The sequence below is a fragment of the Scopulibacillus daqui genome (genome assembly GCF_016908855.1).
In the GTDB taxonomy this organism is placed as follows: domain Bacteria; phylum Bacillota; class Bacilli; order Bacillales; family Sporolactobacillaceae; genus Scopulibacillus_A; species Scopulibacillus_A daqui.
Map to the genome: position 1 here is coordinate 1 of NZ_JAFBER010000014.1, position 57,671 is coordinate 57,671.

At 40.0% G+C, this 57,671-nt stretch carries 60 protein-coding genes and 3 riboswitches (1 of these 63 running past the window's edge); of the genes, 23 read left to right on the forward strand and 37 right to left on the reverse strand.

Annotated elements, in window-relative coordinates; genetic code table 11:
- Positions 1-150: 150 nt before the first annotated feature.
- Complete coding sequence (locus tag JOD45_RS10550) at positions 151-318, reverse strand: hypothetical protein (protein WP_205003857.1); 168 nt, start codon at positions 316-318, stop codon at positions 151-153.
- 261 nt (positions 319-579) lie between these two features.
- Here JOD45_RS10550 and JOD45_RS10555 point away from each other — a divergent pair, with 261 nt between their 5' ends.
- Complete coding sequence (locus JOD45_RS10555; RefSeq protein WP_205003922.1) at positions 580-1,974, forward strand: RsmF rRNA methyltransferase first C-terminal domain-containing protein; 1,395 nt, start codon at positions 580-582, stop codon at positions 1,972-1,974.
- A 428-nt stretch (positions 1,975-2,402) separates the two neighbouring features.
- Complete coding sequence (locus tag JOD45_RS10560; RefSeq protein WP_205003923.1) at positions 2,403-3,773, forward strand: amino acid permease; 1,371 nt, start codon at positions 2,403-2,405, stop codon at positions 3,771-3,773.
- Positions 3,774-3,819: 46 nt separating this feature from the next.
- On the opposite strand, the gene JOD45_RS10565 is transcribed toward JOD45_RS10560, so the two are convergent.
- The 5 genes from JOD45_RS10565 to JOD45_RS10585 form a co-directional block, all read right to left on the reverse strand.
- A complete protein-coding gene (locus JOD45_RS10565; protein ID WP_205003858.1) occupies positions 3,820-4,149 on the reverse strand; it encodes a YxeA family protein in 330 nt (109 codons plus the stop codon).
- A 44-nt stretch (positions 4,150-4,193) separates the two neighbouring features.
- Entirely contained in the window at positions 4,194-6,125 is a 1,932-nt protein-coding gene (locus JOD45_RS10570; RefSeq protein WP_205003859.1) for an FtsX-like permease family protein, read from the reverse strand.
- On the reverse strand, positions 6,112-6,879 hold the full coding sequence (locus tag JOD45_RS10575; protein WP_205003860.1) for an ABC transporter ATP-binding protein: 768 nt from the start codon (positions 6,877-6,879) through the stop codon (positions 6,112-6,114). The genes JOD45_RS10570 and JOD45_RS10575 overlap by 14 nt, the downstream gene beginning before the upstream one ends.
- Positions 6,880-7,111: 232 nt before the next feature.
- Positions 7,112-8,158: a sensor histidine kinase gene (locus JOD45_RS10580; RefSeq protein WP_205003861.1), complete on the reverse strand. Its 1,047-nt coding sequence runs from the start codon at positions 8,156-8,158 to the stop codon at positions 7,112-7,114.
- Entirely contained in the window at positions 8,155-8,826 is a 672-nt protein-coding gene (locus JOD45_RS10585; protein ID WP_205003924.1) for a response regulator transcription factor, read from the reverse strand. The genes JOD45_RS10580 and JOD45_RS10585 overlap by 4 nt, the downstream gene beginning before the upstream one ends.
- 230 nt (positions 8,827-9,056) lie before the next feature.
- Between JOD45_RS10585 and JOD45_RS10590 the strand changes: the two genes are divergently transcribed.
- Positions 9,057-10,559, forward strand: coding sequence for a flavin monoamine oxidase family protein (locus tag JOD45_RS10590; protein ID WP_239549219.1), 1,503 nt, complete (start codon positions 9,057-9,059; stop codon positions 10,557-10,559).
- Between the two features lie 130 nt (positions 10,560-10,689).
- Here JOD45_RS10590 and thiE read toward each other — a convergent pair whose 3' ends face one another.
- The 4 genes from thiE to thiW are packed head-to-tail and all read right to left on the reverse strand — an operon-like array spanning position 10,690 to position 13,450.
- The gene (gene thiE / locus JOD45_RS10595; RefSeq protein ID WP_205003862.1) at positions 10,690-11,334 is read right to left on the reverse strand and encodes a thiamine phosphate synthase; all 645 of its coding nucleotides are present in this window, start codon (positions 11,332-11,334) and stop codon (positions 10,690-10,692) included.
- A complete protein-coding gene (thiM, locus tag JOD45_RS10600; protein ID WP_205003863.1) occupies positions 11,327-12,127 on the reverse strand; it encodes a hydroxyethylthiazole kinase in 801 nt (266 codons plus the stop codon). The genes thiE and thiM overlap by 8 nt, the downstream gene beginning before the upstream one ends.
- 16 nt (positions 12,128-12,143) lie before the next feature.
- Positions 12,144-12,947 carry a bifunctional hydroxymethylpyrimidine kinase/phosphomethylpyrimidine kinase gene (gene thiD / locus JOD45_RS10605; RefSeq protein WP_205003864.1) on the reverse strand — a complete coding sequence of 268 codons (804 nt, stop codon included), beginning with the start codon at positions 12,945-12,947 and terminating at the stop codon, positions 12,144-12,146.
- A gap of 5 nt (positions 12,948-12,952) precedes the next feature.
- Positions 12,953-13,450, reverse strand: coding sequence for an energy coupling factor transporter S component ThiW (gene thiW, locus JOD45_RS10610; RefSeq protein ID WP_338056077.1), 498 nt, complete (start codon positions 13,448-13,450; stop codon positions 12,953-12,955).
- Positions 13,451-13,568: 118 nt separating this feature from the next.
- Positions 13,569-13,682, reverse strand: a riboswitch (TPP riboswitch).
- Positions 13,683-13,875: 193 nt separating this feature from the next.
- Between thiW and JOD45_RS10615 the strand changes: the two genes are divergently transcribed.
- Positions 13,876-14,673 (forward strand): arginase family protein, encoded by a 798-nt coding sequence (locus tag JOD45_RS10615; RefSeq protein WP_205003866.1) that lies wholly within the window; start codon positions 13,876-13,878, stop codon positions 14,671-14,673.
- 99 nt (positions 14,674-14,772) lie between these two features.
- On the opposite strand, the gene JOD45_RS10620 is transcribed toward JOD45_RS10615, so the two are convergent.
- Entirely contained in the window at positions 14,773-15,288 is a 516-nt protein-coding gene (locus JOD45_RS10620; RefSeq protein WP_205003867.1) for a type 1 glutamine amidotransferase domain-containing protein, read from the reverse strand.
- Positions 15,289-15,528: 240 nt separating this feature from the next.
- Positions 15,529-16,122 carry a Maf family protein gene (locus JOD45_RS10625; RefSeq protein WP_205003926.1) on the reverse strand — a complete coding sequence of 198 codons (594 nt, stop codon included), beginning with the start codon at positions 16,120-16,122 and terminating at the stop codon, positions 15,529-15,531.
- 192 nt (positions 16,123-16,314) lie between these two features.
- On the opposite strand from JOD45_RS10625, the gene JOD45_RS10630 reads away from it, so the two are divergent.
- From JOD45_RS10630 to JOD45_RS10655, 6 genes are all read left to right on the forward strand, one after another.
- On the forward strand, positions 16,315-16,659 hold the full coding sequence (locus JOD45_RS10630; RefSeq protein ID WP_205003868.1) for a YojF family protein: 345 nt from the start codon (positions 16,315-16,317) through the stop codon (positions 16,657-16,659).
- A gap of 58 nt (positions 16,660-16,717) precedes the next feature.
- Positions 16,718-17,383: a bacillithiol biosynthesis deacetylase BshB2 gene (gene bshB2 / locus JOD45_RS10635; RefSeq protein ID WP_205003869.1), complete on the forward strand. Its 666-nt coding sequence runs from the start codon at positions 16,718-16,720 to the stop codon at positions 17,381-17,383.
- 177 nt (positions 17,384-17,560) lie between these two features.
- The gene (murQ, locus tag JOD45_RS10640) at positions 17,561-18,448 is read left to right on the forward strand and encodes an N-acetylmuramic acid 6-phosphate etherase (RefSeq protein WP_205003870.1); all 888 of its coding nucleotides are present in this window, start codon (positions 17,561-17,563) and stop codon (positions 18,446-18,448) included.
- Positions 18,449-18,518: 70 nt separating this feature from the next.
- Positions 18,519-19,892: a PTS transporter subunit EIIC gene (locus JOD45_RS10645; protein WP_205003871.1), complete on the forward strand. Its 1,374-nt coding sequence runs from the start codon at positions 18,519-18,521 to the stop codon at positions 19,890-19,892.
- A gap of 109 nt (positions 19,893-20,001) precedes the next feature.
- A complete protein-coding gene (locus JOD45_RS10650; RefSeq protein WP_205003872.1) occupies positions 20,002-21,081 on the forward strand; it encodes a DUF871 domain-containing protein in 1,080 nt (359 codons plus the stop codon).
- A gap of 23 nt (positions 21,082-21,104) precedes the next feature.
- Complete coding sequence (locus tag JOD45_RS10655; protein WP_205003873.1) at positions 21,105-21,962, forward strand: MurR/RpiR family transcriptional regulator; 858 nt, start codon at positions 21,105-21,107, stop codon at positions 21,960-21,962.
- Between the two features lie 51 nt (positions 21,963-22,013).
- Here JOD45_RS10655 and JOD45_RS10660 read toward each other — a convergent pair whose 3' ends face one another.
- The gene (locus tag JOD45_RS10660) at positions 22,014-25,778 is read right to left on the reverse strand and encodes an AAA domain-containing protein (RefSeq protein ID WP_205003874.1); all 3,765 of its coding nucleotides are present in this window, start codon (positions 25,776-25,778) and stop codon (positions 22,014-22,016) included.
- Positions 25,779-26,086: 308 nt separating this feature from the next.
- On the opposite strand from JOD45_RS10660, the gene JOD45_RS10665 reads away from it, so the two are divergent.
- From JOD45_RS10665 to JOD45_RS10675, 3 genes are all read left to right on the forward strand, one after another.
- Positions 26,087-26,992 carry an AAA family ATPase gene (locus JOD45_RS10665; RefSeq protein ID WP_205003875.1) on the forward strand — a complete coding sequence of 302 codons (906 nt, stop codon included), beginning with the start codon at positions 26,087-26,089 and terminating at the stop codon, positions 26,990-26,992.
- 40 nt (positions 26,993-27,032) lie between these two features.
- Positions 27,033-28,931, forward strand: a complete 1,899-nt coding sequence (locus JOD45_RS10670; RefSeq protein WP_205003876.1) for a vWA domain-containing protein — start codon at positions 27,033-27,035, stop codon at positions 28,929-28,931.
- A gap of 85 nt (positions 28,932-29,016) precedes the next feature.
- Positions 29,017-29,250: a YfhD family protein gene (locus tag JOD45_RS10675; RefSeq protein WP_338056078.1), complete on the forward strand. Its 234-nt coding sequence runs from the start codon at positions 29,017-29,019 to the stop codon at positions 29,248-29,250.
- A gap of 163 nt (positions 29,251-29,413) precedes the next feature.
- On the opposite strand, the gene JOD45_RS10680 is transcribed toward JOD45_RS10675, so the two are convergent.
- On the reverse strand, positions 29,414-29,788 hold the full coding sequence (locus JOD45_RS10680) for a DnaJ family domain-containing protein (protein ID WP_205003877.1): 375 nt from the start codon (positions 29,786-29,788) through the stop codon (positions 29,414-29,416).
- A 377-nt stretch (positions 29,789-30,165) separates the two neighbouring features.
- Positions 30,166-30,576 carry a CotD family spore coat protein gene (locus JOD45_RS10685; RefSeq protein ID WP_205003878.1) on the reverse strand — a complete coding sequence of 137 codons (411 nt, stop codon included), beginning with the start codon at positions 30,574-30,576 and terminating at the stop codon, positions 30,166-30,168.
- Between the two features lie 577 nt (positions 30,577-31,153).
- Here JOD45_RS10685 and JOD45_RS16780 point away from each other — a divergent pair.
- Positions 31,154-32,191 carry a C40 family peptidase gene (locus JOD45_RS16780; protein WP_275583960.1) on the forward strand — a complete coding sequence of 346 codons (1,038 nt, stop codon included), beginning with the start codon at positions 31,154-31,156 and terminating at the stop codon, positions 32,189-32,191.
- 17 nt (positions 32,192-32,208) lie between these two features.
- Here JOD45_RS16780 and JOD45_RS10695 read toward each other — a convergent pair whose 3' ends face one another.
- Positions 32,209-33,759: an FAD-dependent oxidoreductase gene (locus JOD45_RS10695; protein WP_205003880.1), complete on the reverse strand. Its 1,551-nt coding sequence runs from the start codon at positions 33,757-33,759 to the stop codon at positions 32,209-32,211.
- A 133-nt stretch (positions 33,760-33,892) separates the two neighbouring features.
- On the opposite strand from JOD45_RS10695, the gene JOD45_RS10700 reads away from it, so the two are divergent.
- The gene (locus JOD45_RS10700) at positions 33,893-34,132 is read left to right on the forward strand and encodes a hypothetical protein (RefSeq protein WP_205003881.1); all 240 of its coding nucleotides are present in this window, start codon (positions 33,893-33,895) and stop codon (positions 34,130-34,132) included.
- A 41-nt stretch (positions 34,133-34,173) separates the two neighbouring features.
- Here the strand turns inward: JOD45_RS10700 and pheA are convergent, their stop codons facing one another.
- On the reverse strand, positions 34,174-34,995 hold the full coding sequence (pheA, locus tag JOD45_RS10705) for a prephenate dehydratase (RefSeq protein ID WP_205003882.1): 822 nt from the start codon (positions 34,993-34,995) through the stop codon (positions 34,174-34,176).
- A 53-nt stretch (positions 34,996-35,048) separates the two neighbouring features.
- Positions 35,049-35,966, reverse strand: coding sequence for a homoserine O-acetyltransferase MetA (metA, locus tag JOD45_RS10710; RefSeq protein WP_205003883.1), 918 nt, complete (start codon positions 35,964-35,966; stop codon positions 35,049-35,051).
- Positions 35,967-36,179: 213 nt separating this feature from the next.
- On the opposite strand from metA, the gene JOD45_RS10715 reads away from it, so the two are divergent.
- Entirely contained in the window at positions 36,180-36,536 is a 357-nt protein-coding gene (locus JOD45_RS10715; RefSeq protein WP_205003884.1) for a hypothetical protein, read from the forward strand.
- 208 nt (positions 36,537-36,744) lie between these two features.
- On the opposite strand, the gene JOD45_RS10720 is transcribed toward JOD45_RS10715, so the two are convergent.
- Positions 36,745-36,963, reverse strand: a complete 219-nt coding sequence (locus tag JOD45_RS10720) for a YdbC family protein (RefSeq protein ID WP_205003885.1) — start codon at positions 36,961-36,963, stop codon at positions 36,745-36,747.
- Positions 36,964-36,999: 36 nt separating this feature from the next.
- Positions 37,000-37,920 carry an RluA family pseudouridine synthase gene (locus JOD45_RS10725; RefSeq protein WP_338056083.1) on the reverse strand — a complete coding sequence of 307 codons (921 nt, stop codon included), beginning with the start codon at positions 37,918-37,920 and terminating at the stop codon, positions 37,000-37,002.
- Between the two features lie 74 nt (positions 37,921-37,994).
- Between JOD45_RS10725 and JOD45_RS10730 the strand changes: the two genes are divergently transcribed.
- Both JOD45_RS10730 and JOD45_RS10735 read left to right on the forward strand, forming a co-directional pair.
- Entirely contained in the window at positions 37,995-38,180 is a 186-nt protein-coding gene (locus tag JOD45_RS10730; RefSeq protein WP_205003886.1) for a hypothetical protein, read from the forward strand.
- A gap of 259 nt (positions 38,181-38,439) precedes the next feature.
- On the forward strand, positions 38,440-38,721 hold the full coding sequence (locus JOD45_RS10735) for a hypothetical protein (RefSeq protein ID WP_205003887.1): 282 nt from the start codon (positions 38,440-38,442) through the stop codon (positions 38,719-38,721).
- 163 nt (positions 38,722-38,884) lie between these two features.
- Here JOD45_RS10735 and JOD45_RS10740 read toward each other — a convergent pair whose 3' ends face one another.
- Both JOD45_RS10740 and JOD45_RS10745 read right to left on the reverse strand, forming a co-directional pair.
- Entirely contained in the window at positions 38,885-39,217 is a 333-nt protein-coding gene (locus JOD45_RS10740; protein ID WP_205003888.1) for a type II toxin-antitoxin system PemK/MazF family toxin, read from the reverse strand.
- Positions 39,217-39,513, reverse strand: a complete 297-nt coding sequence (locus JOD45_RS10745) for an AbrB/MazE/SpoVT family DNA-binding domain-containing protein (RefSeq protein WP_239549220.1) — start codon at positions 39,511-39,513, stop codon at positions 39,217-39,219. The genes JOD45_RS10740 and JOD45_RS10745 overlap by 1 nt, the downstream gene beginning before the upstream one ends.
- A gap of 109 nt (positions 39,514-39,622) precedes the next feature.
- On the opposite strand from JOD45_RS10745, the gene sspO reads away from it, so the two are divergent.
- Positions 39,623-39,778, forward strand: a complete 156-nt coding sequence (gene sspO / locus JOD45_RS10750; RefSeq protein WP_205003889.1) for a small acid-soluble spore protein O — start codon at positions 39,623-39,625, stop codon at positions 39,776-39,778.
- Between the two features lie 57 nt (positions 39,779-39,835).
- Here sspO and JOD45_RS10755 read toward each other — a convergent pair whose 3' ends face one another.
- The 4 genes from JOD45_RS10755 to JOD45_RS10770 all read right to left on the reverse strand — a co-directional run bounded on the left by JOD45_RS10755 (position 39,836) and on the right by JOD45_RS10770 (position 43,250).
- Positions 39,836-39,994 (reverse strand): hypothetical protein, encoded by a 159-nt coding sequence (locus JOD45_RS10755; RefSeq protein WP_205003890.1) that lies wholly within the window; start codon positions 39,992-39,994, stop codon positions 39,836-39,838.
- A gap of 101 nt (positions 39,995-40,095) precedes the next feature.
- Positions 40,096-40,281: an H-type small acid-soluble spore protein gene (locus JOD45_RS10760; RefSeq protein WP_205003891.1), complete on the reverse strand. Its 186-nt coding sequence runs from the start codon at positions 40,279-40,281 to the stop codon at positions 40,096-40,098.
- A gap of 90 nt (positions 40,282-40,371) precedes the next feature.
- Positions 40,372-41,628 carry an alkaline phosphatase gene (locus tag JOD45_RS10765; RefSeq protein WP_205003930.1) on the reverse strand — a complete coding sequence of 419 codons (1,257 nt, stop codon included), beginning with the start codon at positions 41,626-41,628 and terminating at the stop codon, positions 40,372-40,374.
- A 110-nt stretch (positions 41,629-41,738) separates the two neighbouring features.
- Positions 41,739-43,250, reverse strand: coding sequence for an aminotransferase class V-fold PLP-dependent enzyme (locus JOD45_RS10770; protein WP_205003892.1), 1,512 nt, complete (start codon positions 43,248-43,250; stop codon positions 41,739-41,741).
- A 213-nt stretch (positions 43,251-43,463) separates the two neighbouring features.
- Between JOD45_RS10770 and JOD45_RS10775 the strand changes: the two genes are divergently transcribed.
- Positions 43,464-43,640, forward strand: coding sequence for a hypothetical protein (locus JOD45_RS10775; protein ID WP_205003893.1), 177 nt, complete (start codon positions 43,464-43,466; stop codon positions 43,638-43,640).
- A gap of 111 nt (positions 43,641-43,751) precedes the next feature.
- Here JOD45_RS10775 and JOD45_RS10780 read toward each other — a convergent pair whose 3' ends face one another.
- The 5 genes from JOD45_RS10780 to JOD45_RS10800 all read right to left on the reverse strand — a co-directional run bounded on the left by JOD45_RS10780 (position 43,752) and on the right by JOD45_RS10800 (position 47,519).
- Positions 43,752-44,369, reverse strand: coding sequence for a putative bacteriocin export ABC transporter (locus JOD45_RS10780; protein WP_205003894.1), 618 nt, complete (start codon positions 44,367-44,369; stop codon positions 43,752-43,754).
- Between the two features lie 3 nt (positions 44,370-44,372).
- Positions 44,373-46,529, reverse strand: coding sequence for a bacteriocin-associated integral membrane family protein (locus JOD45_RS10785; protein WP_205003895.1), 2,157 nt, complete (start codon positions 46,527-46,529; stop codon positions 44,373-44,375).
- Between the two features lie 256 nt (positions 46,530-46,785).
- Entirely contained in the window at positions 46,786-47,001 is a 216-nt protein-coding gene (locus JOD45_RS10790; protein WP_205003896.1) for a spore germination protein, read from the reverse strand.
- A 51-nt stretch (positions 47,002-47,052) separates the two neighbouring features.
- Positions 47,053-47,268, reverse strand: coding sequence for a spore germination protein (locus tag JOD45_RS10795; protein ID WP_205003897.1), 216 nt, complete (start codon positions 47,266-47,268; stop codon positions 47,053-47,055).
- A gap of 35 nt (positions 47,269-47,303) precedes the next feature.
- Entirely contained in the window at positions 47,304-47,519 is a 216-nt protein-coding gene (locus JOD45_RS10800; RefSeq protein WP_205003898.1) for a spore germination protein, read from the reverse strand.
- A 381-nt stretch (positions 47,520-47,900) separates the two neighbouring features.
- Positions 47,901-48,045, forward strand: a riboswitch (cyclic di-AMP (ydaO/yuaA leader).
- Between the two features lie 162 nt (positions 48,046-48,207).
- Between JOD45_RS10800 and JOD45_RS10805 the strand changes: the two genes are divergently transcribed.
- Entirely contained in the window at positions 48,208-50,115 is a 1,908-nt protein-coding gene (locus JOD45_RS10805; protein WP_205003899.1) for an APC family permease, read from the forward strand.
- Positions 50,116-50,226: 111 nt separating this feature from the next.
- Here JOD45_RS10805 and JOD45_RS10810 read toward each other — a convergent pair whose 3' ends face one another.
- The 4 genes from JOD45_RS10810 to JOD45_RS10820 form a co-directional block, all read right to left on the reverse strand.
- Positions 50,227-51,540, reverse strand: coding sequence for an NRAMP family divalent metal transporter (locus JOD45_RS10810; protein WP_205003900.1), 1,314 nt, complete (start codon positions 51,538-51,540; stop codon positions 50,227-50,229).
- Between the two features lie 344 nt (positions 51,541-51,884).
- Positions 51,885-51,968: a putative holin-like toxin gene (locus JOD45_RS16985; RefSeq protein WP_380898649.1), complete on the reverse strand. Its 84-nt coding sequence runs from the start codon at positions 51,966-51,968 to the stop codon at positions 51,885-51,887.
- 377 nt (positions 51,969-52,345) lie between these two features.
- Positions 52,346-52,990 carry a helix-turn-helix domain-containing protein gene (locus JOD45_RS10815; protein ID WP_205003901.1) on the reverse strand — a complete coding sequence of 215 codons (645 nt, stop codon included), beginning with the start codon at positions 52,988-52,990 and terminating at the stop codon, positions 52,346-52,348.
- A gap of 184 nt (positions 52,991-53,174) precedes the next feature.
- Positions 53,175-54,359 carry a serine hydrolase domain-containing protein gene (locus tag JOD45_RS10820; RefSeq protein WP_205003902.1) on the reverse strand — a complete coding sequence of 395 codons (1,185 nt, stop codon included), beginning with the start codon at positions 54,357-54,359 and terminating at the stop codon, positions 53,175-53,177.
- A gap of 512 nt (positions 54,360-54,871) precedes the next feature.
- Here JOD45_RS10820 and JOD45_RS10825 point away from each other — a divergent pair.
- Positions 54,872-55,696 (forward strand): aldo/keto reductase, encoded by an 825-nt coding sequence (locus JOD45_RS10825; protein WP_205003903.1) that lies wholly within the window; start codon positions 54,872-54,874, stop codon positions 55,694-55,696.
- Positions 55,697-55,830: 134 nt separating this feature from the next.
- Here the strand turns inward: JOD45_RS10825 and JOD45_RS10830 are convergent, their stop codons facing one another.
- Positions 55,831-56,529 (reverse strand): Type 1 glutamine amidotransferase-like domain-containing protein, encoded by a 699-nt coding sequence (locus tag JOD45_RS10830; RefSeq protein ID WP_205003904.1) that lies wholly within the window; start codon positions 56,527-56,529, stop codon positions 55,831-55,833.
- Positions 56,530-56,705: 176 nt separating this feature from the next.
- Positions 56,706-56,750: riboswitch (PreQ1 riboswitch) on the forward strand.
- 8 nt (positions 56,751-56,758) lie between these two features.
- Here JOD45_RS10830 and JOD45_RS10835 point away from each other — a divergent pair.
- Positions 56,759-57,244, forward strand: coding sequence for a QueT transporter family protein (locus tag JOD45_RS10835; protein WP_205003905.1), 486 nt, complete (start codon positions 56,759-56,761; stop codon positions 57,242-57,244).
- 96 nt (positions 57,245-57,340) lie between these two features.
- On the opposite strand, the gene JOD45_RS16595 is transcribed toward JOD45_RS10835, so the two are convergent.
- Positions 57,341-57,671, reverse strand: partial view of an amidase family protein gene (locus JOD45_RS16595; protein WP_338056079.1) — the 3' portion only. 62 nt of this gene lie beyond the right edge of the window; the window shows 331 of its 393 coding nt (coding positions 63-393); the start codon falls outside the window, past its right edge; its stop codon occupies positions 57,341-57,343.

The following is a 57,671-nucleotide window of genomic DNA, read 5'->3' on the forward strand; positions in this document are numbered from 1 at the left end:
TCACTATCATTAGTTTAAATTCATCGCTGTACTTTGCCATATAAAAACACCCCGGAAGTTAGATTTTTTACTCTAACTTCCGGGGTGCAGTACCCATAAGCCAAGGTGTTTACTGAACTTAAATTTGCCTGAAGTATCTATATAATAAGCTTATATTGCAGCTAATTCAACAAATTCCACTTCAGAGAGATGTGACAATACTATCGTGTGACAATCATCGACCTTTTGTAATTCGCATTGTTGATTTTCGTACACCCATAAAACAATGTATTGTTCGCCTTGATAGATGACACGCTCATCTTTCATATACAAGGACATCACCTCTTTTTTTCTTAATTATAACCGCTATATGAGATTTGTAAAGGTGATTTTGTAATTTTCGAAAATTTATCACTGTTAACTCGATCTTGCACAACTTTTACTTTCATATCCCGCTTTTTATATAATTAAAGAAAAACTTGCCGATTGGGTAGCCTTAAAAGCGGAGACAGAGGCTTGATTACGCTTATACTTTATACCTCATTAACCGCCTCTCTGGAACGGCCGCTCCGTGCTGCCAATTTATACATAAAGTGTGGAATGAATACGAAAGGAGCTATAAAAGTGCAGTTACCCGCCGATTTTATACATCGAATGAAAACGATGCTGCAAGACGATTCGGAACGCTTTTTTTCTTCATATAAAGACAATAAAGCCTCCGGATTGCGCGTTAACACATTAAAAATAGACGTCGAGGCATTTAAAAATTTAGCACCGTTTCCCATCGATAGTATTCCATTTTGCCGAACAGGTTTTTATTATCATCCAGCCGATGAACCCGGCAAACATCCATACCACCACGCCGGCCTTTATTATATCCAGGAACCAAGCGCCATGTTTGTTGCAGAAGTTCTTGATGCCAAACCGGGAGAGCGTATTCTAGATTTATGCGCCGCACCAGGCGGAAAATCTACACAAATTGCCGGCGCTATGAAAAATCAGGGCATCCTGGTGGCGAACGACATTCATCCAAAACGCGTCAAAGCATTATCGGAAAATATCGAGCGAATGGGCGCCTCTCATGCGATTGTCACAAATGAAACGCCTGAAAAACTCGCCAATCACTTTCAAGGATACTTCGATAAAATTGTCGTTGATGCACCTTGCTCTGGTGAAGGCATGTTCCGCAAAGATCCGGAAGCAGTCAAATATTGGAGTCTTGATCATGTCGAACATTGTGCTTCTCTGCAAAAAGACATACTGGAATCCGCTTACAAGATGTTAAAGGAAGGCGGCATCCTCGTCTATTCCACATGTACATTTTCACCTTCTGAAAATGAACAAATGATTGAAAAATTGATTGACAAACACCCTGATATGCAGCTCATGCCAATTGACAAAGGCCATGGCATAAATAGCGGCCAGCCTGATTGGACTGAATCTAAATTGCAATCCCTTCACCTGACAGCCCGGCTTTGGCCTCATCATTTAAAAGGCGAGGGACATTTTGTCGCTAAGCTGCAAAAGAACGGCCGGCCAACCAAGCATTCTATCCGCTTGGCAAAGGGGATTTCAAAAAAAATAAACATCAATGATTACCGGACATTTGAAAAGCAAGCGCTGAATATTAGCATTCAGCAGCCGCTATTCAGCAAAAACAGCCAACTGTATGCTCTTCCTGATCATTGTCCAGACTTCACGGGACTCAAAGTTATCCGTCCTGGTCTTCATCTTGGAGAATTAAAGAAAAACCGTTTTGAACCGAATCACGCCTTGGCTCACGGCCTCCCTATTGATTCATATCGGCACAAGGTCGATTTAAGTCTGAACGATGACAGCTGGAAAAAGTACCTTCGCGGTGAAACGCTGCAGACCGGCGGCGACCGAGGATGGTGCGCTGTAACTATCGAAGGCTTCCCATTGGGCTGGGGCAAAGAAGTCAAAGGCACTTTAAAAAACTTTTATCCTAAAGGATTAAGGGTAAATGTTAAATAGAGAGCAAATGAAGACAGCCGAAAAAAGCTGATGTTTTCCGCGATCGGAATCATCAGCTTTAACTTATTATATGTAAATGAACATCATGCTTGGATGCTTAGAAGCAAATGATTAGCACTTGTCTTTTATAACTTTCTTTTTTAAAACATATTGTACAGCATTGTCTTAACACTGCAGGAATGACTTGACCTACCATTAGTTAACATGAATTTAAATCAAAAATAAAGATTGAAGAGATTGAATTTATCAATAATATGAAAATTTTATGCTATTTTTGTTAAAAAACTGTTATAATATAAATTAAATAGTTCCTAATAACTACTGTTGCAATCCTGTCAAATGTCTAAACATTTGAAAAACATCATGCTTCTACTTGTCATGCTACCAAATTATCTTAAGGGTGGTGTCATTCATTGAGCAATCAATCTATCAACCAATCTCACAGCAATGAAGAAAACTTGCAAAGAGGACTGAAAAATCGCCATATCCAATTAATTGCCATTGGCGGGGCGATTGGCACAGGGCTCTTTTTTGGAGCGGGAAAATCGATTCAACTCGCCGGCCCGTCTCTTATGCTGACTTATTTAATCGTTGGCGTGGCTCTGTTTTTCGTGATGAGAGCACTCGGCGAACTGATCTTGTATAAGCCGACCTCAGGCTCCTTCAGCGATTATGCCGAAGAGCTTATCGGCCCCTGGGCGGGATTTATTACGGGCTGGACGTACTGGTTTACATGGATTGCCACCGGCATTGCTGAAATTACCGCTGTCGGCATCTATGTTAAGTATTGGTTTCCCGATGTTCCGCAATGGATTCCGGCTCTAGCGTGCGTTATCGTCTTATTTTTAATTAATATCGCTACCGTTAAAGCTTTCGGTGAAATGGAATTTTGGTTTGCCATGATTAAGATTATTGCCATTCTTGCTCTAATCGTTCTTGGATTAGTGATTATTTTTACAGGGTTTGGGAACCATGGCCATCCTACTGGATTCTCAAACTTATATAAGCACAACGGTTTCTTTCCGCATGGCATCTCGGGGTTTCTTCTCGCTTTCCAAATGGCTGTATTCTCATTTGTCGGCGTTGAACTCGTCGGGGTTACCGCTGGTGAAGCTGAAAATCCTAATAAAACAATCCCAAAAGCCGTTAATAATATTCTGATCCGAATTCTTATTTTTTACATTGGCGCTCTGCTCATCATTATGTCTATATTCCCTTGGGATAAAGTCAGCCCAGACAGCAGCCCGTTTGTAACCGTATTTTCGCAAATCGGGATACCTGCCGCAGCAGGAATTATTAATTTCGTCGTATTAACCTCTGCAGCATCATCCTGCAACAGCGGACTGTTTAGTACAAGCCGGATGCTGTATTCATTGGCGCAAAACGGCCAGGCACCCAAAACGCTAAGCAAGCTTAGCGAACGCAAAGTTCCGGCATTTGCACTGATTGTCTCAACACTCGCTCTTCTGATCGGCGTTCTATTAAACTATTTATTGCCGGATATGGTATTTACAATCGTAACAAGCGTGGCAACCATTTGCTTTATTTGGGCATGGAGCATTATTCTTATTTCACACATGCTGTTCCGCCGCAAAATGCCTGAGGAAGCCAGGAAAATTCATTTTAGAATGCCATTAACGCCAGTGATGAACTGGGTTGTCCTAGGTTTCTTCGTCGCCGTTATCATCATTCTCGGCTTTGATTTTGTGACTAGAATTTCTTTATTTGTAACACCGGTATGGTTTGCTATTTTAATCATTGCCTACTTTATGATGAAGCATAAGAAACGGGCATCATAATAATGAAAGCCGCATTCCTTAACTTTTTGGAATGCGGCTTTTTATTTTATAATTTTTCCTTTGCCTTCGGCGGTACATCTTTCTTGTCTACTTCTTGATAAGATGTTACACCTTTTTTCTCTTTAACGTACAAGGTTAAATAGGCGCCTTCACGAAGCTGCTTTTCAGCGCTGAACTCCAGCTGTTTTTTATTTCCGTCTTTATCATAAGCCGGCAAACGATATTCATATCGTGTAAAACCGCTGTCAGTCACTTTATGGCCTTTGCCTTTAATTTGAACATAATATTGATCAGCGCCTAATCTATTAAAATTGCAGCCCGTCAAAAGAACCGTAAACACAAGAGCTATAGCCAGAATAGGGATATATTTTTTCATTTTGACTCTCCTTACTCATTAATTGTATTTTAAAGGAATATTGGCTAAATCCTTTTCTTAGCCTTGACGATTTTGTCATACGAGTTAACCGTTAAGAAATAGTAGATAATATATATCAAAGTATAAACACCCATGCTTATTAAAACAGGTATGACAATATTCTGCCCCAATAATTTGGATAATGACGCTAAAGCGAAAGCGCTGTGGAGTATACCCAGAATTAAAGGCAGTGCAAAGATAAATAATATTTGCTTAGCAATTGAGCCTTTAATCTCTTTATTAGAAACACCGATTTTTCTTAAAATATCGTAACGGTCTTTATCAGCTGTTGCTTCAGTCAATTGTTTGAAATAGATAATGCTGCCGGTTGCCAATACGAAGACAAGTCCCAGGAAAGCCCCCATGAAAATCATGATTCCCGAAGCGGACATCGCTCCCTTATATGCCTTATAAAAATCACTAAACTTTGCTTTTTCCGGCAGAATATCAGCTAGTTTATTTGATAATTGACCGGCATCGGCTGCGTTAGTGACATTTATTTCTTTAATGTTTGCCACAGGGTTCGCTTTAGACAGCTGGTTAAACAATTGATCATTAACAACAACGGTCAAACCGCCGACTTCCCGATTTAATAAATTGAACTCTTTGAAGCCAATAAATTCGAGGGTCGCTTTGTTAGGTTTTGAATGAATAATGGCGTGCTCACCCTTATATTTTGGCGAATAGTTTGCGTTATATTCATTATCCAATGCAATGGCATGATTCCCTTTTAGATGGATCTTATCATCTATTCCCAACTCTCCGGCAAGCTTATTAAATTCAGACTGCGGCATAAGCGTCACCCGGCGCAGGTCCATAAAGTATTGAGAAGGCGGATTGTCCATATCCGGCAAATCAGCCTCGAACTTCAGAGCAGGCACAGAAACCGTGTTCGTCACCTTATGATCTTTTGCTTGGTCTAATATTTCGTTAACTTTATGGTCTAATGCCGGCCCTTGCGAAATATAAGCGAAACTAAACGGATATTGGGTTTCAACACTTTTTTTGTTGGTGTAATACAAACTGTAGCTTGTTCCAAAGGCACAAAGCGTGACCGCGCTTAAGATAGCAATCACTGTCAATACTCGGGCATTACCCCTGATTCGATACAAGAGCTGGGACGTGCCGATAATATTAATCCCGTTATAATAATATCTCTTGTTTTTCTTTGATAACTTAAGCAAATAAACAGATAATGAACGGAAAAACAGGTACGTGCCAATAACAACAGCGGCTAATATCAAGAATACCGTAAATAAAAAGTTGCTCCATATACCTAAAGACATGTCCAAAGCCAGCCAGTATCCAAAACCGATGAGGATAACCGCAAATATTGCAGCAAAGATCGAAGCTTTTGGCGTCGACTCTCCTTTTTTCTCCGCTTGGAAAAGCTCTATCAACTTAAAACGATAAATCAATCGATAACCTTCAAAGGACGTGATAAGAATGACGATGGCAAAGACAATTACCGTCTCAATAATCGCCTTTCCGGAAATCATAAAATGAACATCAACCGCGGCTGCCCCCACCAGCTTCATCAGCAGCATCACAAAAAATTTGGAAAGCAGCGCGCCCAGAATAACGCCAATAACAAGAGCTAAAATGCCCATGACAAAGTTTTCATAAAAAAGCATTAAGCCTATCTGTTTCTTTTTAACGCCGAGAAGCGAATATAACCCGACTTCTTTCTTCCGTTTTCGAGTGAAGAAGGCGTTAGAATACCAGATGAAAATACTAACGAAAATAATAAGCGCAACAGATGCTGCCTTGAAGGCACCGTCAACTTTCATCGTTGTTGCTTTAACTATTTGATCATTGTATTGCAAAGAAACAAAAGTAAAAAAGATCACAATGCTGAAGATCATTGATGCAAAGTATAAAAAGTAATTATAAAAATTTCTTTTAATATTTTTTCTGGCAATACTAAATAAGGTCACCTTTCCCACCTCCCAAGGCGGACAAAACATCCAAGATTTTTTGGAAGTATTCTTGCCGTGATGTTTCTCCTTTTACGAGTTCTGTAAAAATGACACCATCTTTAATAAACAGCACCCTGCTGCAAAAGCTTGCGGCAAAGGCATCATGAGTAACCATCATGATTGTCGCGTGGTCCTTTACATTTAACTGGCTCAAACTTTGCAGCAATGCTGTCGCTGATTTGGAATCAAGTGCACCGGTCGGTTCATCCGCAAAGATCAAGCTTGGATTGGCGATAATGGCACGAGATGCCGCCGCCCGCTGCTTTTGTCCCCCAGAAACCTGATAAGGAAACTTGCTCAAAATATCCTCAATGCCGAATTTCCCGGCAATCTCTTTTACCCGCCGATCAATTTCCTTGGCTTTCACTTTTGAAAGGGCTAAAGGCAATACAATGTTTTCTTCTATTGTCAAAGTATCTAATAAATTGTAGTCCTGAAAGATAAACCCTAGCTTTTCTCTTCTAAAAGATGTTAACTGTTCTTCTTTCATTTTCCCAATGTCATTGCCGTCAATGCGAATGCTGCCGGAAGTCGCCTGATCGATAGTAGACAGAATATTTAACAGCGTCGTTTTTCCAGAACCGGACGGACCCATTATTCCTACAAATTCGCCTTCTTTTATTTCAAGATTAATATCTTTTAAGGCAGTATAGATATGTCCTTTTTGGCCATATACTTTTTTCACATTCCCAGCTTCCAGCATAACTTTCATTTTTTCTTTCCCTCCTGAACCTTTTCCTTTTTACCTTTAGTTTGGTTCTGTATTCTATATCAAACGGAAAAACCGAACCGATTTCAGCAAAACTGATGGATGACAATTTTTATTCTAATTGAGCGGCTGCGCTCGAACCATTTCTTTTCCTTACAATACATGGCTCTAACCTTACAATTTTGTAGGGTTTGGCCGCGGTCTTAATCAAACGTCAACCCCCGCTGGTGAAAAGTCAGCGAGGGTTGCTTTTTGCCACTTGATAGAAGTCCAGAACTTTAGGAAAATGAAGAATCACCGTTGTGCCCGTTCCTTCCTTTGAGTCAATTGATATCTTATGACCTAGCTTTTCAGCGAGTTTCTTTGAAAGGTAGAGCCCCATTCCAGTGGCATTCGCCGTTTGGCGGCCAATGGTCCCCGTAAATCCCTTTTCAAAAACTCTGCCGATATCCTCAGGCGAAATGCCGATGCCGTTATCCTCAATCAGCAATGTTGTTTCAATATCATTGTCTTCTGCAGCAAAACGAATGCGCCCATTTCTTTCGGTATACTTGATTGCATTAGATAAGATTTGGTCGATAATAAAGATTAGCCATTTTCTATCACTCAGAACATATTTGGCAAGGCTATCCATTTCTACACTGATTTTTTTATTAATAAACCATTTGGAATGCTTTTTTATGCTTTCTACAACAACAGATTCTAATTTAACATCTTGAATAAAGTAATCCTGATTAAATGTATCAATTCTGGAATAGTAAAGGGCTTGTTCGACAAAGTTATCGATCCTGGCCAATTCATCTTCAAGCTTGTCCAGAATATCCTCTTTTGGTTTATGGCCGCTGTTGTTAATCGTCAGCTTACTCGCGGCAATCGGGGTTTTAATTTCATGCACCCAGGACATGATAAAATCTTGGTTTTCCCTTTTTTCGTTATACAGTTTCTCAATTTGCTCAGAATGCATCTTCTTGATATGGTCAATCATCCTGTAATAAATCTTCTGCTCATGCGTCATCGGCTCGGGAAGCACGATATCTAAAGCGTCTTGGCCGCTGCGTTCAATCGCCTCTTTTAATTCAGCGTCATACTTTTTATGAACAAAAAAATCGCCTGCTATATAAATGATAAAAAATATAAAAGCAACACCGTTAATATATAGGATATTCTCCAATGACATTCTTTGCGTATTGCTTATTGATACAAAAGCAGAAATAAATGCCATAAGGATCATGTAAAACAAAATGAGAAAACGTTTATCTTTTACGTAATCGATAAATCTCATGTTATGATATATCCTTGCCCTTTCTTTGTTTTAATAAAATCAGTCTTGCCGACTCCGGCTAATTTCTTTCTTAATCGGACAATATTAACGGTTAACGTATTATCATCGACAAAGCTTTCGTCTTCCCAGAGACTTCTCATGATTTTATCCCTTGATACAACATGGCCATGGTTTTTCATCAATATATAAATAATCTTTAGTTCATTTTTTGTCAGTTCAGCTTTCTTATCTTGAAAAAAAACATGGCTGTCTTTTAGGTTAAGTACGACTCCGTCATGTTCAATGACATTGGCATCTGTATTGGTATAAGAATAGGTCCTTCTTAAAACAGCATTAATTTTTGCCATTAGAACATCTATATCAAAAGGCTTTTGAATATAATCATCGCCGCCCATATTCATAGCCATAATAATGTCCATTCCAGTATCCCGGGAAGACAGGAAAATAATCGGCACGTTGGATACCTCTCTAATTTTCTGGCACCAATAAAAGCCGTCATATGCAGGCAAATTAATGTCTAAAAGGATAAGATGCGGTTTATTTTCTATGAACAATGACAAAACATCTTGAAAATCTTCAACATAAAAAGCATCAAATCCCCATCGCTTTATATTCTCATAAACAATATCTCTTATTGTCTTATCGTCCTCAACAACCATCACTTTCAGCATCGTAACACTCCCTCTGACCCTTTTTCATTTCAATGACAGCCTAACTTCTTAAACCCTTCGAATCTTAGCGGGAAAAAGCGATTCTCCCATGGGAGCCAGGAAGACGCCCGCTCAAAAAGAACTGGCATGTTCCCGTATAGGCATAGTTTTTGCTTAAGACGAATAATATGTCATTAGCTCTTTTGTACGAATAACTCTAATATATGGAACGGAAAGGATGGCAAAGCATGGTTCACAAACCTCAGTCTCCATTGTCTCTTGAGCAAATGCTTTCCATTATTCGCCACGGCTTTGAACAAACAATAGCACCGAAAAAGGTTGTGATTATCGGCGCAGGCATGTCAGGACTTGTCGCTGCATCTTTGCTTAAGGAGGCCGGCCACGACGTTTACATTTTAGAATCCAACGATCGTGTCGGCGGGCGCGTGATGACATATAGATCGCCGTTCAGCCGCGGACATTATGCCAATATGGGCGCTTTGCGCTTGCCGGAATCACATGTTTTAGTATTAGAATATATTAAAAAGTTCCATTTACCAACCCATTTATTTATAAATGCAACACCTGAAGATTTCATTTATGTCAATGGCATAAAAGCACGTGTCAAACACTATCAGCAAAATCCTGATATTCTCCAATATCCAGTATTCCCTGATGAAAAAGGCAAAACCGCGGAATTTTTACTGTATCAAGCATTGAAGCCTATCACTGACTTTATTAATAAAAACCCGGATCAAAATTGGCCGATTGTCCTTAAACATTTCGATAAATACTCCATGCAAGCTTTTTTAAAATATGCTGGCCATCCGTCTGGAAAAACCTTCTCGCAAGGTGCGATCGAGATGATTGCTGTTCTTTTTGATTTGGAGGGACTGCTCGAACAAGCTTTCATCCAATCCATGAGAGATGCGATGATTTTTCTAAAACCTTTGTCGCGGATTTATAAACCGGTTGAACCTATATCCCGCTTTTTTGAAATTACAGGCGGAAATGATTTGCTCCCTCAGGCCTTTTATCCCCAATTAAAAGATAACATTTTATTTAATCACCGTGCGGTCAGCATTAAACAGCAAACTGACAGTGTCACTGTCTATTCTAAGCACGGTTCAGAGTATCGCAGCCTCACCGGCGACAGATGCATTATTACAGTTCCCTTTCCAGCTTTGCGCCAAGTTGACATACAGCCTTATCATTCCATATCTCATATAAAGCGAAGAGCGATCAGAGAAGTTCATTATATGAATGCGACAAAAGTAGCAATTGAATTTAAAAGCAGATTCTGGGAAAAAGAAGGATTATACGGCGGGAAAACAATTACCGATTTGCCAATACGCTTCGTCTATTATCCAAGTATCGGCATCGGCGCTTCAGGATCTGCCGTTGTTATCGCCAGTTATACATGGGGGGATGATACATCGCCTTGGATAGCCCTTTCTAATGAAGAACGCGTCTATTATGCTTTAAAACACTTGGCTGCTATTCACGGCGATATCGTTTATAAGGAATTCGTTACAGGGGCGTCGAAGAGCTGGCTTCTAGATAAAAATTCGTGCGGGGGTTTTACCTTTTTCAAGCCGGATCAACAAACGGAGTTGCTTCCTTATATGACGGTTCCAGAGGGAAGAATTCATTTTGCCGGTGAACAAACATCATCTGATCCAAATTGGATTGAAGGTGCCGTAGAGTCAGGTATCAGGACGGCATTTGAGATTCATCACGAAGCCAAATGACCGAACCCCGGCCGCCATAACCGAGCGAGGCGGTATTTTGGCGGTGAACGAGTCAATTGATCACATCAAAACATCCGGCTTTGCTCATACTCTTTTAAATAGATTGTCCTAATATAGAAAAGACCGAGAGTTATAGACTCCCGGCCTTTTTCATTTTTTCATTCAGTATCTTTGCGGCTTTTTTTACATCCGGTTGGGAAAGAATGGCTGATACAACGGCAATGCCGTCTACATTCCGTTTGAGGAGTTCGTTCACATTCTCTTCCGTTATGCCGCCAATAGCAACAACCGGAATCGATACATTTTCTTTGATTCGTTTGAGCTCATCAAGTTCAATCATCGTTGCATCGCTTTTCGTTTTGGTTGGAAAAACTGACCCGCAGCCGAGATAGTCAGCACCATCTTGTTCCGCTTTTATCGCTTCTTCAACAGTTGAACAAGAGACGCCTAAAATTTTATCAGGACCAATGATTTTCCGTACCTTTCCGGCTGGAAGATCATCTTGGCCCACGTGAATGCCATCAGCATCAACAGCTAGGGCAATATCGACACGGTCATTGATGATTAAAGGCACATTGCAGGCATGAGCCATGCTTTTAAGCTCTTCGGCAAGCTCGTAAAACACTTTCGATGATGCATGCTTTGCCCTGAGCTGCAATAGGCTTATGCCGCCCTCAAGCGCTTGTTTGATCTTGGTCATGTATTGATCGCTGCAATGAGAATCATAGTTCTCGGTTACTAGATAGACAGAGTAATCGGCGTGTTTATCAGCCATTGATACGCGCCCCTTTCTTAAGATCCTCAACCGCCAGTGTTGATAAGGCATCAAACAAACGAACTCTGAACATGCCCGCTCCTTCATTCGCCGCCAAATGGCGATAAGCTTTTTCTCCAGCAAGCCCCATTGCTAAAATGCCTGCTGCAGCGGCTTCAAACGGTTTATTTTCCGTTCCCGCGAAAACACCAATTAATGAATTCGTCATGCAGCCAGTGCCTGTCAGGCTGGCAAGCATCGGGTGGCCGTTCTGAATACGAACCGTCCGCTCCCCATCTGATACGGCATCAATCGCTCCTGTGATAGCAATCGTTGCTTTCAATTCGCCGGCAAGCTCTTTAGCCAGCTCTTCGGCGCCATCCATGCTGTCGCCCGAGTCAACGCCTTGGCCGCTTGAAGGCAGTCCCGCCAGCGCTCTGATCTCTGACATATTTCCGCATATAATAGAACAGTCGATATTTGCAAGAATGGTTTTGGCAGATTGGCTGCGGAATTGAGTAGCGCCGACGCCTACCGGATCAAAGATAACGGGAATCCCTTTTTCGTTTGCAGCTTTTCCGGCTTTTAACATTAATTCGACAGTTTCTTCTGCCAAAGTGCCGATATTGATAACAAGAGATGACGACTGCGCCGCCATTTCAGCTGCTTCATTCGGGCTGTCAGCCATGACCGGACGGCCTCCCAAAGCTAAGACGGCATTAGCGCAGTCATTCATCGTTACGCTGTTTGTAATATGATGGACAAGCGGCTGTTTGTCTTTTATTTTATTGAAAAGTTCATAGATTTGTTCCATAGCAGGACACCTCTCCTTAATCCGTCACACTTGTCTCTGGAAACCATTGATACAAATGATTGGTCGGTCCGACGCCTTTCCCAATGGCTAACCCGTGCTCAATAGTGCCTTCAATATAAGACTTTGCTTTTAAAATAGCATCTTCTAACGAATGCCCGTTTGCAAGATTGCCCGCGATGGCTGACGACAGCGTACAACCAGTACCGTGCGTATTGTTTTTGTGAATTCTTTTGCCTTTAAAATGGCGCCAAGTCTTGCCGTCGAAAAGAATGTCTGCAGGCTCTCCTTCTAAATGCCCGCCTTTAACAAGAACAGTCTCAGGCCCCATGTGATAAATTTGTTTCGCCGCTTGTTCCATTTCCTCTAAATCGGATATAGATTGATCTATAAGCACGCCTGCCTCTTTCAAATTAGGGGTGATGACGGTCGCTAAAGGCAGCAATGCTTCTATCAGCGCTTGTTTGGCTTCTGCCTTTAGCAAATCATAACCGCTTTTGGACACCATAACCGGATCAAGGACAATATGTTCCGGCTGATAGGTTTGAAGCTTTTCGGCAATAACTTTAATGGATGCCTCATCCGATACCATGCCGATCTTTACTGCATGAACCGGGATATCGGTGAAAATAGCATCGATCTGTTTGCCTATCATATCCGGAGAAATGTCCTCAACATCCAGGACACCTTGTGTATTTTGTGCGGTTACTGCCGCAATCACGCTCATGCCATAGACACCGTGTGCCGAAAAAGTTTTCAGATCAGCCTGGATGCCGGCACCGCCGCTGGAATCCGATCCTGCTATTGTTAAAGCTGTTTTCATAATTGTCACCTCATTGAAAAATATTTTGATGCTGACCGATTTTTCTCTAGCGCTGCGAGTACTGCCCAAGCTATCAAGCTGCCGCAAACCGTACTCAATAAAAACGGAACGATAAAAAAGAAAGCTGCTATATTTTGGCCTAGAAGCCATTTAGCAATTGGAAATGAGGCAAGTGCTCCGATAATGCCGGTTCCTGTAATCTCGCCGAAAACAGCAAAGATTTTCTTTTTTGCGATAAAATATAAAAGACCAGCGAGACATGCACCGATCATGCTGCCAGGGAATGCCAGCAACGAACCCGTTCCGAGCAAATTCCTTAATAAAGAAATCATAAAGGCATTGACAACCGCATAACCTGGACCAAGAATAACCGCTGATAAAACGTTGATCATGTGCTGAACGGGGGTTATTTTAGATACGCCGATCGGAATATAGATGATATGGCTTGTTAACGTTCCAACGGCAATAAACAGTGCTGAAAAAGTTAACTTACGGACAGACACTAAAGGCCTCCTTCTCTCATGCACTTGGGGATTGTCACGGGGAAGAAAATGGAGACTAACTATCAATCTATGCAGAAAGGGCGCAGCTCCCAGAATAGGATTTGCGCCCTGAACATACATATCAAAATCCGCAACTTCCCTACGCTGGCATAATCCAGATCAGGTTTCAAGGGTCTAAGACTTTTCGGGTCTTACTCTCAGCCGGCCTCTTCCAGCTCCCCCAGTGCTCTATCATATTTAAATATATTTTCAGATCAAAAGTACCACATAAGCCTCTTCTTTTCAAGGGTCTGCCCGCTGAACCTGCGTACTGCCAGTTATATTGACAAGTCAAAATATTTGCATTCTGCCCAGTCCGATTTAAAATAAGCTTTAAAGAACCATCCTTAATCATTCTACCTTTTTCGAAAGGAAGTGAACGGGTTATGGGGCTGCTGCATCATGGTATAACTATCTTAAATTTTGACGGCAGCTATATTGCACAAGATCGATTATGTCATGATTTCCCTCATAACTGGATTGACTTATATAACATCAAACATACCAATCTATATTGCGAAGAAAACTCATTTAATCAAATCAAAAACGCGATAAAAACCCGTACTCAAAAAGGGATTACACTGATAGGCAACGGGAATTATCACTACGTCTCTTATGCTCTGCTTTCTGAAATCCAAGAGCCCTTCACATTAATCCTTCTCGACCATCATACTGACTTAATGGAAGGATCAATTCCATCAATATTATCATGCGGCTCTTGGGTCTATCACTCTGCATTAAACCTGCCCTATCTGCAAAAAGCCATTATTATTGGTCCAGACACTTCTAACCCTTTCAATCTGCCAACTCAACTTAAGAAAAAGATTCATATTATTTCAAATGAACATTTCACACCAACCTTGATGAAAGAGATTCTACTGCAAATCCAAACAGATCTTGTATACATTAGCATAGATAAGGATATCCTTGATTCCTTATATGCTGAAACGAACTGGGACCAAGGACATATGGCATTGACAGACTTAATCCAAATGATGATTTCCATCATTACCCACAAACACGTTTGCGGCATCGACATTTGCGGAGAATGGCCAGTGTCGCCTGAAGATGCCTTTTGCCCAAAAAAACAAGCTATTATTTATAAAAATGAACAAGCTAACCGAAAGATTTTAGAAGCTTTATTAGATTCTAAATGCTGCGATCACGTTCCGCTGCAAATTTAAGCTGACTTATTCATACAGTCTGCAAATAATGTACAAAAAATGAAAGCTGCTCTGTCACATAGACAGGAGCAGCTTTCTTCTATTCACCCTAAATATATATTATTTGAGCAGATTTAAGCTTTCGCGGTTAAATGCCGGCAAATCAGCCGGCGTGCGGCTGGTAACCAACTGGTTTTGGCAAACGACCACTTCCTTGTCATGGAAATTTGCACCGGCATTTTTCAGGTCAACTTTAATAGATTTATAGCCTGTAACTTCTCTGCCTTTTAATGACTCAGCTGTAATTAACAACTGCGGCCCGTGGCAAATAGCGAATACAGGCTTTTTATCATCCATAAACGCTTTGGCAAAGCATACAAACCTATCATCAGCTCGAAGTATATCCGGCGAGAAGCCGCCTGGGATCAGCAGCGCGTCGAAATCAGCCGGCTTCACATCATCAATAGAAGCATCGACTGTCACGGACAATTGGTCTTTCTTTCCTTTTATGGTTTTGCCCTTTGTCTTTTCAATGATGGTTAAGTGATGACCCGCTTCTTTTAATGCTTTTGCCGGTTCGCTGTATTCAGAATCCTCGACTAGATCAGTCATGACTACTGCTACTTTCTTGACCATAAAAAATCCCCCTTTAACATTCTATTATTTGTTTACCCGTCTGTATTTAAATTAAAACAGCTTTAAAAGATTCGAGGCTTTCGTTTCTATAAACAGATCTTTATATCATCAATTGAAACAGCGGTGCCATTCGCTGTTCAGCTCATTTGGCAATCATAATTGCGCTATTGCCTTATGCTGCTCCAATGCCGCCGCAATAAAAAAACTAAAAACACGGCAAAAGAAAGGAAAGCTTTAAACTTACAGCACTTGAACACCGAACTCCCCAAGGATGTCACTGAGCAGGGACAAAGGCAGACCTACGACGGTGAAATAATCGCCGTTTATTCTTTCTACAAATGTTGCACCGAGCCCTTGTATACCGTATGCACCCGCTTTATCCATTGGCTCGCCCGTACTGATATAGCGTTTTATCTGTTCATCGGACAAAGCCTTGATTTTGACTTCAGTCATGCTGTGTCCGGTTTGATTATGGCCGGTCTCCGCATCAATACATGCGATACCGCTGTAAACCTCATGAATATTTCCTTGCAGCATGCTTAACATATGGAAAGCATCTTCTTCATTTTTTGGTTTGCCGAGCCTTTGGCTGTTTAATACGACGATTGTGTCCGAACCAATAATAATGCCGTGCTCGTTATTCTTTTTGCATTCAGCATAGGCCGCTTTAGCTTTTCTCAACGACAGTTCTCTAACTACCTGTGACGGCATTAAGTCTTCATGAATGGTTTCATCAACATCATTCTTTCTTATCTCAACAGGAAGGCCCAATGTTTGTATAAGCTCCCTGCGCCTTGGAGATGAAGATGCTAAAATAAGTTTTCTTTGTTTCATTTTTGTTGTCGCTCCTTTATCATCAATGTTAACTCTATTTTTCATCTTTCCCTTTTTTTCAAACATAAATATGCTTTTCACTAAGCATATTTTTATAACAAACCCACTCAAAGTTGTATGATAGTGTGTAGAATAAAGTTACCTGAACATCCTGTTTGTTGTAAAGTTCGCTGATTAAAGGAGGAATGACAGTTGCAGCCGATAAAACAATCCGAAGTTCAACAGGCTTTAGACTCATTCGCTAATCAAGAGGTTTATCTCCATCTTGAAACGACTAATGGCGCTTATGCGTCTCATTTTAACGAAGGTTTCTTCTCGGCGGGAGCATACATTAGAAACGCAAAAGTCACCTATACGCGCGGAACGATCACGGGAGACAACCCATACCGTATTGGACTTAAAATGCCGATTGGATGGATATATGCCGAGGGCCTCACTGATTGGGAAATTGATGATAAAGGCCGGCTGCTTATCGCCGGTCACGATCATGAAGGAAAACTCGCTGTTGCTCTAGAGCTGAGCAAAGAACCATTCTAAAAGCTAAGGCTGTTTTTCCCGGACTTTTTGAACATCCTTTATAGGAAGGAGAATAAATATGGATCGACATGTATTAATTGTATTTCCGCATCCTGATGATGAAGCATTCGGGGTCTCCGGCAGCATTATGAAGTATATTCAAGAAGGGATCTCTGTTACATATGTTTGCCTGACCCTTGGCGAAATGGGACGCAACATGGGAAAACCCCCTTTTGCGACGCGCGAGTCGCTTCCTGAAATTCGCAAAAAAGAACTTGAGGAAGCTTGCCGGATCACAGGCATTAAAGATTTGCGCCGCATGGGGCTTCGAGACAAAACCGTTGAATTCGAAGATCCTGAAGAGCTTGCCAAGCGCATTCGTGCCGTTATTGATGAAATCACCCCTGAAGTCATCATTACTTTTTATCCCGGATACAGCGTACACCCTGACCATAACGCATGCGGCGCAGCTGTGATTAAGGCGGTTGAAAGCATGGCGAAAGATCAAAGACCAGAGGTTCATTGTCTCGCCTTCTCACATGATTGTTATGAGAAATTAGGTCAGCCGGATATTAAGAGGGATGTCAGCGAATTTGCTGATCGGAAGCTTGAAGTGATCAAAGCTCACCGCTCTCAGACACAAGGGCTTGTCCAAGGCATAAAAAAGCGCCTCAGCAAAGAAAATCAAGAATTTATGAATCAGCTTAAAACAGAAAGATTTTGGATATATAAATTCCAAAATTAAAAAATACAGAAAACAAAGCCCAAGGTCCTATTTAAATGGCCTTGGGCTTTTTAATTAATCGTTTGTTTGAAATTAAATTTTATTTTATTTCTTTTATATTGATATTTTATTTCAAAGGTCATATAATTTAAATGAGAAAACGCTTACAAATTTTAAAAAGTTGTGGTGATAGACACGATGCTTAATCATTTAACGACAGAGACAAGAAACGAGCGCACGATGAATTTAGATCAGATGTCGGCAGAAGAGCTTTTAAAAGTTATGAATGATGAGGACGCGAAAGTGGCTCTTGCCGTTCGCAAGCAAATTCCGCAAATTGCTGAAGCAGTCAAAAAAATTATTAAATCTTTCAAATCCGGAGGCCGCCTCATTTATATGGGAGCGGGCACAAGCGGAAGAATCGGCTTGCTTGATGCAGTTGAATGTCCGCCTACGTTCGGTGCAGACCCCAATGAAGTGATCGGATTAATAGCCGGCGGCGAAAGGGCCTTCATTAAAGCTGTCGAAGGAGCCGAAGATAGCAAGACATTAGGGATTCAAGATCTAAAAAACATCAAGTTAACAAAACATGACGTTGTCGTCGGCATTGCTGCCAGCGGCCGAACACCTTATGTTATCAGCGGCCTTGAATACGCTAATAAAATTGGCGCGGCAAGCATTGCCATCAGCTGCAATAAAGATTCCGAAATCGGAAAAATAGCACAAGTGGCCATTGAAGTCGTAAACGGTCCTGAAGTATTAACAGGCTCAACGCGATTAAAGGCTGGTACCGCGCAAAAGCTGATCTGCAACATGCTCTCAACCGCCTCAATGATTGGTATAGGAAAAGTCTACGGCAATTTAATGGTTGATTTGCAGCTAACAAATAAAAAGCTGGTAGAACGCGCGAAACGGATAATCATGGAAGCCGCGTCTTGTGATTTTCAAACAGCGGAAGAATACTTGAGAAAAGCCCATAACAAACCAAAAGTGGCTATTGTGATGCTGCTGACAGGCATGACATACGAAGAAGCCGCCGAACGTTTAGAAAAAAATCAAGGTTTTGTCAGAAAAGCGATTGAATAAAAATGGTACAGAAGTGATTTAAGTCAATTGATTTCCTGATCGCTTAGAATTTTTACGAGGGGGTTTAATCATGAAAAAGGAAGAGCGCATGGCCAAAGAGATATTAGAGCATGCAGGAGGCAAAGATAACCTTATCAGCCAAGCCTATTGCATGACAAGGGTTCGGATGAAACTAAAAGATCCCAACAAAGCCGATATCGAAAAATTAAAAGCTATTGACGGGGTGATGGGCGTTGTTGAAGATGAAACGCTGCAAGTTGTTGTCGGACCGGGAACTGTAAATAAAGTTTCTGCAGAAATAGCGAAAATGACAGGGCTGAAGGCTGGCGAAGTTAATGAAAATCTGGATGGACCTTATACTCAAGAGGCGCTTCAGAAAAAGTCAGAAATTAAAAAAAAGAATAACACGCCTGTAAAAAATATTTTGCGGAAAATCGGCAACATCTTCATCCCCCTTATTCCAGGATTAGTGGCATCCGGCATTTTAAACGGCATTGCCAATTTTGCCAAAAACGCCGGCGCTGATCCAAAAGCACTATGGATGCAGCTGCTATTATTTATTGGCGGCGGTATCTTTACTTATATGGGCATTCTTGTCGGCTGGAATACCGCCAAAGAGTTCGGCGGCACACCTGTACTAGGGGCTATTGCCGGTATTTTTATCATTAACCCCGGACTTGCGGATCTGGTTGTCTTTGGCCAGCATTTAATCCCCGGACGCGGCGGATTGATCGGTGTCATGTTTGCCGCTTGGTTAATGGTTATTTTTGAAAAAGCAGTCCGTAAAATCATACCGAATTCGATCGATATTATATTTACTTCTACAATCACCGTTTTAATTGTCGGTATTTTAACTGTTTTTATCGTTCAACCAGTTGCCGGCGTTCTTTCCGACGGCATTACTTATGGCATCAACGCCATCTTAAATGTCGGCGGCGTTCTAGCGGGCGCTGTTCTTGCCGGGTTCTTCCTGCCGCTTGTTATGGTTGGCCTGCATCAGGGACTCACGCCGATTCATATGGAGATGATCAATAAATTAGGCTACACCCCGCTTCTGCCGATTCTGGCTATGGCAGGTGCCGGCCAAGTGGGCGCAGCCATCGCTGTCTTTGTCAAAACGAAGAACAAACGCTTGCGCAACATTATCAAAGGCGGTCTTCCGGTCGGTTTCTTAGGCATTGGCGAACCGCTCTTATACGGCGTCACGCTTCCCCTTGGCCGCCCTTTCATCACAGCTTGTCTTGGCGCGGCTGTCGGCGGCGCTTTTCAAGCGGTTATGCATACGGCTTCTGCCGGCATCGGCGTCTCAGGCTTATCGCTTATACCATTAATTGTACAAAATAAATATTTGCAATACTTTATCGGCCTTGTCATTACCTATATTGCCGGATTTATTTTCACTTACTTTTTCGGCTTTAAAGAAGAAATGGCAAAAAATATATAAGTTATTTTAGGTCCGTATTTCATCGGCATCATGCCTTTCTTTATATCATTTAACTATTAAACGGCCCGCACCTTTTGCAAAGATGCGGGCCGTTTTCGGAGGTTTTTCCATGCTCGGGATTTCTATTTATTTAAACAATAAACTTTCTGCATCTGTTGAAAATTTTATAAAAGCGGCCAAGCAACACGGCTTCGAAGCTATCTTTACTTCGCTTCACATTCCAGAAGATGATCCATCGCAATACCGTGAACAATTGCAAACACTAGGCCAGCTGTCAAAGGAACATGGTATGATACTGATGGCTGATATATCACCAAAATCCATGGCATATCTTGGCCTGTCCTTTACTACGGCTTGCAAACTGGCAAACTGGGGCGTTGACGGCATACGCATTGATTACGGTATTGATGAACAAACAGTCATCCGTTTATCACAGCAAATGCGCATCGCTCTTAATGCAAGCACGATAACAGAGCCAAAACTTGACCAATTGGCACAAAACGGACTAAACACCGATAACACCGAAGCCTGGCACAACTTTTACCCCCGCCCGGAAACTGGGCTAGGCAAAGCCTTTCTCATTGAAAAGAACCAGCTCTTTCATAGATACGGCCTCCAAACGATGGCTTTTATACCTGGTGATCAGTCGCTGCGCGGTCCCCTTTTCCACGGGCTCCCGACTTTGGAAAAGCATCGAACCATATCACCGTTTGCCGCTTATTTAGAACTCGTTCAGTCTTGCGGAGTGGATAAAGTTCATGTCGGCGATCCTTATTTATCACAGGACGCCTTGATACAATTTGCCAATTGGCAAAAAGACCGCACCGTTACATTAAGGGCTTGGCCATATCTAGAAAAAGAACTGAGAAAAACAGTTCTTACCCATCATACAAACCGGCTTGATCCGGCCAGGGATTGCCTGCGCTCGGCGGAATCGCGGACTTATGCGATTCAAAATGACATAAAATATCATCCTTATCATATAACCGTCCGGCCGCGCGGCGCAGTTACGATCGACAACAGACTCTATGGGCGCTACGCCGGTGAACTGCAAATAACCTTGACTGACTTGCCGAAAGATGGCAAAGTCAATGTCATTGGACAAATTATAGACGAGGATCTGCCTCTGTTGGAAGCTATTGAGCCCGGCGGAAAATTTAAAATTAAATGGATTGAAACTTCTATATAAACACCCATAAAGGAGACGAGCTGATGACCATTTCCAGCATTACTTCACAGATTAAAGCGGCCTTGCCGGATTTGCCTGAATCGGAGCAAAAGGTCGCAGAATATATAAGGCATCATCCAAAAGAAGTGATAAAAATGAGCATCCATGAAACGGCAAAAAAGGCTGGAACAAGCAGTGCCGCCATTGTCCGCTTCTGCCGCTCAATGGGGCTGGACGGCTTTCCAGACTTAAAGATGCGCCTATCAATTGAATTGGCCAAGCCCCGGCAGCCCGGTTATCTCGACATTGAAGCCAACGAAGAGGTCGAATCAATCATCGAAAAAGTCATGTCAAATACATTGCAAACCCTTCAGATAACTGCAGGACATCTGGATAGCCAAGCCATTAAAAGAACGATAGACGTTTTGCGTCAAGCATCAGTCATTTATGTATATGGCGTCGGCGCCTCTTATATTGTCGCCGAAGACGTTGCCCAAAAGTGGAAGCGGCTTGGCAAGTCTATTTTTGCTGTTTCTGACTGCCATGTGCTGTCCATGAATTTTGCTGCCTCTCCACCCAACGCTGTTTTCTTTGGAATTTCATACAGCGGCAATACACCGGAAGTCATTCATTTGACAGAGCTTGCCAATGAATATGGCCTCACTACTATCGGTCTTTCCCGATTTGGCAATAATAAGCTTTCGCAGACAGCTGATATCATCATCAATACTGCCCGTGCACCGGAAGCGGAACTCAGAAGTGCGGCAACCACATCCCGCTTTGCCCAACTATTAGTTATTGATGTGCTGTTTTTTGCTTATGCTTCATCGCAATATGACTTTACAGTTAATCAGTTGGCGAAAACCCGTGAAGCCGTAGAAGCATGGAAAAAGAAATTTTAAAGCGGGGAATCGCCCCCGCTTTTGCTTATAGAAATCTTTATTCCGCCAAAGTTAAGTTTGTGCGCCGCCATTCACTTCAAGTCCGTAATGGCTTTTTACATAATCGATAGACATTTTATCTGTTACTATAACACTCACTTCATCTTTTCGATTGGCATGGCTGCCATCATTGGAAAGCCAGTTGTGCGAGCCAATTAGCATATATTGATCATCAACCAATAACAGCTTAGTGTGAAGGGGCGGCCGATAGATTAAACGGTTCTCTAGACGGCATTTCAAAAAACGTAATACTCTAATATATCTTTCCTTATTTTTCAAAGCGTTCTTTCGATTAAAAGAAACATCCGCTTTGTATATCTTTTCAATTTCCTCCAATGTTGCATTAGTTTTATTGTAGCCAAACATGATACTGACCTGTTTGTTATGATCTAACGCCCATTTCAATTTTTCAAAAAGTTTAATATCTATCCATGGATTAATCCATGGGCTAATGATCTGAATACTGTTTTGAGCAGACTCAAGCGCATGCAGCAAAGTTTGAAAATGGGTTCTTGGATCTGTAATCATTTTTTTAGGGAATTTTTCGGCTAAGTACCTTCCAAAAGGTGTATCCTTAACTGTTGCGGCATCTGTAAAGAGACGAAAGACCTTCTCAGCCTCTTTCATATCGTTAGAATTCCACGATGTATTAAAAAGTGAAAAAACCCTTCCCCTTTTTTGAATAGTGCGGACAACTTTCGCCAAGAAATTGCCGCTGGAAAGCGCCGTATCCAAATTTCCTAGATAGATGACCTGTTCTTTCCCTCTAGTTAATGCTACATTTAATAAATTAGGTCTTTCCCCGACGAAATGAGTGAGTTTTTGATTAACAACAGCAGAGAATAGAATGTATTTTTTTTCCTGACCTTGAAAGGTATGAACTGTTCCAATATCAATTCCTTTGATTGAATTTCTTAAATACTCAGCCTGATTTCTAAACGGCGTAATAATCCCAATGTCGTTTTTGACATGATCACCGAATCGGTTTATAAACTCCTGAACTATTTTTTCACATAGGGCAGCTTCCTTTTCATTCACATTATTGCTTGTTTGTTTTCCACGTACATCAATGGCAACGAGATTGTTCGCAAATAGTTTGTCGTTATTGTCTTCTTTTATAATAGTCAGCTTATCCTGATAGACATAATGATTAGAAAAAGCTGCAATTGACGATTCACAGCGCCGATGTTCCTCTAATATAACGCCAACCCGTTCTTCAGCCATGATTTCATAAATATCAGAATGACGGTCAGCATAATGTTGGGCACTGTTAGAGGATATATCAATCATGTCTTGAAGACTTTCAGGAACATCAGGCTTTAAATCACTCATTTCAACTGATATCGTTCGAACCGGATCAATTTGCGCAATATCCCCAACAATGACAGCTCTACTCGAACGATAAAGCGGGGAAACTAAGTAATGAGGTAAAATTTGACCGGATTCATCAACCAGCAATAAGTCGATCAAGTTTTCCAGCATAGGAAATTGAGAAGCTTTAAACGAGTGCAGCGTTGTTGTAGCGACAGGAAAACAAAGAAAAAAAGTTTCCCAAACTCCCCTCAAACTTTCTTCCAAGTCTTCCAAAACAATTTGACTATTCCTGAAAAACGGTGAAAACCAACGATTATCTTTTATCACAAGCTTTAAATTATGTAATATCTGTTTACGATTTTTCCAAATATAATGCTCATGTACACGAAGGGCTTGCATAAAAAGGGAATGTCTTTGTTTAAGCACTGTCTTGTGATTAACCAACGAATATATATCCAACGCAGATATATTATCCGTTTTCAATTGTGTTTCCAGATTTTCTTTGGCTTCTTGCCATTGATTCAATAATTGGTTAAGCGCGTATTGTTCATCCCATTGCTTTTGTGCTTCATAACAGTCTAAAGTCATTTGTTCCAGTCTCTTCTTGCATTTATCCATTTCATCACTTAAGTTTAGTAAATATTGCCCGCACCTTTCCAATGCTTCTCTTTTATGGCTTAACTTCTGTTTAATTTCAATGATTTGATCCTGAATATACGCTTCTGTTGGATATTTTTGGAATAATCTTTTTCTTTTCGGCAAAAACGCCAGCCATTTCTGCTTTCTATAAATACGGTATTCTTCCAATATTTTATATAAAGCCCGCTCTTTTTCCTCAAGGGCGGAGCAGTCCTCTTGTAAACTTTTCTGATCCGCTGTTTGCGATGCTTGGTCTTGATATAAATCGCCTAATTGTTTTTTGATAGACTGCTCTGCTTGTTGAGCTCTTTCTAACTCTGCTTTGGCTTTCTCTAATTTTAAATGATGTGTACCGTCTTTATTTAAAAGACCTTTGTCTTTGCACAATTGTGTATATCTCGAGTATGAATAGATAGACGCCTCTAATTCTCTTAACCTTTCAGCAATGATTTGAAACTGCTCTACCGCTTGATTGCTATTAAAATATTTTTCATTTTCCTCATTTTGAAGGGCATTCATTAACGCTGTTAAGACATTTTGTTTAAAGGCTTGGACATTTTTGTTATTGCCCAGCCTTGCACAAAATAGTCCTTTCATCTCGCTGTTGTCCGAAGCCAACCTTTCGAAGTAGGGAATCTCCGCCAACAATTCCTTTCCGATGTTGTCGACAGCTTTATTATTTGTACTCGTTACAATAATAGAATCTTTATTCTTGCCTTTGAGAGGAGAAATATAAGATTGGGTCTTGCCATTTTTAGTTAATGTCCATTCCTTATCCCAAATGTCAATTAAACGCTGTGTCTTTTGAACAAAGGTATCAGCAATCATTTCTTTGAGAAGGGTGGTTTTTCCCGTTCCGGGCGGTCCATTTACAGCTAATAACCGTATGTTATTCAGATTGCCTACAATATGCCACTGTTTCAAGTTCACCGGATACTCATCTGTGTAGCTGCCTAAGTGGAAATAATTTTCATTTTTTATTTTGTCATAAGTTTTTTCTTTGCCCCCGCCTATTAAATAAGAAGCAAGCAATGGAGGCCAGTTGCCGTTGGCTTTTTTCTGAACAAGCTCGATTTCCTGACGAAAAGGGGGTGAATAAAAACCTGATATTTCTTCAGTAGTGACAAATGCTGTTGCCAATTGTGACCATCCTGCATATTCTTTAAATTCTTTTATTGAAGATAGCTTATCAGAAGGAAAGCTCTTAAATATCATTTGATCAATATTTTTAATGACTGCTTCAATGGCGTCGGGGGGATTCATGTTCTCAATTTGTCCTAGTAATCTTTGAATATCTTTTTCATAAATTTTTTCAGCCTCTCTTACACTTGTATCGGTTAAATAAGCAATAACCAACATACAAGCTTCACGATGTACATGAATACTCTCAATGGTTAAAGCTTCGTGTCGAATGGTTATTTCAAATGTCAACAGGGGCCGCCTTGTTTCTTTATTTTCTTGAACCGGATAACACACCCAGAAAGAATCGTTAGCCAGTTCTTGAGCATGTTTAATTATTTCTGATCGAACTGCCTCGTTGCTAAAACTTATGGCATCATCTAATATTCTTGGTTCGTTTTGCAGAATGGCCTTTTCTAAAATTCTATTTAAGGGCTGATTAAATTCCAGCTGTTTTTCCTTTCCTTTAATAAAATCCCTTAATCTTTTGACTTTTTGCTCCTTTAAATATTCCAATAGCTCTTCCGGCTGTTTTAGAATATCTGAGCTAACATCGTGGCCGGCCTTTGGGTTTAATCTACTTTGCTTATGTCTAATCTGATCTTCATAGTCTTTAAAGTATTGTAATATAGCGGTGATAGTCATAATATCCCCTCCTTGGAAATAAGCCTCATCCATAGCAGTGAGCTGAAGCGCCTTCCATAAAATAATATAATAGGATTTAATATTCCGTAGATTTTAAAATAAAAGAAATATCTCCCTATTTCTATGTTAACTAATCAGCTGCCATTTCTGCAATAAATAACCTTCCATAAATCCCCCATTAACTCTTTTCATCATATCGCTTAGAATTAGACTTAATGAATATTATAGTCTATGATTAATTTTTGGGATAAATAGCGGCGGCAAGACGCCAAATAAAAGGATGAAAAATATATGATGGAGGGCTTATTTTGTTAGACAGAGAACTTTTGAACACACTCCCTGACGTTGTCCGGGATCGTGTTTTAACGATAAATGAACAAAACCGATTACGCTATTCCGGAGATGATCAGCAGCTGATTGGCAGGATAGGCTATACAGCGCCGGATCCCAATATCATTAATGATGCTGTCACAGCCCTTGCACTTGGGAAGAATGTTCTTTTAAAAGGGCCGACGGGTTCCGGAAAAACAATGCTTGCTGAATTATTGTCACACTTGTTTTATCAACCGATGCATTCTATTAACTGTTCGGTTGATTTGGATGCTGAAGCTTTATTAGGCTATAAAACACTCACTTATGATGACAGCAGCAACGCGCACATTACTTTTGTTTCAGGTCCCGTTGAGAAAGCCATGAAACATGGACAAATATTATATATTGATGAAATTAATACGGCAAAAGCGGAAACACTGCCAATTCTTAACGGGGTTCTTGACTATCGAAGAATGGTTTTAAACCCTTTTACTGGCGAAACGGTAAGAGCCAAAGAAGGATTCAGTGTTATTGCCGCGATTAATGAAGGCTATGTCGGTACGACGCCTTTAAATGAAGCGCTAAAAAACCGGTTTGTTGTTATCGACGTGCCTTACCTTCAAGGAGGTGCGCTCGGAAATATGTTAAAAGAGCAGTCATTGCTTAAAGATGAACATGTCATATCTCAATTTGTCACATTAAGCCAAGATCTTCTTTCAAAAGTAAAGGAAGGGCAAATATCTGAAGAGGGCGCATCCACCCGTTCGCTTTTAGATGCTTGTGATTTATCAGCATATATGCCGCCGCAACGTGCGATTCGCCGCGCAATGATAGACAAGCTTGAAGACGATCGTGAAAAAGCGGCGGTTCAAAACATTGCCGAAACCATTTTTGGGCGTTAGGGATTTCTGATGACTGAATGCAGAAAGAGAGGTGAAAACGATGAAGTTCTTAAACTTTATGGAAAAACGCATCGATCCATTTCTTAAAATTGAACTGACCGATTTAGCCAAAACACTGGCTGCCTCACGAGATTTAAAAGTTGACTTTGCTTTTCATTCCTATTTTAGGAAAGAAGAAGATACAGTCACTGTCAGCCACTATTGGACAAGGCTGCTCGATGAAAGCAAAAAAGACGGTATGAAAAGTGATATTTATTTAAGAGCTTTTGGAAATCTTCATTTTACCGATTACCAAGCGGTCAATCGTTATTTGTCTGAAGTTGGCACAATGAATGCACCGTCATTTCGAAGGCAAATTTTTTGTTTGTTAGAGGACATGCGCCTTGAGAAAGTATCTTGCAAAGAGCGCCCCGGAATGGTTTATGCCTTTCAGGCAAGGCATGATCTCTTTCATAGGCGTTTCCGCGAGCGTTTTTCTTATCATAAATCAAAAAGTGAATGGCTTGATGCTTTGTTTTGCGCTTTTTATTTGCAGATGATTGGAAAACCTATTGCTTTGCCGCAGCCCATTGCTCATATAAAGCCAGTCATGCGGAAAGCCGTTTCCGAATATCCTAATGCCGAAACAACTGCTGACATTGGCGATTTAGCGCATATCATTGGCAATGAAATTGATCAAGAACTCGGCGATATGAAGGCCTCCTATCTGATCATGTACGAATCCCTAAATGATACGGAAACAGATGGCGCATCTATGGAAGAAAAGAACGAACTGATCAGCGATTCTTCTAAACAGATCGATGATAAGGAAGAGAAAGAAACGCATCAAGAAAAAATGCCTTCCTGGCACCAAGAGCAAGAACAAGAAGGCGACAATTTCCTGCAATTTGACTTAGATGAAGGGCAGAAAACGGATCTCATCGGCGAAGGTGAACGGAAATCTGAGTCCGGTGATCAAGCGCTGGCCAGTGTCCAAGGCGCCTCAAAAGACTCCGAAGGCAGCCAATTTGATGAAAATCATATGGAAACACATAAAAGCGAAGGAACTGTTCCAGCCGGAGAAAACTTTGGATACGCCGAGATTAATAAGAACGCGAAAGCCGTCATAAAAAGTGCCAAAAAACCTGGTCCTAACGATCTGCAGGCCTATAAAACGTTAAAAGCAAAAATTCAGCCGGTACAAAAAAGCCTTCAGCAATCCATTCAAAAAACCATTGAACAAAAGCAAACCGCCCCAAGAACGGATTTGCATTTCGGACGCTTAAACAAAAAATTACTGCGAATAGTCACTGACGATAACCCAAGGCTTTTTTACAAAAAGCAAGAGCCGAGTACGGAATTGGATGTTGTTTTCTCGCTTTTGGTCGACTGTTCAGCTTCTATGTACGACAAAATGGAAGAAACTCAAGCCGGTATCGCTCTATTTCATGAATCTTTGCTTTCTTTGGGTGTCCCCCACGCTGTAACAGGTTTTTGGGAGGATGCCATGTCAGCCGATGACAGCGAACAGCCCAATATCTTTCTAGAAGCGATTAAATACGAGAAATCCTTGCTGCCTGGACAAGGGGCCAACATCCTGCAGCTTCATCCTGAAGAAGATAACCGCGACGGCTTTGCCATTCGGACAGTTGCTAAAGAATTATTAAAAAGGCCAGAAAAACATAAAATACTGCTTGTTTTTACAGACGGCGAGCCCTCTGCCTTTGATTACAGCGATAATGGCATTGTTGATACACAAGAAGCCGTTCTTGATTTACGGAAGAAAGGGGTAGAAGTTATCGGAGTCTTCCTATCCAATGAATACACTCAGGACAGCGAGAAAGAAACGATGCAAAATATTTACGGCCGGCAAAGCCTCATTATTCCGACCGTTGAAGACATTCCTTCATACATTACCCCGCTCTTGAAAAAACTCCTTTATCGTTATTTGGGCGCCTGACCCTGTGAACTTGCGGATTTTGCCATTAATGCGGATAAGTGACACGTTATTTGGTCCTCTTGTGAAATCACAAGGGGACTTTTGCATGTTTTCTCATATCCTTTCACAATATAAAGAAGAAGCTACAGAAAGGAATGAGAATATGGGCAGATCACACCATCGTAAAAAACGTGATAAAAACAAACAAGATTTACCGCAAACACCGAAATATGAGAAAAATCCTGATGGACAAGATTTAGAATTAGCGAAAGAACTTTCAGATCGTTATGAATTAAAAGCCAAACCCGGTTTTCCGCCAATGGATGTTGACAGAAAATAAGAAATAAGGATGACCTGTGCATGGATTTCAAAACATCCTATATCGGCATCTTTCTGTTCAATAGAATAAGCGCCATGTTCATATTTGCATGGCGCGTCTTTACATATATTCTTCGGCCAACAAAACGATGGCTGAAAACATCATCAGTGTCTGCGGCTTTTTTTCATAGTTTAAATTTATCCGCTATTTTATCCTTATAGGCATAGTAGGCCTGTGACTTCATAAGGCTTCTTTGTTCCATTAGCTGATTATACCGTAAAGTTTTTTCTGTAAGTTTTTTATGCAAAGAGGCGATTTTCTCTTCATCATCGCAGCAGGAAATTAAATCTTCTAAAGAAAGGATTTCCTTCTTTAATTGCACTTCTTCAGGGACATAGCCCGAATTCTTCAAAATTTTATACGCCATACGGAGATCCTTGGGCACACCGGACAAATTATCCATCTTTAACGGCTTGCCTTTGCCTTTTAAATGATCCAAATCGCCATTTTCCATAGCCTCACGAATCTTGCTTTCCGCAATCATCGAGAAAATATCCATCACGTGAGCCTCCTTATTTGCGGGGTTGGTTAAATCAAGTCATCAGCCACCGGGAACATTCTATATCCATTAACCCAAATACTTATGTTATTGTCAAACGAATCAACAAAAAACATACCTATTAGGCTGAAGATATCACCTCATATTATGATACTGATGCCATGGAAAATCGATGTCCTCTCATAACCATTCTCTTCACAGCAAGAACTTAGACAGCAAGCTCATGACAAAGAATGCGGCGCGATGGATTAGAGTAAATTTATGTAACACAAAGCAAATTGCAAAGTCAAACGCCATACTCACTAGGAATATGGCGTCTTATATTAACTAAACGGAATGACCGAATCTATTAAATCATCAGTTAAGGTGCCGATAATCTAGAACTTTCCATGGTGATGATGCATATGATGCGGATGGTGAGGGTGGTGCATATGATGCGGCGGTACACATCCGCAATTCACGTCTTCACAGCTTTCTGTACATTTTACCGACTCAGTATGCGGAAAATAATGGGCATTTGTGACATGTGTGTGTTTCCAATGTACAGTGTGGGACGGGTGAATATATGGTACAATGACATTTTCATAATAATTTTGTTGGTAATACCTAGGATCGCAAATCACTTCCGGCATCACTTTTGTTTCACAAGGTCCGCAGCAGTCCATCATTGGTTCATGCGGAATGTTTGCATACCCCCCATCATGAAAATGATGATGCATGCCATGATGATGAATATCATCAAAGTTAGCCAAATTTGGATTGAACATATTTTCGTTATCCAAATGCATTTTACATACCTCCTTAAGGTTAAATTCACTATAGAGTATGTAAAATAACCACCATCTGAAATGGACAACGACCTATTGAAATAACCTATTTTTACGAAAAAAAGGCTGGTGCACGCCGTCTAATCGAAGAATCCGGAGCCCTGCCTATCTACCCCTGCGGCCTTTGCAAAGCCAGAAATTTCATAAGGCAGACGGCCGATTGCAATAAGGGCGACAGAAGCAGCCTCTTGTTTCAGTTATACCTCTGATTGCAATAAGAAAATGAGAATTTTCATAGATTTTCCCCGCCCTAATCTATTAAAATCCCCCTTCTATTTTTGCTCCTTTTCTGCTCTCAAAACAACGCTATGTGATCCTTTGCTATTTTTGCAAAAACTAGTAAAAAACCGCTAGTTTTATAGGTCTTTTTTTTCGACATTTTCCCCCATTGTAATCAAAATGTAATTTTCTTAAAACCTGCATGTTACATTATTCGAGTATTATTGACAGCAGAGAGAAAAAAAGAGTAAAAAATGTTGGATCGTTACGTATCTATGAAAATAAAAATGAAAAGAAATATTTTAGGAGGAATTTTGTTTTGTTAAAACCTAAAGGCATTGTGAAAAAATTGGCAACTACATCAACAGTCGCAGGCGTTATGGCAATCGCACCGTTAGCTATGCATCCAGGCAGCGCTTCAGCACACGCACCATCTGCTGGATTAGTACCTCAATCTAACAATAACAGTCAAGCAACGGTTGTACATAAACAAACAGCACAAAATACACAGACAGCACAAACTCAAACATCACAAAAAGAAACTTCAAGCCAGCTTTTAAAATCAGGTGACCGCGGAACAGCTGTCAGCAATCTTCAATCCAAATTAAACGCTAAAGGCTTTTTGCATGGCGGAATTGACGGCATCTATGGCCCAAATACAGCTGATGCTGTCCGCGCATTCCAAAATTCAAACGGTCTTCCTGTTGACGGCATTGCTGGTCCGGACACATTTGCTAAATTAAACGGAAACTCTGCTGCAAATAACAACAACAGCAACAGCAATAACAACAGCACTTCCGTTAACCACAGCAATACTGTTCAAAACAACAATACAACTGTAAATAACAATAGTTCTAACAGCAATAATGTCTATCATCCTGTTTCTGCATCAGGAAGCAATCATCAATCATCCAATGTAGAAGATATGTCTTATCGCCCTAATCAAACGTCTAATAATCAAAGCAATCAGGGCGACCAAAATAGTCAAGTTTCCGGTTCAAAAATCGCTGCCATTGCTCAACAATATAATGGCGCACCATATGTATGGGGCGGAATGTCACCAGCCGGATTTGACTGCAGCGGCTTTATAAAATATGTTCTGCAACAAGCTGGTATTGAAACATCAGGCAGAGACGCAGCTGCTATTTACAGTGAAGGCACATCAGTAAGCACTCCTAGTGTCGGTGATGTTGTATTCTTCAGCAACACTTACAAACCTGGCATCAGCCATGCTGGCATCTATATCGGCAACAATCAAATGATTGGCGCCCTAAATGAAAAAGACGGCGTTCAAATCGTCAGCCTTGATAATCCATACTGGAAAAGCCATTTAACTGGTTTCAAATCTTATAATTAATATGTTGGAAGAGCCCTTCAATCAGGGCTCTTTTTTACTTGATTGAGTTTCTTTAAAGGTTTTTCTGCAGGCCCTTCAATCACTTCACCAGTATATGAGTATCTGGAACCATGACACGGGCAGTCCCAAGTTTTGTCACCGCTGTTCCACTCGACTTCACATCCTAAATGTGTACATGTTGTATCTACGATATGACATTCTCCTTGGTCATCAACATATGCACCTGCCCGATCTCCCCCGCATATGACAATGCTTCCTTCACCTTTGGATAGGTCCTCTGGTCTTTTTGCCGGAGATTCGAACTTTCCTTTCATAAGGTGGCCGGCAACATCGATATTCTGTTCAAAAAATGTTTTCAAGCTTGGATCAGCGTAAAAACGCGACGGCGAATACAAATGTTTGTAAGGATTCTTCTTATCTAATATATAATCCCGAAACAATAAAGCCGCCGCTGTCCCATTTGTCATCCCCCATTTTCTGTAGCCCGTGCCGACTAAAATATTCGGATGTCTGGATGTGATATGGCCGATATAAGGAACCTTATCCAGAGTCGTTAAATCTTGAGCCGACCAGCGATACTTCGTTTCCTTTAAACCGAAAACGTCCTGTCCAAACGATTCCAAGGCTTTATAGTGTTCAAGCGTATCAATCCCCTGGCCGGTTTTATGCCTTTCTCCCCCAATAAGGATCATCTCTTCATTATTAATCTTTACAGAGCGGAATGAACGTACAGGGTCTTCTGCACTGATATACATGCCGCCGGGGTAAGGCTTGTCTACTTTGGCTGCAATAAGATAAGCTCTTTCAGCATACATTCTCGTAAAATAGAAACCTTGCCCGTCGTAAAACGGATAGTGTGAACAAGCAAGCACAAAACGGCCGGCTGCGCGATGACCGTCACGTGTGACCACTGTCGGCTGCCTGCCGTTATCAACATCTACCGCCGTTGTTCCTTCAAAAATCAGCCCCCCTTTATCGATAATGACTTTTACTAAATAAGCCAAATATTTGATTGGATGAAATTGAGCCTGATGCTTCATGACCAATGCCTTTGCGGCATTCACATCAAACGGAATGTCATCAACAAGGCCGCCATCAATTTTTAACTTTTGGTAAGCTTTAAATTCCTTTTCGAGCTGTCTGGCGCACCGGTCTGTCACAGCGTACACATAAGCATCTTCCTCGCTATAGTCACAGTCGATCCCGTGCTTATCGATCGTTTCCTTAATAAACTTTAACGCACCCATATTGGCTTCATAGTACAATCTCGCTTTACTTTTCCCCATATGATTCATTAACTCATCATATATCAAATCATGCTGAGCGGTAATCTTTGCTGTGGTATGGCCGGTTGTTCCGTTAAGCAGCCTGTCAGCTTCTAATAGCGCAACCTTCAGCCCTTCGTTAACAAGCAAATAGGCGGCGGTTAACCCTGTGATTCCGCCTCCAATAATAATGACATCAGCTTCTATATTGCCGTTTAACTGATTAAATGCCGGCAATTCAACGGTCTCTCTCCAAGACGGTTCCGGAAAACGGGATGGCTTTTCGTTAAAATTTTGTACCACTTATAGTCCTCCAAAATGATTGGTTTGTTTAATCTCAGTGTTTCCAATAAATAAAAGCTCTTATACCCATAGTCCTTATTGGGAGCGGAAAGGCCAGCATTACCTTTTAATAAACAAAAAAAAAAACATAAATATGGGGCAAAGAAATGAAAAGACCAGCACTGGCGAGTGCAGAAAGGAAAAATTCGAAGAAATGAAAGAGCATCGAAGAAAGATATCGCATTATCCAAGCGATATCGCAGAGCATTTTATGGCCCGAAATACCCGGGTTCCAGCATCTGTTGCCGCTATTTTGGTACGGGGGTTGCGGGGATTAGATTTCTATAAACGACCGTATCTCCTCGCCGTTTCATCCGACTTCTATTATGTATAACAGAAGAGGGGCACCCCCCCTTCTCCCTCGGCATATACCATTTAAAGATGCGTCGTTTGATAACTTCCGAGAATACTGACTTGATGTTCAAGCGTTTCAAGAATCGTTATCGCTTTATCCAAAGAGCGATCATTTGTTCCAACTGTTGCTTCTAAGAAAAACTGATAAGTGCCCAGCTTTTTCTTTGTTGGCCGGGATTCAATCCAAGATAAATTAATATTAAGTGCGGAAAATACATTTAAAATCTTCGAGAGAACACCCGCATTATCTTCATTAGGCGTTACGATTAACATGGTTTTATGAGTGTTTGCCAGTGTCGATTGCACTTTTGAAACAATCACAAAACGGGTATGATTGACTTCGTTATCTTGTATGTTTCTTTCAAGCACATGTAGATCGAATGCCTTCGCCGCCCACTCAGATGCCACAGCGGCAACATCATTTCTACCGGCATGTTTTACAGCCTTGGCCGCTGATGCCGTACTGTCGAAGTGCTTTGTTGGAAGCTTCAGTTTTCTTGTGAATTCTCGGCACTGGGCAAGTGCAGGAGCAATCGACCATACTTCTTTAATATTCGCCAAGCTCGTTTGGGAGGCTGTTAATAGATTTAATGAAACAGGCAAAACGATTTCGCCTTCAACAAATAATTCGTACATTAATAAACCATCCACTGTCATCGTGATCGTTCCCTCAATCGAGTTTTCTATCGGAACAACCCCTTTGTCAACCGTACCTTCTCTGACAGCTTCCAAAACATCTAAAATCGAATGGCTTATATGCCAATCTGTCTCTTCGCGGGCAAAATATCGGCATGCCGCTTCTTCAGAAAACGTTCCTTTTGGACCTAGATAAGCTATTTTCATTGTGGCATTCCTTTCTTAATCTATTAGTAAAATCATTGCACAACATACGCGCCTTATTGAAGGCTGTCCCACTTATAAGGCGTTTCCTGATAAACATAGTAGTTCAGCCAGTTGGAGAAGAGAAGATGAGCATGCGAGCGCCATTTATTCAGCGGCCGCTTGGTCGGATCATTATCAGGATAGTAATGTTCAGGAAGACATATATCTAACCCTTTATGGCGATCGCGTTTGTACTCTTGCCCTAAAGTAGCGGCATCATACTCTAAATGGCCGGTGATCATAATATGTTTCTCATCTTTCGAAATAATCATAAACGGACCCGCTTCATCCGATTGAGAAAGCAAGATTAAATTTTCACAGTCTAGAATGTCCTTTTCGGATACACTTGTATGACGGGAATGAGGTGCGAAAAATTCGTCGTCAAATCCACGAACCAATTTTATCGTAGGATAATTGATTTGATGCTTAAAAACGCCGAAACATTTTGCCGGCAGCTTAAACTTTTCAATGCCATAATGATAGTAAAGTGCGGCCTGCGCTCCCCAACAAATATGCAAAGAGGAGGTTACGTGAGTTTTCGACCATTCCATAACCTCTGTCAGTTCACCCCAATAATTAACTTCTTCAAATTTGAGGTGTTCAATCGGCGCCCCTGTAATAATCATTCCGTCAAAGTATGATTTCTTAACTTCTTCTAGCGTCGTATAAAATTGTTCTAAATGGGATTTGCTCACATTCTTAGACTCATGGCTTGCGGTATGGAGAAACTTAATATTCACTTGCAGCGGTGTATTGCCAAGAAGCCTGAGCAGCTGTGCCTCTGTTTTTTCTTTTTCAGGCATTAAATTCAAAATAAGAATATTTAATGGCCGAATATCCTGGCTGCTTGCCCGCTCATCATCCATGACAAAAATATTTTCATTTTCAAGAATTTCCCGGGCAGGTAGTTTTTTTGGAATATTTATAGGCAACTGCATTTTCCCCCTGATTTGAATTTTCGATAAATACATTATATCGGTGTCTCTGAGATTCAGCAACCGCGGCCTTTAGATCAGTAAATATAGATATGCTTATTCATCGTATTTCAAGTTTTTGAATCTATTCATTTATTTTTTAATATTGATAGTTTATGATCGCTATTTTTTGGACAAGATACTATTAAACTAAAAAAAGGAGTGCAGAAAATGCCCGAAATCTCCGCTGTTAAAAAAGCCTGGCAAAGAAATGAAAAGGAAATCCATCACCTTAAAAATAACGAGTCAAGCTTGCCTTATGGAACAATAGAAGACGTTTTAAGAGAAGCGGCTCTTAAAAAAATGCTAGAGAATCCGATGATCGGAATGGCATCTAAAGAAGTCAGACAATCAAATAGAGAACTCATTCGTGAATATAACGCATTAGCTGATCTCTTAAATACAGAAGAACAAAAAGGAAAGCTTCTTGATGTAGACGCCGCTTATAATTATGCGGCTATATGTGAAGCAGAAGAAAGTTTCATCCAAGGGTTTTTAATGGGTTATCGTTTTTCGAAGGAAACGTAATATTGTTTTGAGGCCTTATAAGCTTTTTTCCATATTGATGAATCATCTCCCGCTCAGACAATCCTGGGCGGGAGATGATTTAATGTTCATCTTTCACAGTGAGTTATAGCGGCTGCGCCAAAGAGATTTAAGAAGTATCGCCTCTTCTCGACATTCTGCAAAAGATGCCGCTTGCGCTCTGCTTTGTAACCCTTAATAAAGTTATTTTTTATTGGAAGTCTTGCAGCATTGCTCTGAGTTGAATGATCTCTTCCTTAGTTAAAGTAATGCCTTTTCCCATCTTCTCACGGTCTGGTGACCAATCTCGAAGATCATATTTTGGTTCTCTTCCATTCCAGCTGATGAGATTCAGTTCCTTTTTCCAGCCCTTCGGTGATTCCGAAAGAACGCCTATGTTTTCAATGATCTCATATTTAATCTCTGCCAAGGAAAATGCCCTCCTTATTATTACCGTTTGTCAAAGTCATCTTTTCTTTGGTTCTTTGAACGGTTTGCGAAACGGCTTAGGTACTTTTGCCTCAAAACGCAAAGTCTTCCCAGTGGCGGGATGGCGAAAAGCTAATACGCGCGCATGAAGCCCTAGGCGGCCTATCGCATTGCTTTTCGATCCGTATTTTTTGTCGCCGACAACCGGATGTCCGATATCCTTCATATGCACACGAATCTGATTTTTCCGTCCAGTTTCCAGCTTAACTTCCAACAAAGAAAAATGCCGGTTGGATTGCATCCTTTTATAGTGTGTAACTGCCTTTTGTCCATCGTTCGGCTTTCTCGAAGAATACATCATTAGTGTTTTCGTCTCTTTGAGCCAGGAGATGATTGTATCCTTGTCCTTTTTGACTTCTCCCTCTACAAGCGCAACATAAGTGCGCTCAAGCACTGATTCCCGCCATGTGTTTTGCAGATGCTGCTGGATTTTTTGGCTTTTAGCGAACATCATCACGCCTGAGGTATCGCGGTCGAGCCGGTGGACAATAAATACCCGATTCTCAGGATGGCTGCTGCGAACGTGCGCCATTAACTGACTATAGGCTGTCAATTCCTTTTCTTTTGACGAGGCCATCGATAATAATCCGGATTCTTTTTCAATGACAATAATGTCATTATCTTCATATAAAATAGCCAGCCCCGTCAATTCAATATTCGGGCCCTTTCGCCATTCGATAGACACCTGATGCTCCGGCTCAAGCGGAAAATTATGCTTTGTTATGACTTGTCCATTCACTGAAACCTGACCGCGGGACAATATCGATTTAACTGAATTGCGGCTCCGGTTTGATAAATGTTCTAGCAAAAAGTTTAACAGCTCAGATGGTTCTTTGACGGTCAGATGCGTCGTTTTCGATTGGCTTGACCCTCTTCTTTTCTTACGGCCTTTTTTAATCACTTTCAGTCTCCTAATTTTCTTTTATTAATGCAATGCTTTCTTTTCTTTATTGTTGCTGAATCCTTTGAAATATGCAAACGGCATTGATCTTAAATGCCGCTTGCATTGTTATATCACTATACCATAAGCAAATCATTACTATCCATCATAAAAAAACAGGTAAACTGTCCTTTATGAAAAATTTTCCTTATTCCGAATTGGAGTGGATAGGATTGTCTATAGATAAACATCCAAAAGCACTCAGCGATAAATATTGATGTAAAATATGATGATAGAACTGTTTTGAATAAAGTATCACTGTTCTTCTATTGGAAGTATGGCAAAATGTGATGGTTTAAATGCTAAAGGTCACGGTGTTCATGACTGTTCTAAACTTAGTGGATGACCATAAACTGCTTGGTATAGGAATTAAAAATTTCTGTCCTATATTAACTGTAGATTTTATTTTGATTTTCTTTGTAAAAGAAATCAAGTTCACATAACCTTTAGGAATAAAGGCTAGGAGGTAAAGCACTAGTGGGATTATTTATTGCCATAGCTGCTGCCTGTGTTCTTATTTTTATTTTAATTTTTTTTAAAAGAGATTTGCTAAAAGACTTTAGAAAGGGTACAGGCGGCACATCTTTTATTTTCATCGCTCTTATTATACTTTTACCAAGCGTTTTATTAATGACTTCCGTGTTACTATTACAGAATACTTTTTCCTTAACTAATCAACAAAGTATAAGTCTATTTTTAATTATATTAGCGATTATTTATCTTGTTACTTTATTTTTATATCGAAAATTTAAAAAGTAGTTTACTGTGATCTTATTGCTAATAATGCCCGAAGGTAGCTGTGACTGGCTTAAGCCAACCTATTTATTTTAGATGTGTGACATAAGTGATCTGGGAATGGCTGTCCGATCGCTTTCATTATGTGATTGATATCGTCGTTGGATAAAAAAAAATTAAAGCTTTTTTATAGTGATAAGTAGGTATGAATCTTAGCTAAACAGTCATTGACTATTTCTTCTGGGGCTTGTCCTTTTACTTCAAGGCGGCAAGCCTTCCAATTTAAATTTTTGATTTGATCGGTTAAAATAACACCTTTAAAAGCTAAACCAGAAGGAAGGTTTACTTCATATCCCCATCCCCTAATGGTATTCGTAATAGGACATATGCTTGCCAAACCTGCTGTTTGATTAAATGCCTTTGGTGATAAAACAATGCCAGGCCGGTTTCCAGCTTGTTCATGTCCTTTTTGTGGATTGAAATCTAAATATACAAGATCGCCACGGTCTGGTGCTGACATTACAATAGTTCATTCCCCTCTGAGCCAAAATCAATTTCTTGATGACGGTTTTCCGGTTTACATTGTTTCAAGAGTTCTTCTAATGAATAGCTCTTCGGCCGCTTAATGGGAACGATTTTGATGGTTCCTTCACTCTCTTCCACTCTGATTTCTATTTCAGAGCCTTTGTGAATGTTAATGCGTTCAGCAATGTCTTTAGGAATCCGTACGGCAAGACTATTCCCCCATTTTTGGATGGTTGTTGCCATCGTCATGATCTCCGCCTCTTTGTTTTGATTCGTTTCATCCAATTCCATTCTAACATCTCCTATGCCGTATGTATATACATTGTATATACATGATTTTATGAAATGATACATAAATGAGGCAAATAGTTGAGCAAAATATGCCCATGGAGGTGTTACAATGGGCAAAAATGTAAAGAAGCATTTAAAATCAGAAGTAAATGATGAGCAGGCTGTACGAAAGCATTTATCCCGAGATTTTGATCATGAATTTGCCAACGAACCGCTGACAGAAGCTGAAAGGCAAAACAATAAAAAGAGGAAGAAAAACCAATAGGTACTTAATGGTTTAACATGATAAAAATCCCGCAATGCGGGATTTTTCCTATAAGACTTATATGCCTGAACCATCAATCTCCATATGATTGCTGCCCTTATGATTATGTGTTAAATCTCTGTGTTCTTCATAAGCGACAAGCAAAACGCCAAGTTCATCCTCCATGTCGGTGATTTTCTTTAATTGGTCTTCAGTTAATTTTGCTATTTCATTCATTGCCTTCACTCCTTTACAACAGCTAGTATGCCCCGCTTCTTTTAGCTGCATCCGACAGCAAAAAAAGCCGCCTTACACTTCATCAGGCAGCTTCCTTCAAATCACTCTTCTTCTTCTAATTCCGTAATATCAACGATTGACTGTTCTTCTAAAGGGCCGTCTACTAAATGGACAGCCGCTGTTTTTTCATCGTCATTTAACTTATCAATCCATACTGAAACATCATGATACTTTACATCAATTTCGGCCGGTGATGACAGAATCTGTTTGACTCGTTTGGCATCCATATGCACTACCTCCATAACTTAGTCATCCGCTGTTTTTTGCTATATGAATTTTTTATGCCGTTTTTCATAATGTAAAGTATTGTCCATTATTTATGATTTTATCCCCATTGCTTTTAAAAGCGCGTCGTGAATATGGGTATTCTCATATGTGCCTGAGAATAATTGAGCGCCGCTTCCCATTGCTGTCAGCGGTACATCATCCGCCGTATGTTCCGTTCTAGTCCAATCAATCATAAATTGATTCTTAGAATGGGCGACGTTAAAAGGGCCATCCTCTTTAGAAATGCCGTCTCCGGATTCATCCTTATTATCTGTATCTTCAATCGCGAGTCCGCCTGTTTCGTGATCCGCGGCTACCAGAACTAAAGTATCGGGATGTTTCTTGGCAAAGGCCTTGGCCTCTTTTACTGCTTTGTCTAATTGATCGCCCGCTTTGATCATTTGCTTGGCATTATTAACATGCGACATCTCATCAGTAGCTTCTTGTTCAACCATTAAAAAGAAGCCTTTTTTATTCTTAGAAAGCGTATCTATGGCCTTTTTTGTCATGTCTGGCAAGGAAACAACCGGGTCATAAATATCGCCTTGACCTTCAGGCCGCTGCTGGAACATCTCTTCATTGGCAAACAAACCAAGTAATTTTTGGTTATTGGCTTTTTTAAGTTCTTTAGCATTCGTTACATAGGAATATCCCAATTTTTTCGCTTTATTAACTAAATTGCCTTGAGTCCCTTTGCTCGCCTCAGTTGGGTCTTCAGGCGGGTGATCTTGATAAGCGCCGGCTTGGCCTTTTGGATACCAATAATCCTCGCCCCCGCCTAATATCACATCTACTTTGCTATTTTCAATATATTGTTTGGCAATATCGCTCTGTGATTTGCGATCATTCACATGAGCGCCAAATGCGCCTGGAGTGGCATCAGTCACTTGACTTGTCGTTACCAGCCCGGTAGATTTGCCTTGTTCTTTTGCCGATTCCAATACGGTCTTTACAGGTTTCTTGCTGGTATTTATAGAGATGGCACCGTTATATGTTTTGACGCCGGCTGCCATCGCTGTTGCAGCCGCTGCAGAATCTGTAACAGTGCTGGTTGAACTTGTGTGGACCATGCCGGTATATGGCATATCGTTCATGGCAAGCTCGCCTTTTTGGCCGACAGTCGCAAGGCGAATAGCATTCCGATGAGCAGCGCCCATGCCGTCCCCAACAAACAGAATGACATTTTTGGCCTTGCCGGGAACCTCTTTTTGAGGCTCCTTCGCATGCGCGTCAGTAAAATAGCTAAATGTGAACGTTGCAACAGCCGCTAATGACAGAGCCATATTAAACTTTCCTCGCTTATTCATCTTCCGCAAAACAGCCACCTCTTTTTCGGTATTTTCAATTCTATTGTAAATGCCGTTTATTAAGTGGCTTTTTATTTCTTGTAAATGGATTGTTAAGATTTAATAGAGGCTTAGGCATTCTCTTCAAGCCGAAAAACCCGATCCATATCCGCCCTTCTATGTTTGATATAAAAGTAATCATTGCTTTTCGGATCATAATAGTAGTCTTTTTTCCATTCATCAATATTTTTAACGATTAGTTTTATAGATTGGACAAATCTGTATACTTCCTCATTAGTCATAGTGGGATGAACTGAAAACCTTACCCAGCCCGGCTTTGCCGATAAATCTCCGGCATTGATTTTATCCGTAATAAACTTGGAAGCCTTTTGGTCAATGTGATATAAGTAATGGCCGTATGTCCCCGCGCAAGAACAGCCTCCCCTAACCTGAAACCCAAACCTGTCATTCAGCAACTTAACGATCAGATTATAATGAATATCATCAACATAAAATGACACAATCCCCAGACGCTCTGTGATATGTTCTTCCAATACATGACAAGCAGGAATTTCTTTTAAAGATGGCAGAAGGATTTGCAGGAGCTCTTTTTCCCTTTTTAAAATATGGTCTGTACCCATTTGTTCTTTTAACTTAATGGCTAAAGCGGCCTTTATCCCTTGTAAAATTCCCGGCGTCCCGCCATCTTCGCGAGCTTCAATGTCCGGATAATAATGGTGCCCGCCCCATGGATTCGTCCATAAAACCGTTCCGCCTCCCGGATGATCAGGCACTTGATTGACATAAAGCCTTGAGTCAAACACAACAACGCCGCTTGAACCGGGCCCTCCTAAAAATTTGTGGGGCGAAAAGAAAATGGCGTCTAATTTTTCGAGGGGATCATTCGGATGCATATTTATGTCAACATAAGGGGCTGATGCGGCAAAATCAACAAAGCAGATGCCGCCATGTTCGTGCATTTTTCTTGAAAATTGGTGAATAGGCACCTGAATCCCGGTCACATTAGAGCATGCCGAAAATGAGCCGATTTTAACTTTTCGATGTCTATATGCCGATAATAGCTTTTCTAAATGCTTGATATCAGGCCTTCCGCTTGCATCAGGGTCCAAAATCACAACATCCCCTAACGTTTCCAGCCAGGACGTATGATTAGAATGGTGCTCCAAATGTGTAACAAAAATAATCGGACGTTCTTCTTCTGAAAGACTAATTTTATGCCTTAATTTTTCTGGGACTTTTAACCCTAACAGCCTTTGAAGTTTATTCACCACTGATGTCATCCCAAAACCATCAAACAAGAGAACATCATGCTCATCGGCATTAACATGTTGTTTAATAACCTTTTTCGCATGATCGTAGGCTAATGTCATAACCGAGCTTGTTATATTAGATTCCGTATGAGTATTCGCCATATATGGCCCGAAAACTTGACTAAGCTTTTCTTCAATCGGACGATACAACCGTCCGCTTCCGGTCCAATCCGCATAAATGATCGTCTTCTTGCCATAAGGAGACTGGAACGTCTGATTCGTACCAATAATGTTCTTGCGAAACTGGTGAAAATAAGCCTCTAAATCACCGCGAAACTGAAATGTTTTACTCCCGATATTTACTGTGATCATCCCTATTCCTCCTTAATCCGCCCATACATATTTAATATGTAAAGGAAGGAAAAGGTGTGCTTTGTTTAGAAAACTAAGCATGTCAGCACATTCCAAAACTAAAAGTGATCAACCTGTTCGGCTTAGAATTTAATGCTTTCACGGATATGGCGAACTTCTATATAAAAAGACCGATAATAATAATAGATCATTTATAAGGGAGGACATAATGGGATGGATGGCAAACTTATCATTTATGGCACATTTATTTTTCTGATTTTTCTATTCTGTAATTTCGCTGGCCAACTATTCATATTGAGAAAAAAGAATCATGCCATTCTCATCATTGTTTCTGTCATTGAAACAATCATAATGATGATTTTAATATTGATAGGATACAGGTCTGCTTAATTGATGAATCAATCTAAAAAGACTAAACGGCCTCAGCCCTATACAATCATATAGAACTAAAGCCGCATAGAAAATGATTATTTTTTAACTGTCTGCTTATATCCGCCGGTCTTATAACGAGATAACTGTATCTGCCTTTTCCGCTAATTCCAAATCATGGGTTACAAATACAACCGTTCTGCCCTCTCTATTTAAATCTTTTAATATAGAAAATACTATGTCTCTATTTTCCCTGTCTAAATTGCCCGTAGGCTCATCAGCGAATATATAAGAAGCATCTTTTACAATAACTCGCGCCAAAGCTACCCGCTGCTGTTCTCCTCCGCTGAGTTCAAATATTTTTTTCTTTTGATATCCAGCTAAATTCACTTTTTTTAAGGCTTCCTCAATTTCAAATGATGCTTGCTTTTTTCTTTGATAAGCCAAAGCTATTTTTAAATTTTTTTCTACAGTGGTATTTTCGATTAATGCGTAATTCTGAAATAGGTATCCGAAATGATGTCTCTGTAAATACATTATTTCCTTTTTAGAAGGATTTTTTTTATTCTCAACAATAATGTCTCCGTCAGTAGGTTCCTCTAAAAGACCTGCCAGATTTAATAACGTTGTTTTTCCCGCACCGCTTTTACCGGTAACCGCTATAAAATCTCCCTTTTTAATTGTAAGATTATACTGATTAAAAATCCTTTTTTGACCAAAAGTTTTATCTATGTTTTCCAATTTAATCATACATTAATGGTCTCCTTTTATAATAGAGTTAAATGCCTTTCTGGAGAGCATTTTGTCAAATCCAAAAACAAGAATCATTTCCAGAATGAATATGATTATGCCGGTTAAAAAAACAATGTCACCCTTCAACAAACCAAGAATGGCGACTGGAATAAAATTCACCAGAAAAATGGCCATTAAAAACTTATTATTTCTTTTTAAGCCTGAATACCCAAATATCTTTTTGATATATAAGGTATATTTATTTTTTTCATAGTAACTTGCGACTAAATTATAGGTAATCATAAAGCTAGAGAGAATCAATACGATTGCCATTAATAGCAAGCTTGTTTTTTCCTGCTTTAATTGCTGTATCTCCTGACCATGCTGATCATAGACAGAAACAACATTTTGTATCGAAGAGCCAGCATTTGATTTTCTAATTATAGGCAAGATGTCGCCGTAAGCATCATTTTGCTTTGAATAAAAATAAAAGCACCCAGATATATAAGACAAATAATAAGAGCCATCTATATTTCCTGTTTCAACAACAGCTATAGGATCAGTGATTTGATTTTTGTCTGCTGGCTTTATACTGGAGTCATAAGTAAAGTATTTTTGATTATCATCAACATAAATGATATTTATTTTTAAATCTGACATTTTTGTTTTATTCTCTGGCATGTTTAAGCTTTTATTATAGATATTTTCCACTTCTACCTTTTTGTAATAGAAGTCGCTTAAAAAATTCTTTTTAATTTGAGATTCATATTTTTTTAAACTATAAGGAACTAAAATATTTCTGACATAATCCTTGTGAACAATACGTTTCATTGTGTTGTCTGCGTTTCCATTAGTTTTGATAGGATTATATTTCAAATAATTTTCGTCTACGGTGACACTCTTCCCATCAGGAGATAACCTTGCATTTTCTCCTTCAGAGTTTAAATCGTATATGTATTGATTATCTAACTTGTCATAATTAGAAGCCTCCATAATAAATCCATCTTTTTTTTGCATTTCGAAATAGAACTTTTTCATTCTTTTAGACGTATCGTACTCTTTGCTTCGATCATTCTCACCCGTATAGGATACGGCCGTTGTATACAAATTTTTTGTTTTGTTCCACACCGAAAGCCCTTCTAGATCATGTTTTAAAAGAGACGATTTCTCCGCCAATTGATATATTGAAAGCAATAGAAACACAAGGAAAACAACTTTTAAAATGCCATGCAGTACCAAAACAACCGCATATCGTTTTCTGCCTTTTACTATATCGATTGTTTTCATATCATTTATCAGCCATGCTGTAACTATTAACAAAGGAACAGCTATGGAAAAAAAGCCGGCCAGTAATACCAAAATGAACAGTAATGACAACGTCCCAAAATAGTTCAACCCATTTATAAAAATATAATAGACGCTTAAAGTACAATAAGAAGAGAGGATACTCATTGAAAAAACAGGTAAAAGAGATAAAAACATATGCTTTAAAATATGCCATGAACGATGCCCGTTAATACGTAAAATAGCAATGTCTCTATTTCTGCTTAAAGCATAATGAATAACGGATATCACCAAACACAAACTAACCAATAATAAGTTAGCCCAAAGAATTAAATTGGGCGGAAGCACATTTGAATGGTATGTATCTAATATTTTTACGCTGGCAACATTATCATTTATGTCTTTAATCAGCTTATTGATTAACTGTTCATTTTGAGTAGATAAATAATAAATGCCGTCGGCTCCTAAATTTTGCGTTTGAGTGATTCTTTTTATCACAATATCCGTTTTAGGGTCTGACCTTGGAAATACACCGCTTTCTTTTGAATGGGAGCTCTTAAAGTTACTAATAAATGCTTCCGAATGAGGTTCGGGCAATTGGCCTTCTTTCAATTTTATTTGACCTTTTAAACTTGGATCAGAAGTATAAATAATCAAATGATGATCATCTTTAAAAACGTATTTTGAAATAGGTGTATGATATTTATCCCCCAGTTTTTGCAAATAGTCCCCATAATGATATGAATGCTTTCTGGGTTTATCAAAGTTTAGAAGAATACTTGTATGTCCTTTATATAATAGTTTATTCATTTTATTTTCTTTAAAAAATTGTAAACCATAAAGGGATAGTATAATCATTTGAAAAGTAAGCAAAAAGTATATAATTTTTTTCATAAGTCAACTCCTTACATTTGCCAGTCAACAAACCAGCGCATTCCAAAAATTTTAGTTTTATACCAAACTATGGTATCATAACCATAAAAAAATAAATAGATATAGATTTAATGCTTTTTTGTAATCCTAATGTGAAAATGGAAATTACATGGAATAAAAAGCGACTTAAATGTTCAAACCATTTAAGCCGCCTGTTGACGCAAATTAGACGTTTAGATCGTCTCTATGAGAAGTGTATGCAGAAACTCTATATTCATTAATTATTCAAAGCATTATTGGCATCATTAAGATCAGCATCATACGTATTCGTTATACTAAAAACATTATTTTCAATATGAAAATCTCCTGTACTAAATCCGCCTGAACCTGAAAATGTCTTTGAAACAGCTTTGGGAGCAACATTCAAGCTGTCTCCGAAATTAAGCGCGCCGGAAACGGTATTAATCTTTACAGCTCCAACAATCGAAGGCAATATGATCACACCTTTTATGAGATGATTCCGATACATTTCATTATTATAAAGTTATCTGTCCCCTTCAGCATTCATATCATTAACATCTGGATCAAACGTATTTGTTTGTGAATATAAACTGTTTTGAACGTGAAAATCCCCTGTCCGGTTGCCCCCTGCACCGTTATAAAACTTAATCAATTGCTTAGGCGTTAAATTGACGGTATCACCAAAGTTAACTGATCCAGAAACAGTATTGGCCTTAAAAGATTCAACAAACGATGGCATATTTCCCCTCCTTTTTATTCAATCAATCAACGGGATTATATATTTGCAGCATTATTGGTATCGTTAGCATCAGCATCATACGAATGAGTTAAACTAAAACTATTATTTTCATTATGGAAATCACCTGTTCCGTAGCCGCCTGAGCCAGCATATGTTTTTGACATATATTTTGGAGATACGTTCAGACTGTCTCCAAAACTTACTGCACCTGAAATGGTATTCACTTTAACCGGACCAACAAATGCAGGCAATGGGCCATCCTCCTTCCTGAAAAGCTGCCTATCGTTATGATAATAGTTATTATATGCCGAAGGATGACCTTATTCTTGGTCTCTCATCCTAAGCCAAAAATGTACTTTATTTATAAAACCGTTTCATATAAATATCTTAATATGTGAAAAATCATCTCTCTCCTGCAGAACGTCACTTGTATGTCCAACATATACCCAATGTCTTTTTCGGAAATGAGGATGATAACATCTTAATTCACTGAAAATTAAAAAGTAGATTTAAACCTAAAAGATATTAGAAGAAAACAACAATTGTAAGCGCTTTTTCAACCGTTTTTAACGATTTACAACAAAATATGATTGGGAGTAAAATTTCCTCACTCTAAGAAAATCGTTTCAAAAAATCTGATATCGCTTCATTCATTGATTTGAAGCGGGGGAACCAACCGCGGCAGAGCCGCAAAAGGGTGAAGCCTTTTAAAAGGCAGGGCGGCTCTTTACGACCGAATTCGACAGCTAACCTCGCAAGCGTATAAAGAGAGGCTGGTGGTGCTTTGTGTGGTTTACTTAATTTCTGCGGCAACGATTTTCTTAGAAGGACTTAATCTTCAGTCAGAAAGGTCATACTAATGTTAGTCAGGAAGGGAAAGCTTTGATTATTCTTACTGATCATCTCCGAGTATAACGAGCAGAAAGGAGAAACAGGGGTATGGAACATCCATTGAAATGGCTGGAAATAACTTTAATTATATTGGCTCTCTTAGGCATTTGGTATTCTGTATTGAATTTCAGTGCTGTTAAGCGGGTTTTAATTGGCCGCCCTATGCGGACAAAAGAACTTCATGCACAGCATAATAAATTAATCTGGTTTATTGCACTGCCAATACTTTCTGCGGATCTTTATTCGTCGGTTGCTTATGGGCCTGAATCTGGAATGACTGAGCTTGCGGGTCTTGGTTCAAATGCAAAGTGGCTGATCTTGCCTATCACTTTTTCAACAGTTATCCTCCTTGTCATTTTGATTTTATCTTATATTATGGGGGTTTTAGCCTACCCAAAAGGGGGAGGCGCTTATGCTATTGCAAAGGATAATTTCAAACGGCCGTGGGTTTCTCTCATTGCATCCAGTTCGCTGTTGATTGATTATGTTTTAACGGTTGCCGTTTCAGTATCTTCCGCTGTCAAGAACGTTTCGTCTGCATATCCTGCAATGGCCCCTTTTGAGACGACTTTAGCGCTTTTATGCGTATTAGTCTTAGTTATAGTGAATCTGAGAGGGATAGCTGAATCGGCCAAGATTTTTGCATGGCCTACGTTTGGGTTCATGGCTTGTATGATTCTTTTAATCATAACGGGGTTTATTGATGAATGCCGTCATGGTTTTATACAATCGTCAACGCCAAGTTTCGGAACAATACCAAATGGTTTAACAACTTTGTTGCTTTTAAAGGCTTTCAGTTCAGCCTGTTCTGCGCTTACAGGGATAGAAACCATTTCAAATGCTGTCCCTGTTTTTAAAGATCCTAAGCCAAGAAATGCAATAAAAACCTATATAGCCTTGGGGCTGATTACAGGCATAACACTTATTGGATTTTCGTATCACCTATATGTAAGAGGAATTTCGGTTAACAGCAAAAATACAATGCTCTCGCAATTAATAGCCGATTACTTTGGACACGGTTTGCTTTATCAAATCATTATCTGGTTTACTTTCATCGTGCTGATCTTAGCAGCCAACTCGACATTTACCGGCTTTCCTCAATTAGCGGCAATTGTTGCAGGAGACGGATTTCTGCCGCGCGGACTAACGAATCGCGGAGATCGATTGGGCTATTCAAACGGCATTATTCTTTTGGCAGCCTTGGCGAGCCTTTTAATCGCTGCCTTTCGCGCCAATACTAATGCCCTTATTCCTTTATATGCCATCGGTGTATTTATTTCTTTTACAGTCGCCCAAATTGGCCTCATTCGCCGGTGGCGGAGAGTTAAGGGCTCCTACTGGAAGTTAAAGCTGTTTATTAACCTTATCGGTGCGATTGTTACATTAATAGTCGCTTTAATTTTCGCCGTAACGAAATTCGCCAGCGGCGCATGGATTGTTTTAATTGTATTGCCATTTTTGATCTTTATATCAATAGCGATTCACCGGCACTATCATCAGGTCGCGTTACAACTGCGCATTAATCCCAAAGAGGATCATCCGGAGCCGCATCATGTCACATCCATTGTTTTGGTGTCCGGTGTCCATCGTGTCGTTAATCATACACTCTCATTCGCAAAAAGTTTGGGAACTGATGTCATTGCTGTATATGTTGGCTTTGATGATGAATCAATAGACAAAATGGAGAAGAAGTGGGAAGAATGGGGGGCACCTTGCAGACTTGTAGTCCTTAAAAGCAAGTATCGGTCGATTCTTGAACCTTTATCCCGGCTGATTGCGGCCATAGAGAAGAAAAAGGGAGAACACGATCATATTCATATCCTTGTCCCTCAATTCTTGCCGAAGAAATGGTGGCATAATTTATTGCACAATCAGAGCGCGCTTCTTTTGCGCGTATGGCTTTTCCGCCATAAGAATGTTGTTATAACCACCGTTCCGTTCCATTTGAAAAAGTAAATAACTTAAAGGCGCCTAGACATCATCATTTTTATCAATCAAGCTCCCAGAGCATCGTAAAACAGATCCCGAAAACAGCCTATTTCGCTGATTTTCGGGATATTTTTTTATTTATTGAAAGAATGTCTGCCAAAAACTAGCCAGAGTCAGTCCGATCAGCAGTAAAACCATTGCCCATCCCCATATTCTTCCGAATAATTTTGTTCTGTACGCCCCCATCAACTTCCTATCACTCGTCATCAATACCATAAAAATAAGAAGGGGCAGCATCAGAACACCGCCGATAACCTGTGTCGCTATCGAGATGAGATTTAACGGCAAATGCGGTACTAAAATGGCCAATGCGGCAAAGACGAGACTGCCGATATAAACCGCGTAAAATTTCGGCGCTTCCCATATCTTGTCATTGAGGCTCTTCGACCAGCCGAACAATTCAGCAATACTCCATGAAGAAGATAGAGAAACGGTGATAGATGCCAAAAACCCAGCGTTAAACAACCCTAGACCAAAGAGAATGGCCGGCCATCGTCCTGCAACATGATTAATCGCTCCAACCATCTCGGCCGGACCTGCGTTACTGATGTTATGCACGTGTCCAAACAGGGACGCCCCGCAGATGATAATACCTGCTGCGATAATCACTTGGATAAGGGTGCCTAATGCCGTGTCAATTCGGCTCAAACGCAGTTCATTTGATGTCACGCCTTTGTCGATCGTGCCGCTTCCTTGAAAGAAGATCATCCAAGGAGCGATCGCATTCCCCATAGTCGCAATGACGAACCAAATGACGCCGCCTTGAAGTTCTTTCGGAACGTTCCATGCTGCAAAAGCATGCCCGATGGCTGAAAGGCTCGGGTGTGTCATGGCTGCTACAACCAAAAAGATAATATTGAGCGCACCTACAAATAGAGCCAGCCGCTCTTTCGTCCAATATCCGGTAAAAAGAACAAAAGCAACGACAAGCAATAAACATAGGATGGAACTGACCCAAAGAGGCAAACCTAACAAAACGAGCCCCGCTGTCATCCCAATAAATTCTGTAATGAGTGTCAATAAATTTTCAAAAGCAAGGGTTGAGATGTGGTAGTATCCCCAGAATTTCCCGTAACGCCGCAAGGCCAATCTTGAAAAGCCTTCCTGGGTTACGGCCCCAAGCCGCATACTCATTTCTTGAATGGTATATGCCAGAGGCGCAAGACAAAACACTAAAGGAATAAATAACCCAATGCCAAATGTCGCTCCTGTTACCGCGTAAGAAATAACACCGCCTGCATCATTATTAGCAATTGCCGCTACTAGACCCGGTCCCATTAGTGCCCAGATGATGCAAATGGAACGTCTCCATCCCTTCTTACGATTTCTGACGATGTCACGAAACTTAGATTGGCTGCTATCAGAAGCCAATGTTGATTGTACTTTACTCATTGTTGTCACATCCTAAAAGAAATTTTTTACTTTTTTCAGCAGTCTATTCTGGAGTGTTGAAGAATGTGCATCGGTTCATCAATAGGTTTTGAAAAGAAAGAAACGCTCCTCAACGGATGATGAATGCAGATCATCAGACTCCGCAAAAATTAATTTTCCTTAAAAGACAGATGCCGCCTGCTATCTAAGGCATTTAACATGGTAACCTCTTTTATTAAAGTGTGTAGTATAATAAAAGACCGATAGTGTTTAAAACACATCGGCCCGTAGAATCACTCTATTTTAGGCATAACTCGAGTTTTTCATTGATGAAATAACCGCCTGGCTGCCAGACTTAAAGGCGGTTATTTCTTTTTTTGAAATGCCAGGATGGTGACAATCAGCAACCCAAAATTTAACATAGATTGAATGGTTTCATACACTGACATACCCCCTCACCTCCTGCCCTCAGATTTTGGAAGGGAGCTGTGCCTGCCCTTGTGAAATAGTCAAAAACGCGTGTTTACTAATACAATATTTCAGTGTTGAGAAAATGTGCGCATGTCTGACAAAAACGTTGAGAAAATGTTAATGAACTGTTGAGGATTAATCAACACATACCGACTCATCCGCATTTAATATTTTCCACGAAAAAACCCATATCTGGCCAATTTTTCCGATATGGGCTCGGTTATCATATAAAAAGTACGGGATATTGAGGGACAAGTGCTGTTCATCAAGATTTATCATCTAGAATCCAATTTTTGGCAGGGGAAATTATGGAACCTTAATTAAAGCCAACGGGTTGGGCTATCTGTGAAGCAAATTATTCAGCAAGACGCTTTTGGACAATCTGTATGGCAATGACATCATCTAAATAACCAATTGGAAAGACGTAATCGGGAATAATATCCGCCGATAATATAAAATACAATAAAGCGCTGCCTAGAATAGCGCGTTTTTTCGGCAGCATGTTGTCGTCTAAATATTGCTGGTACATTTGTTTTAGCTCATCGATATATGGGCCAATACCGCTCACCTGTTCAATCTTTGTCTCAAACATTTCACAAATCTGCCGATGCCCTTCTTCAGTCTGCGCATATTGTTCATACTTGTCTAATTCCTGCTCAATATGTGCAGTGTTAAAGTTTTTGTCAATAAGCTTTGAAGATGCGAGCGCTTCCTGAATGTGGTTTACAGGATTGTTAATGTTTTGCTGATTATTTTTCTCAGATTCTGACATATTAAAACCGGCTGCCTTAACCAAATCCTCCATTGGCACATTAAGGGAATCAGAAAATTTTTGGAGATGGGTCAATTTTGCTTGTTGTTTGCCATTTACAATCCGCGAGATAGTAGCAGTATCCATTCCGGTAAGAGCGCTCAGCTTCCGCATAGAAAGCGACTGTTGCTTTAGCAGTGATTTTAACAGCGTCCCCAGTTTATTGAAGGCATCACTTTCCTCAGGCATTTTGTTCCCGCCTTTCATCATGTGTTGACTATTTATCAACATTATATGAAGGGGCTGAGCTTTTTTCCTTAACATTTTTGAAAGAGAAACACACAAGCGCAGAAAATCAACTTTCATCCTCCCGGAAAAAGGCTGATATACCCGCTATGTTTAATACAGCAAAAAGGCGAGGATGTTCCCCGCCTTAAAGTGATGGATCATTGGCTAACTTTGTATAAATGGTGTTATTGACAATGCCAAATGACTTAATATTATTTTGAATGTTTGAGAGCAAGACCACATAGACTTTTCCATTTTTTCCGTAGCTGTTTAAACCATTCCAGCCAGGCAAGACGCCATGCGATGAGACGCTTCCCGGATCTACATACCATCCAAAGCCATACGTGGCCTTAAATGGTGTGAAAATTTGTTGGTAGCTTTCTTGCGACACAAGCTTTCCGGATGCCAGCGCATGATCAAACTTGTACAAATCAGGGGCTGTTGTATAAATGTCGCCGCAGCCAAACAACTGGGAAAAGTCTGGTATATCCGGCGTGTACATCGAGCCATTTTTGATTTTATAGCCTGTTGATGGATAAGGTTCTTTGTTAAAATGCGTGCCAAATCCGGAATGATTCATGCCAGCCGGTTTAAAGATGTGCTGCTTGATATAATCGTGAAGGGATTCTCCTGAAACCTTCTCAACAATATAGCCGAGAATAGAATAATTCGAATCAGAATAAGCCCATCTTGTCCCAGGAGGAAACATTAAAGTTTGTGCATTTTTCCCGATTTTTTGCATCAGCTGTTCTCTTGTCAGCTTATCCTGTGATTCGTCAATTTCACGAATGCCGGACGTATGTGTCAATAAATCAAAGAGTGTGAGCTGATGAGCATGCGGAAAGTTAGGAAGGTATTTAGCTAATGGATCATGGACATTTACCTTGCCTTTTTCTTGAAGCTGCATCAGCGCCGTTGAGATAAACGACTTTGTAATCGATCCAATATAATAAACCGTATTTGAGTTATTTTTAATCCCTTTTTCACGATTAGACAAGCCATAACCTTTTTCAATGACAACTTTCCCGTTTTTGACAATCATAGCTGAACCATTAAAATGAATGCTCTTTAAATAGCGATCAATATCTTGACTGTTCACAATATTAACGGGAGGATCTTCAGACCGTTTGCCATGGCTTGCCGCTTTATATTTGTTTGGTTTTTCGGCTTCTTGCTTTTTGCTTTCAGAAGCGCTTACACTTGCTGAAGATGGTTCAGATGATTTTTGCTGATAAAAATAAGCGCCTATAATGATCAAAACTATTAATAGGCCGCTGTATCCAATTATTCTTCTGCGCCTTTTAATTTCTCTAGATTTCCTTCTACTCATATAAGGCCCTCTTTTTTTATAGTTTTCTTCTTATTTATTATTGAGCAAAAAAATGTTTAGGCAATTTTATCAATAATTTTTAACAACTCCTTTTTAATTCATTATTCGAATAGGGTATGTGCTGAGCCATTTTTTATAGAAAAGATAAAACGCTTAGTATCATGCTGTTAGTGATGATTTATTTTATCATAGATTTTTCATAAAATAGTTAAAAATTAGTTACAAAAGCAAACCTAAGGATGAATTTAGAGGAAAGCGGCCATTTTGTTTAAAATCTCTTACGGACACATCTGTCAACCTCATTTTTAAAGACACGCCGCTAACAAATTGAATTTTTTGACCTCTTTAAGTATTTGTTGTTACAATCAACTTGAAGCTGAACGGCTTATCCTTACTATGAGCCTGCATACAGATGAATTGTTCATTCGAACCGTTTTATTGCTGTTCTAAAAGCATTCCATCATTTTTTCCGGCCGGCTTTTTTAAATTAATGATAAAAGGAGAAATGTAAAATGAATTTTGTTACATTGAACAACGGGTTAAAAATGCCTCAGCTTGGCTTTGGGGTTTGGCAAGTTGAAAATGAACAAGCAACAGCTGCAGTTTCTAAAGCCATTGAAACAGGCTACACATTAATTGATACTGCGATGATCTATAAAAATGAAGCAGGCGTCGGCAAAGCTATTAAAGATTCTTCCGTTCCTCGAGAGGAATTATTTATTACGACAAAAGTTTGGAACAGCGACCAAGGCTATAACAACACATTGCGGGCCTTTGATGAAAGTTTGGAAAGGTTAGGCCTTGACTATGTGGACCTCTATTTAATACATTGGCCAACACCTGAATTTGATGAATACGTCGATACATATAAAGCGATGGAAAAACTCTATCATGATGGCAAAGTTAAAGCTATCGGCGTTTGCAACTTTGAAATAGAACATTTAGAACGCCTTTTAAAAGAATGCGAAGTCAAGCCTGTTCTAAACCAAATTGAGTGTCATCCGTACCTTTCCCAAAATGAGGTAAAGGATTGGTGCGCCAAACATGATATCTTTGTAGAAGCATGGAGCCCTCTTGATCAAGGCGGCGAAGTCCTTCAAGATGAAGTGATTAAAGCAATTGCTGAAGCACACAGCAAAACGCCGGCCCAAGTTGTGTTGCGCTGGCACTTGCAAAATAACACCGTCGTTATTCCGAAATCAGTCACACCATCTAGAATAGAAGAGAACTTTAATGTCTTTGATTTTGAACTTAGTGCGGATGAGATGGCAAAAATCAATGAACTTAACCGCAACAGACGCAAAGGCCCGCATCCAAATGAAATGAATCAAAGATAATAAGCCCATTAAAACCTATTCAGGCAGCGCTTGAATAGGTTTTATTTGTTTCTTGATATCTTGCCTTAATCGCGCTTAGAAGCTCATATAATTAACCTTTATTGGATGATATGCTTTACTAGACAACCGTTAGATTAGTATGAACCTAAATATTTTGGCGTAATTTCTTCCTCTATGACTTTATTATCATTATAAACCTTATAAGCCTTTGCCTTTGTTCTGGAACTAACTACGTTACTAATTGTTTGATCAATATAATGGACCGCAGCACCGTCATCTATTGCAATACCCGATTGTATATTGTTTGAACGTATAAGTTTATGATAAGAAGGTCTTCTATCTAATTCACCATCGTAATGCGGACAATTGCTTCCCCTTAGGAAACCCAAACATTTTATTGGTTCTAATCCTTCTCCAAATGAATCAGTGACACCTTCTTCGAACCAGCATAATGAACCTGCGCTAATACCGGCTAAAACAACACCTTTGTTCCAAGCCTTTCTAAAAATACTGTCTAACCCCCACTCTTTCCATAAAACTAGTAAATTCTTTGTATTTCCACCACCGACATAAATAATATCTTTTTCAAGAACAAATCCTTCGATATCCCTTGTTGGCGGTTTAAATAAAGACAAATGAGCCGGATTACAATTTTGTTTATTAAAAAAGTTATAAAATCTCGATATATAATCTTTTGAATCCCCACTGGCAGTTGGAACAAAACATATTTGAGGCTTTTTCTTTTTTGCTTGTTTTAAAATGTACAAATCTAATAGGGGATTATTGGGTTCCATCGAAAACCCGCCACCGCCCAGAGCAATTATTTGCCGCATTTATTGATTTCCTTTCTACATATTAATAGATTAATCTTTAATTTCGACAAATCTAAGGCCAATCCTTTTTATAACGCCGTTAGGTTAGTATAGCTAAAACCAATGCGATTTCGTTCTCCGCCGGTGGCTTTTGACTAAATAACAGTGTATCAGTATAATAATATCTTTGGGTATTGACCCGCGTGGTTCGAAAACCTCCCACGTAAAAAAACTAAGGAGAGAATGAAATATGAAGGTAAAAACACTGGTGGGAAACGCGATAATAGCGGCATTATATATTGTCATTTCTATGCTTATACAGCCATTAAGCTTTAAGGTGATTCAATTCCGCATCCCAGAAATGTTCAACCATCTCGTTGTTTTCAATAAAAAATATATATTTGGGATCGTTTTAGGTGTTATTTTAACCAACCTGTTTTTTTCGCCTATGGCGGCATACGATCTCGTTTTCGGCGTCGCCCAATCAATCTTTTCGTTAACGGTGACTATCTTGTCCGGACGCTTTATTAAAGGCATTTGGGCCCGAATGGCGGTAAATACCGTTGTCTTTACAATAACTATGTTTCTTATTGCTATCGAACTCCATTTAGCCCTTCATGCGCCTTTCTTATTAACATGGCTAACAACAGCTGTCGGCGAATTCGTTGTTATGGCGGTCGGCGCTCCGGTGATGTATGTGCTTAATAAGCGAATCGATTTTAAGAAATTGATATAGCAAAAGAGTTGCTGCGGCCAAGCGGCAGCTCTTTTGTTTTAATAATGCCGTTAATTCTCAAACATCAGTCCTCTTATTCTAAGTTTTCCTTTTAAGTTAATCATGATGCTTGCACCTGACATAACCCCGGAAGTTTGTTTCTAAAAACTCTCCAAGCTGAAATATAGCGTCCTCATTTCCATTCATGCTTATCACCTGAACGGCTATAGGCATTCCTTGCTGGTCCGTGCCGACGGGAACAGTCAGGGAAGGAAGCCCCCATACATTTGCATAAATGATATAAGGCAGATAACGCAAAAAAGTTTTTCGAATAGAGAAAAGCTCTTTAAATAAACCGCCATGATTGGGCGCTGTCCGGTGATAAACAGGAAAAATAAGCAGACGTTTTTCCAAATATTCGGCTAAATGTTTATCCCCTTGCTCAATA

What these genes read in the sequence shown, in the direction of transcription:
- JOD45_RS10645 (WP_205003871.1), top strand. Translation starts at nt 18,519, where the DNA reads ATGAAAAAGGAAGAGCGCATGGCCAAAGAGATATTAGAGCATGCAGGA.
- thiE (WP_205003862.1), bottom strand. Translation starts at nt 11,334, where the DNA reads ATGGCTGATAAACACGCCGATTACTCTGTCTATCTAGTAACCGAGAAC.
- JOD45_RS10620 (WP_205003867.1), bottom strand. Translation starts at nt 15,288, where the DNA reads ATGGTCAAGAAAGTAGCAGTAGTCATGACTGATCTAGTCGAGGATTCT.
- JOD45_RS10730 (WP_205003886.1), top strand. Translation starts at nt 37,995, where the DNA reads ATGCAAACGGCATTGATCTTAAATGCCGCTTGCATTGTTATATCACTA.
- JOD45_RS10715 (WP_205003884.1), top strand. Translation starts at nt 36,180, where the DNA reads ATGCCCGAAATCTCCGCTGTTAAAAAAGCCTGGCAAAGAAATGAAAAG.
- JOD45_RS10565 (WP_205003858.1), bottom strand. Translation starts at nt 4,149, where the DNA reads ATGAAAAAATATATCCCTATTCTGGCTATAGCTCTTGTGTTTACGGTT.
- JOD45_RS10685 (WP_205003878.1), bottom strand. Translation starts at nt 30,576, where the DNA reads ATGCATTTGGATAACGAAAATATGTTCAATCCAAATTTGGCTAACTTT.
- JOD45_RS10820 (WP_205003902.1), bottom strand. Translation starts at nt 54,359, where the DNA reads ATGAGTAGAAGGAAATCTAGAGAAATTAAAAGGCGCAGAAGAATAATT.
- JOD45_RS10835 (WP_205003905.1), top strand. Translation starts at nt 56,759, where the DNA reads ATGAAGGTAAAAACACTGGTGGGAAACGCGATAATAGCGGCATTATAT.
- JOD45_RS10765 (WP_205003930.1), bottom strand. Translation starts at nt 41,628, where the DNA reads ATGAATAAGCGAGGAAAGTTTAATATGGCTCTGTCATTAGCGGCTGTT.
- thiD (WP_205003864.1), bottom strand. Translation starts at nt 12,947, where the DNA reads ATGAAAACAGCTTTAACAATAGCAGGATCGGATTCCAGCGGCGGTGCC.
- JOD45_RS10770 (WP_205003892.1), bottom strand. Translation starts at nt 43,250, where the DNA reads ATGATCACAGTAAATATCGGGAGTAAAACATTTCAGTTTCGCGGTGAT.
- sspO (WP_205003889.1), top strand. Translation starts at nt 39,623, where the DNA reads ATGGGCAAAAATGTAAAGAAGCATTTAAAATCAGAAGTAAATGATGAG.
- JOD45_RS10625 (WP_205003926.1), bottom strand. Translation starts at nt 16,122, where the DNA reads ATGAAACAAAGAAAACTTATTTTAGCATCTTCATCTCCAAGGCGCAGG.
- JOD45_RS10575 (WP_205003860.1), bottom strand. Translation starts at nt 6,879, where the DNA reads ATGAAAGTTATGCTGGAAGCTGGGAATGTGAAAAAAGTATATGGCCAA.
- JOD45_RS10755 (WP_205003890.1), bottom strand. Translation starts at nt 39,994, where the DNA reads ATGAATGAAATAGCAAAATTAACTGAAGACCAATTAAAGAAAATCACC.
- bshB2 (WP_205003869.1), top strand. Translation starts at nt 16,718, where the DNA reads ATGGATCGACATGTATTAATTGTATTTCCGCATCCTGATGATGAAGCA.
- JOD45_RS10675 (WP_338056078.1), top strand. Translation starts at nt 29,017, where the DNA reads ATGTTTTCTCATATCCTTTCACAATATAAAGAAGAAGCTACAGAAAGG.
- JOD45_RS10700 (WP_205003881.1), top strand. Translation starts at nt 33,893, where the DNA reads ATGGGGCAAAGAAATGAAAAGACCAGCACTGGCGAGTGCAGAAAGGAA.
- JOD45_RS10655 (WP_205003873.1), top strand. Translation starts at nt 21,105, where the DNA reads ATGACCATTTCCAGCATTACTTCACAGATTAAAGCGGCCTTGCCGGAT.
- JOD45_RS10660 (WP_205003874.1), bottom strand. Translation starts at nt 25,778, where the DNA reads ATGACTATCACCGCTATATTACAATACTTTAAAGACTATGAAGATCAG.
- JOD45_RS10810 (WP_205003900.1), bottom strand. Translation starts at nt 51,540, where the DNA reads ATGAGTAAAGTACAATCAACATTGGCTTCTGATAGCAGCCAATCTAAG.
- JOD45_RS10825 (WP_205003903.1), top strand. Translation starts at nt 54,872, where the DNA reads ATGAATTTTGTTACATTGAACAACGGGTTAAAAATGCCTCAGCTTGGC.
- JOD45_RS10760 (WP_205003891.1), bottom strand. Translation starts at nt 40,281, where the DNA reads ATGGATGCCAAACGAGTCAAACAGATTCTGTCATCACCGGCCGAAATT.
- thiM (WP_205003863.1), bottom strand. Translation starts at nt 12,127, where the DNA reads ATGGAACAAATCTATGAACTTTTCAATAAAATAAAAGACAAACAGCCG.
- JOD45_RS10580 (WP_205003861.1), bottom strand. Translation starts at nt 8,158, where the DNA reads ATGAGATTTATCGATTACGTAAAAGATAAACGTTTTCTCATTTTGTTT.
- JOD45_RS10805 (WP_205003899.1), top strand. Translation starts at nt 48,208, where the DNA reads ATGGAACATCCATTGAAATGGCTGGAAATAACTTTAATTATATTGGCT.
- JOD45_RS10590 (WP_239549219.1), top strand. Translation starts at nt 9,057, where the DNA reads ATGGTTCACAAACCTCAGTCTCCATTGTCTCTTGAGCAAATGCTTTCC.
- pheA (WP_205003882.1), bottom strand. Translation starts at nt 34,995, where the DNA reads ATGAAAATAGCTTATCTAGGTCCAAAAGGAACGTTTTCTGAAGAAGCG.
- JOD45_RS16985 (WP_380898649.1), bottom strand. Translation starts at nt 51,968, where the DNA reads ATGTCAGTGTATGAAACCATTCAATCTATGTTAAATTTTGGGTTGCTG.
- JOD45_RS10740 (WP_205003888.1), bottom strand. Translation starts at nt 39,217, where the DNA reads ATGTCAGCACCAGACCGTGGCGATCTTGTATATTTAGATTTCAATCCA.
- JOD45_RS10830 (WP_205003904.1), bottom strand. Translation starts at nt 56,529, where the DNA reads ATGCGGCAAATAATTGCTCTGGGCGGTGGCGGGTTTTCGATGGAACCC.
- JOD45_RS10815 (WP_205003901.1), bottom strand. Translation starts at nt 52,990, where the DNA reads ATGCCTGAGGAAAGTGATGCCTTCAATAAACTGGGGACGCTGTTAAAA.
- JOD45_RS10680 (WP_205003877.1), bottom strand. Translation starts at nt 29,788, where the DNA reads ATGGATATTTTCTCGATGATTGCGGAAAGCAAGATTCGTGAGGCTATG.
- JOD45_RS10745 (WP_239549220.1), bottom strand. Translation starts at nt 39,513, where the DNA reads ATGGAATTGGATGAAACGAATCAAAACAAAGAGGCGGAGATCATGACG.
- JOD45_RS10555 (WP_205003922.1), top strand. Translation starts at nt 580, where the DNA reads ATGAATACGAAAGGAGCTATAAAAGTGCAGTTACCCGCCGATTTTATA.
- JOD45_RS10775 (WP_205003893.1), top strand. Translation starts at nt 43,464, where the DNA reads ATGGATGGCAAACTTATCATTTATGGCACATTTATTTTTCTGATTTTT.
- JOD45_RS10780 (WP_205003894.1), bottom strand. Translation starts at nt 44,369, where the DNA reads ATGATTAAATTGGAAAACATAGATAAAACTTTTGGTCAAAAAAGGATT.
- murQ (WP_205003870.1), top strand. Translation starts at nt 17,561, where the DNA reads ATGCTTAATCATTTAACGACAGAGACAAGAAACGAGCGCACGATGAAT.
- JOD45_RS10615 (WP_205003866.1), top strand. Translation starts at nt 13,876, where the DNA reads ATGGGGCTGCTGCATCATGGTATAACTATCTTAAATTTTGACGGCAGC.
- JOD45_RS10795 (WP_205003897.1), bottom strand. Translation starts at nt 47,268, where the DNA reads ATGCCATCGTTTGTTGAATCTTTTAAGGCCAATACTGTTTCTGGATCA.
- JOD45_RS10650 (WP_205003872.1), top strand. Translation starts at nt 20,002, where the DNA reads ATGCTCGGGATTTCTATTTATTTAAACAATAAACTTTCTGCATCTGTT.
- JOD45_RS10670 (WP_205003876.1), top strand. Translation starts at nt 27,033, where the DNA reads ATGAAGTTCTTAAACTTTATGGAAAAACGCATCGATCCATTTCTTAAA.
- JOD45_RS10550 (WP_205003857.1), bottom strand. Translation starts at nt 318, where the DNA reads ATGTCCTTGTATATGAAAGATGAGCGTGTCATCTATCAAGGCGAACAA.
- JOD45_RS10785 (WP_205003895.1), bottom strand. Translation starts at nt 46,529, where the DNA reads ATGAAAAAAATTATATACTTTTTGCTTACTTTTCAAATGATTATACTA.